Source organism: Pseudomonas sp. 22526 (assembly GCF_052044735.1).
GTDB lineage: Bacteria > Pseudomonadota > Gammaproteobacteria > Pseudomonadales > Pseudomonadaceae > Aquipseudomonas > Aquipseudomonas piscium.
The window spans coordinates 102,196-143,918 of record NZ_JBQENK010000012.1 but is presented as its reverse complement, the minus strand read 5'-3'; the positions used below and the strand labels follow the sequence as shown (position 1 = coordinate 143,918).

Sequence of the window (41,723 nt, the reverse complement as noted above, 5' to 3'; positions counted from 1 at the left end):
GCCTCGCTCCTACAGAGGACGAGCAAGTCATCCAGGTAGTTAAGCCCGAGGTCTTTGGGAGCTCCACCATGTTGAACACCCTTCTTCCCATCCTGCTGTTCGCTGCCCTGGGCCTGGCTGTCCTCGGCGCGTTGCGGCGGGTGGCCATGTGGCGCCGGGGCCGTGCGTCCAAGGTCGACCTGATCGGCGGCCTGCTGGCCATGCCCAAGCGCTACATGGTCGACCTGCACCATGTGGTGGCGCGGGACAAATACATCGCCAACACCCACGTGGCCACGGCCGGTGGCGCGGTGGCGTCCATCGTGCTGGCGATTCTGGTGCACGGTTTCGGCCTGCATAACCGCATCCTCGGCTACGCCTTGCTGCTGATGTCGGCGGTGATGTTCGTCGGCGCGATCTTCGTCTACCTGCGCCGCCGCAACCCGCCGGCGCGCCTGTCGAAAGGCCCGTGGATGCGCCTGCCGAAAAGCCTGCTGGCGTTCTCGGCATCGTTTTTCCTGGTGACCCTGCCGGTGGCCGGGATCCTCCCGGAAAACTTCGGCGGCTGGGTATTGGCGGTGATCCTCGGCATCGGCGTGCTGTGGGGCGTGTCCGAGCTGTTCTTCGGCATGACCTGGGGCGGCCCGATGAAGCACGCCTTCGCCGGTGCCCTGCACCTGGCCTGGCACCGCCGCGCCGAACGCTTTGGTGGCGGCCGTTCCACCGGCCTCAAGCCGCTGGACCTGGAAGACCCGAACGCCCCGCTGGGGGTGGAAAAACCCAAGGATTTCACCTGGAACCAACTGCTGGGCTTCGACGCCTGCGTGCAGTGCGGTAAATGCGAAGCCGCGTGCCCGGCCTTTGCCGCCGGCCAGCCGCTGAACCCGAAAAAGCTGATCCAGGACATGGTGGTTGGCCTGGCTGGCGGTACCGATGCCAAGTTCGCTGGCAGTCCTTACCCGGGCAAGCCCATCGGCGAACACAGCGGCAATCCGCACCAGCCGATCGTCAACGGCCTGGTGGACGCCGAGACCCTGTGGTCCTGCACCACTTGCCGCGCCTGCGTCGAGGAATGCCCGATGATGATCGAGCACGTCGATGCCATCGTCGACATGCGCCGTCACCTGACCCTGGAAAAGGGCGCCACCCCGAACAAGGGCGCCGAAGTCCTGGAAAACCTGATCGCCACCGACAACCCGGGTGGTTTCGCTCCGGGCGGGCGGATGAACTGGGCGGCGGACCTCAACCTGGCGCTGCTCGGCGAGAAGAAAACCACCGATGTGCTGTTCTGGGTTGGCGACGGCGCGTTCGACATGCGCAACCAGCGCACCCTGCGCGCCTTCGTCAAAGTGCTGAAAGCGGCCAAGGTCGACTTCGCGGTACTCGGCCTGGAAGAACGCGACAGCGGCGACGTGGCCCGGCGCCTGGGCGACGAGGCGACCTTCCAGCTGCTGGCCAAGCGCAATATCCAGACTCTGGCCAAGTACAGTTTCAAGCGCATCGTCACCTGCGACCCCCACAGTTTCCATGTGCTGAAAAACGAATACGGCGCACTTGGTGGCGAGTACGTGGTGCAGCACCACAGCACCTACATGGCCGAGCTGATTAGCGCTGGCGCCCTGAATCTGGGCCAGCACAAAGGCAACAGCGTGACCTATCACGACCCCTGCTACCTGGGCCGCTACAACGGCGAGTACGAAGCGCCGCGGGAAGTGCTGCGGGCGCTGGGGATCGAGGTCAAGGAAATGCAACGCTCCGGTTTCCGTTCGCGCTGCTGCGGCGGTGGCGGCGGCGCGCCGATCACCGACATTCCGGGCAAGCAGCGGATCCCCGACATGCGCATGGATGACATCCGCGAAACCGGCGCCGAGCTGGTGGCCGTGGGTTGTCCACAATGCACCGCGATGCTCGAAGGTGTGGTCGAGCCACGACCGCTGATCAAGGACATCGCCGAACTGGTGGCCGACGCCTTGCTGGAAGACGCCGCGCCCGGCAAGCCGGCCGCCCCGGCCAAACGTGAACCTGCGGAGGCCCACTGATGAGCGACATTATCCGCCGCGACCCGCGGGCCGAATGGATCGCCCGCAACCGCCTGCACCCGCTGCACGCAGCCATGCAGCCGGCGCAGCACAGCTGGATGGGGCCCAACGGCATCATCCGCAAGAACCCCCACGGGGTCGGTTTCATCGGCCCCAACGGCATCAAGCGCATCGACCGCAGCGGCGCCCAGCAGGGCGGGGCGGTCAAGCGCAGCGCTACGGTCGAAGTCCAGCTGCCGCTGCATCAGGTGGCGCAGCCGGCGTTCTACATCAGCGTGGTGCCGGACATGGTCGGCGGCCGCCTGAGCAGCCACGACCGCGATCTTCTGGGTCTGGCCCATCAACTGGCCGGCAAGGACGGCGCGGTGCTGGCAGTGGTGTTCGGCGAGCACAAGGAAAACGCCTTCGCCACGGCTGGCGTCGACCGTCTGCTGGTGCTGGAAGGCAACGAATTCAGCGGTTATGCACCGGAACAACGGGTCCAGGGCCTGCGGGCTGTGGATAACCAGTTCAGCCCGCGTCACTGGTTGCTTCCCGACAGCCGCACCGGTGGCGGCGAGCTGGGCCGGCGTTTTGCCGCGGCCCTGGGCGAACGCCCGGCCACGCGGGTCTGGCAGGTCAAGGACGAGCAGTGCATCGGCCGCGCCGGTGCCGGCTTGCAGGACCTGGCCCGGCCGCTGGCACGCTTGATCCTGGCCGCCGCCGAATGCGCCGAGCCGGTCAGCGAAACCCGCCACGAAGCCCTGCCGGTGGAGTTATCCACAAGCGTGGCGCGCAGCCTGGCGCGGATCGAGGACCTGGGCGCGGTGGCGGTGGACCCGGCGGCGATTCCCATGGCCGAGGCCGAATTCATTTTCTCCGGCGGCAACGGGGTCAAGGACTGGGAGCTTTTCCACCGGACCGCCGCGGCCCTGGGCGCCACCGAAGGCGCATCGCGGGTGGCGGTGGACGACGGCTTCATGGCCCGCGACCGTCAGGTCGGCGCCTCGGGCACCTGGGTCACCGCCCGGGTGTACGTGGCGGTGGGGATTTCCGGGGCGATCCAGCACCTGCAGGGCATCGGTGCCTGCGACAAGGTGGTGGCGATCAACCTCGATCCGGGCTGCGACATGATCAAACGCGCCGACCTGTCGGTGATTGGCGAAAGCGCCGAGCTTCTTCAAGCCTTGATCGCGGCGGTAGAGGCCTACCGCAACGGCGCCAAGCGCGATGCGGCTTAAGGGAAGGATAGGGTTATGAGTACTAATGTGATCAGCCTGGTGTCTGTCGGCGCCCACCCGACTTCCGGCCGGCCACGGCGTGCCGAGCAGGATGCGCGGGCGGTCGAGCTGGGGCTGCAACTGGCCGGGGACAGGCTGCAGGTGCTGCATGCCGGCGATATCGCCGAGCCGGCCCTGCGCGCGTACCTGGGCATGGGCCTGGAACAGATGCACGTGCTGGAGCAGTCGGCCGGTGCCGATGCGCTGCCGGCGCTGACCGACTATCTGCGCGATGCCGGGGCACAAGTGGTGCTTACCGGCAGCCAGGCGGAAACCGGTGAAGGTTCGGGCATGCTGCCGTTCCTGCTGGCGGAGAACCTCGGCTGGCCGCTGGTGGTGGGCCTGGCCCAGGTGGAATCCATCGACGGCGGCGTGGCCCTGGTGCTGCAAGCCCTGCCACGCGGCCAGCGCCGCCGGCTGAAGGTGCGCCTGCCGTTCCTCGCCACTGTGGATAACGCCGCGCCCAAGCCGCGGCAGAGTGCCTACGGCCCGGCCCGACGCGGGGTGCTACAGGCGCGGCAGGTGGAAGTGCTCGACGATGAGCTGTTCACCAGCGCCACCCTGCAACCAGCCAAGCCCCGGCCCAAGCGCCTGAAAGTGATCAAGGCCAAGAGCGGCGCCGACCGCATGAAAGCCGCGACCGCCAAGGCCAGCGGTGGTGGCGGCCAGGTGCTCAAGGGCGTCAGCGCCGAAGCTGGGGCCGAGGCGATCCTCAAGCTGCTGATCGAAGAAGGCGTGGTCCGTTAGGGCCGGGCCTGTCGCACTGTCGTTATCGCGAGCAAGCTTCGCTCCTACAGGGGACTTANGCTTGCTCGCGATAAATCCTCCAAACACCACACTTCCCACGGTTACCCACAATCCCTGTGCGCGCCTCTGTGGATAAGATGTTCGTCCCTCTCTGAACGCCGCGCCAATCAAGCGCTGCGGCGCTCTGTACGAAAAACGATCAAGCTAAGTCGAGGTTTTTACGAAGGTTTTTCTGTGGATAAGGAATTCCCTCGCTCCTCTGCCGCTGTTGACTTGCCCCCAAAGTCTGTTGGCCTTTTTGTGGATAAGATGTTTGCTGTCCGCTGAGAGCCATATAAACAGCGGCCTACAAAGAACTGATCAAAAAATAGGCAAATCCAGGGTTTTGCCTTGTCGGCGGTACTGAAGCCTCGATATTTCGCGCTATTCGGCGGTTTTCCACAGCTCGCGGCCCTTTGCCGTGAAGTTGCCCCCAAAGTCTGTTGGCGCTTCTGTGGATAAGGTGTTCGCCTTCGCCTGTGGGCCTTTGAATACGTGGCTTGCAGAGTCTTGTTCAAAAAATGATCAAAGCCTGGTGGGAAAGGCCTTTCTGGATAAGTCACGGATTTTCTTCAGGTTCTGCCAACGAATCCGCCGGCTGAAAGCCAAGTTGCCCACATTTGCTGTGGGTGGAGATGTGGATAACTTGTTCGCGGAAGGCTGGGGGCCTTGTCGGCCATGGCCGGGAAGGGGGTAGATCAGATTTTGTACAGCGACTTCATCCTGGTAGGAGCGAAGCTTGCTCGCGATGAACGATAACCCGGTGTGTCAGATGCACCGTGTCGCGTTCATCGCGGGCAAGCCTCGCTCCTACAGGTCTTGGATCAGCCGTGAACCGGCACGCCCTTGAGGTACGGAGCCGGTTCGGCGCCGAGGTTGCTCAGCATGCGCTCGCTGTACCAGTCCACGAAGTTGACCACGCCGAACTCATAGGTCTTGGAGTACGGGCCTGGCTGGTAGGCGGTGGAGTTGATGCCGCGCTGGTTCTCTTCGGCCAGGCGACGGTCCTGATCGTTGGTGGCGTCCCACACCTGGCGCATGCGCTCGACGTCGTAGTCCACGCCTTCGACCGCGTCCTTGTGCACCAGCCACTTGGTGGTGACCATGGTTTCCTGGGCGCTGATCGGCCACACGGTGAACACGATGATGTGGTCGCCCATGCAGTGGTTCCACGAGTGCGGCAGGTGCAGGATGCGCATCGAGCCCAGGTCCGGGTTCTTGATCCGGCCCATCAGCTTGGCGCAGCCCTGCTTGCCGTCCATGGTCATGGACACGGTGCCCTTGAGCAGCGGCATGCGCACGATGCGGTTACGCAGGCCGAAGCTGGCGTGGGCGTAAGGGATCTTCTCGGCTTCCCAGGCGGCGGCGGAGGCTGCCACGTGGTCCTTGAACGCCTGGTCGGCGCGCGGGTCGGTGACGTCGTCCCACTCCAGCAGGGTCTTCAGCAGTTCCGGGTGCGAACCGCCGCAGTGGTAGCACTCGCGGTTGTTTTCCAGCACCAGCTTCCAGTTGGCCTTTTCCATCAAGGTGGTCTGCACCGCCACCTTGGTGTTCTCCATGTTGTAGGGTTCCATGTAGTGCGTCAGGGTCGCCAGGAAGTCATCGATGGCCGGCGGGTTTTCCGCGAGGCTGATGAAGATGTAGCCACCGGCGGTCTTCACGTTCACCGGCTTGAGGCCGTACTGCTTCATGTCGAAGTCGGCGCCCATCTCGGTGCCGGCGAACAGCAGGCGGCCGTCCAGCTCGTAGGTCCACTGGTGGTAGTGGCAGACCAGCTTGGCGACCTTGCCCTTGTCGCTGGTGCACAGGCGCGAACCGCGGTGGCGGCAGACGTTGTGGAAGGCATGGACCACGCCGTCGGCGCCACGGATCACGATGATCGGGTTCTTGCCGATCTGCAGGGTGATGTAGTTGCCCTTGGTCGGGATTTCGCAGGTCATGCCGGCGATCAGCCATTCCTTCTGGAAGATCTCCTGCATGTCGATATCGAACAGGCGCTCGTCGCAGTAGAACGGCTGCGGCAGGGAGAAGGTCCGCTCGCGTTCTTGGAGCATTTGTGCGGTGGCCTTGCGTGCGGGTTCCAGCGGATCGCCCAGGCTCAGGGTTGCGGTGACGTCCATCGTTTTAGTCCTCATGGCCATCTGTGTGGCCGGCGAAAGTGTCTACGGTTTTGCGACGCAAGGCTGGAAACCAGCTGTTATCAGTTGAGGCGAGTGTGGGGCCGGCGCGGCCCAGAACCTTATCCATGGGCGACATGGCCCAATCTGTTCCCGACGCGCAAGCCCCGGTGGTTGGGGGCTGGTCGCGATAAGCATGTGAATGTCGCGGATAGGTAAATGGGCGTTCATGGGCCTGCGCACAATCGCCACATAAAGGCCGGCAGTCGGCCGTGGAGAACCAGCATGTCCAATAACTTCCTGAACCCGGTAACCACCCAGACCTGGGCCAATGGCCGACATATCGTCCGTTGCGTCAAAGTCATCCAGGAAACCTGGGACGTGCGCACCTTCTGCTTCATGGCCGACCAGCCGATCATGTTCTTCTTCAAGCCGGGGCAGTTCGTCACCCTGGAGCTGGAGATCGAAGGCCAGCCGATCATGCGGTCCTACACCATTTCCAGCTCGCCCTCGGTGCCCTACAGCTTCTCGGTGACCATCAAGCGCGTCCCTGGCGGCAAGGTGTCCAACTGGCTGCACGACACCCTGCACGAAGGCCAGGAGCTGGCGGTGCACGGGCCGGTGGGGCTGTTCAATGCCATCGACTTCCCGAGCCCGAAAATCCTCTACCTCAGCGGTGGCGTCGGCATCACCCCGGTGATGTCCATGGCGCGGTGGTTCTACGACACCAACGGCAATGTCGACATGGTGTTTATCCACAGCGCGCGCTCGCCGAAAGACATCATTTACCACCGCGAGCTGGAGCACATGGCGTCGCGGATCGACAACTTCAGCCTGCACCTGATCTGCGAGAAACACGGCCTGGGCGAGCCCTGGGCCGGTTATCGCGGCTACCTGAACCACAAGATGCTGGAGCTGATGGCGCCGGACTTCCTCGAGCGCGAGGTGTTCTGCTGCGGCCCGACGCCTTACATGAACGCGGTCAAGCGTTTGCTCGAGGCCGCCGGCTTCGACATGTCGCGCTACCACGAGGAATCCTTCGGCGCGACGCCGGCGGAAGCCCGTGCCGATGCGGTGGAACAGGCCGAGCAGGCCGCCGAGGCGCCGGAAGTCGACGCCGCCGACCTGCACCAGGTGGAGTTCACCGCGTCGGGCAAGAGCATCCGCGTGGCGCCGGGCGAGACCGTCCACGCCGCTGCGGCCAAACTTGGCCTGATGATCCCCAAGGCCTGCGGCATGGGCATCTGCGGCACCTGCAAGGTGCTCAAGCTGGGCGGTGAAGTGGAGATGGACCACAACGGCGGCATCACCGAGGAAGACGAAGCCGAAGGCTACATCCTGTCCTGCTGCAGCGTGCCGAAGGGGGATGTGCGGGTCGAGTATTGAGGGGCCATACCACGCCCAGGTCGTACCGAAGCCTGTAGCCGCTGCCGAAGAATGAGGCTGCGATCGACTGCGCAGCAGTCGTAAAACCGGACAACCTGTTATTCCAGACATACCGCGTGTTCAGGTTTTGCGAGGACTGCGTCCTCGATCGCAGCCTCGTACCTCGGCAGCGGCTACAGATAGGCCAGTTTTTTCAATCGATAAACAGATCCGTCATCAGCGTTTCGCTGCTGTCGGGATCGAAGCGGTAATGGGCGAAGTCGCTCACCCCCTGTTCGCGCAGTATTTCCTCGTCGATCAGCAAGCGCCCGGTGATGCGGCGCTGGCTGCTGGAGAGGATCGCGTGGGCCGCATCGGCCATGATCGCCGGCGTGCGCGCATGCTTGAACGATTCGCGCGAACCCAGCTGGAACTCGATGGCGGCGGTGGCGATCATGGTCTGCGGCCACAGCGAGTTGACGCTGATGCCGTAGTTCCTGAATTCCTCGCTCATGCCCAGGGTCAGCATGCTCATGCCGTACTTGGTGACGGTGTAGGGGCTGTACTGGGCGAACCATTTGCTCGCCAGGTTCAGCGGCGGCGACAGGTTGAGAATGTGGCCGCCGCTGCTTTTCAGGTAGGGCAGGGCCGCCTGGCTGCACAGCAGCACGGCGCGGGTGTTGATCTGGTGCATCAGGTCGAAGCGCTTGAGCTCGATGTGCTGCACCCCGGTCAACTTGATCGCGCCGGCATTGTTGACCAGCGCATCGATGCCGCCGAACTGCTCGGCGGCCTTGGCCAGGGCCTGGCGCACCGCGTCTTCGTCACGCACGTCCACCTGCAAGGCTAGGGCCTTGCCGCCAATCGCCTCGACCTCGCGGGCCACGCTGAAGATGGTGCCGGGCAGCTTGGGATGGGGCTCGGCGCTTTTCGCCGCGATTACGATATTGGCCCCGTCCCGCGCCGCCCGCAGGGCGATCTCGCGGCCGATGCCACGACTGGCGCCGGTGATGAACAGGGTCTTGCCTTGTAAGGACATGGATGCGCTCCTGATTATTGTCGTTATCCGAGCGGATACAGCGGCTCGCCAGACAATCTAGTCCATGTCTGGCGGCGCGTGCGGATCAGGGGCGAAAAGCTGGTGCGGCGGGAATGGCCCCGGCCAGTTGACCGGGGGCAGGGCGGGGGCGTTTCAGCCGGCCATGACCTGGCGAATGTCCGCGGCCAGTTCGCGCACCCGCGCTTCTTCGGTGTCCCACGAGCACATGAAACGCGCGCCGCCTTTACCGATGAAGGTGTAGAAGCGCCAGCCCTTGGCGGTCAGCGCGGCGATGGCCGGTTCCGAGAGTTGCAGGAACACGCCGTTGGCCTGCACCGGGAACATCAGCTCCACCCCAGGAATGTCCGCCACCAGCTCGGCCAGCAACTGCGCGCAATGGTTGGCATGGCGGGCGTATTTGAGCCAGGCGTCGTTTTCCAGCAGGCCGACCCAGGGCGCGGACAGAAAACGCATCTTCGAGGCCAGCTGGCCGGCCTGTTTGCAGCGGTAGTCGAAGTCTTCGGCCAGCTTGTGGTTGAAGAACAGGATCGCCTCGCCCACCGCCATGCCGTTTTTCGTGCCGCCGAAGCACAGCACGTCGACCCCGGCTTTCCAGGTCAGGTCGGCGGGCGAGCAGCCGAGGAAGGCGCAGGCGTTGGAGAACCGCGCGCCGTCCATGTGCAGGTTCAGCCCCAGCTCCTTGCAGGTGGCGCTGATGGCGCGGATTTCGTCCGGGGTGTAGACGCTGCCGACTTCGGTGGCCTGGGTCAGGGTCACCACCCGTGGCTTGGGATAGTGGATGTCCTGGCGCTTGAGGGCGATGTCGCGGATCGAGTCCGGGGTCAGCTTGCCGTTCTCGGTGCCGGCGATCAGCAGCTTGGAACCGTTGGAGAAGAACTCCGGCGCGCCGCATTCGTCGGTTTCGACGTGGGCGGTTTCCGAGCAGATGACGCTGTGGTAACTCTGGCACAGCGACGACAGGGCCAGGGAGTTGGCGGCGGTGCCGTTGAAGGCGAAGAACACCTCGCAGTCGGTCTCGAACAGCTTGCGGAAATAATCGGCGGCGAGCGCGGTCCACTGGTCGTCGCCATAGGCGCGTTCGTGGCCGCGGTTGGCCTGTTCCATGGCCGTCCAGGCCTCGGGGCAGATGCCGGAATAGTTGTCGCTGGCGAATTGTTGGCTCTTGTCGGTCATGGCCGTCTTCCGTGCTAAGGGTCCGAGAAGGGAGCCCTTCGATAAAGGGCTCCGGATAAGGTGCTCCTGGGTAAGGAGCCCTTGGGTAAAGCGTCCGCAACGAGGTCTGGGCCAGCAGGACAGCGCAGGCCCCGCAGAAATCGGTGGAGCGCCACTTTACCCAAGATTGACGGGGGAGCACACGCTCTGTTTATGGATGAAAAATGCACAGGCCATGAGGATTTATGCCAGACCCGATCCTGACCCCGTTTGCCGCCCGGCGCGATGGCGCCCTGGACCTGCTCAAGTGGCTGGCGCTGCTCGGCATGGTGCTCGATCACCTGCGCTACGTCGGCTGGAGCCTCGATCTGCTGTATGTGCCCGGGCGTCTGGCGTTTCCCTGGTTCTGCCTGGCGCTGGCGGCCAATGTGGCGCGGGCCGGCGCGACGGAGCGCGAGGGCGCGGGGCAATGGCGTTACCTGGGCTGGCTGCTGCTGTTCAGCCTGCTCAGCGAAGTGCCGTACCGGCTGTACATTCCCGACCCCGATACCCTGAATGTGCTGCCGACCCTGGCCCTGGGCCTGCTGGTGGCCCGTGTCTGGCAGCGACGCGGCGGCCTGGCGCTGTGGCTGGGGATCGGCGCGGCCTTGCTGGGCGGGCTGTTCGATCGGCACCTGATGTTCGGCCTGTTCGGCGTATTGCTGCCGCTGGCGTTTTTACTGGTGCTGCAGCGTCGCTGGTACTGGGCGCTGCTGCCGGGGCTGCTGTGCCTGGCGGCCAATCAGTGGGAAAGCCTGCTGCCGGCGGCGCGCCAGGGCAGTCAGGTGGCGGCCTGGGCCCTGGTCGCCTGCGTGCTGGCGCCGTGGCTGGGGCTGGCGATCCTGCGGCGCTTGCGCGGTGTTTCGCCGCCGCCGATGCGGCGCTGGGCCTATCTCCTGTACCCCGGGCATTTCCTCCTGCTGCTGATGCTGCGCAATCTCCTGGCCTGATGGCGAATCGTTGTCGCTGCGAAGCCTGTAGCCGCTGCCGAGCCTGCGAGGCTGCGATCGGCCGCGAAGCGGTCGTAAAACCGGACAACCTGTTCTTCCAGACATACCGCGTGCTCAGGTTTTGCGAGGACTGCGTCCTCGAGCGCAGCCTCGCGGGCTCGGCAGCGGCTACAGGTGCGCAGGCCTGAAAGCGGCCGCGCCACTGGTCGGCGTCGAGGCTCCGCGGTCGCGGGCAAGCCTCGGATATAGAGCCTTCGGTGCATGGCGCGCGGCGGTCTGGGTCTCTCTGCGCCAAGCCATGTCGTAAACGCACCTTTGCGTGGCGTCCATAGGCATTTGATCGGTCAGCGCCGGTCATACCATCGCATCCAAAGGGCACTACCGCAGGGTACGTGCCTCACCGAGACGAAAGGCGCACCGCCGCCGCTGGGAGAGACGCGATGTTCAGCAAGCAAGACCAAATCCAGGGTTATGACGATGCACTGCTGGCGGCCATGAATGCCGAGGAGCAACGTCAGGAAGATCACATCGAGCTGATCGCGTCGGAGAACTACACCAGCAAGCGCGTGATGCAAGCGCAAGGCAGCGGCCTGACCAACAAGTACGCCGAAGGTTATCCGGGCAAGCGCTACTACGGTGGCTGCGAGCACGTGGACAAGGTCGAGGCCCTGGCCATCGAGCGCGCCAAGCAACTGTTCGGCGCCGACTACGCCAACGTCCAGCCGCACTCCGGTTCCTCGGCCAACAGCGCCGTGTACCTGGCCCTGCTGCAAGCCGGCGACACCATCCTGGGCATGAGCCTGGCCCATGGCGGCCACCTGACCCACGGCGCCAAGGTGTCGTCCTCGGGCAAGCTGTACAACGCCGTGCAGTACGGCATCGACACCAACACCGGGCTGATCGACTACGACGAAGTCGAGCGCCTGGCCGTCGAGCACAAGCCGAAGATGATCGTCGCCGGCTTCTCGGCTTACTCCAAGACCCTCGACTTCCCACGCTTCCGCCAGATCGCGGATAAAGTCGGCGCGCTGCTGTTCGTCGACATGGCCCACGTCGCTGGCCTGGTCGCCGCTGGCCTGTACCCGAACCCGCTGCCTTACGCCGACGTGGTCACCACCACCACCCACAAGACCCTGCGCGGTCCGCGTGGCGGCCTGATCCTGGCCAAGGCCAACGAAGAAATCGAGAAGAAGCTCAACGCCGCGGTATTCCCTGGCGCCCAGGGCGGCCCGCTGATGCACGTGATCGCCGCCAAGGCGGTGTGCTTCAAGGAAGCGCTGGAACCTGGCTTCAAGGCCTACCAGCAGCAAGTGATCGAGAACGCCCAGGCCATGGCCAGCGTATTTATCAAACGCGGCTACGATGTAGTGTCCGGCGGCACCGACAACCACCTGTTCCTGGTCAGCCTGATCCGTCAGGGCCTTACCGGCAAGGATGCGGACGCTGCCCTGGGGCGCGCCCACATCACTGTGAACAAGAACGCCGTCCCGAACGATCCACAGTCGCCGTTCGTCACCTCCGGCCTGCGTATCGGCACCCCGGCGGTGACCACGCGCGGCTTCAAGGTGACCCAGTGCGTGGAACTGGCCGGCTGGATCTGCGACATCCTCGACCACCTCGGCGATGCCGATGTCGAGGCCAATGTCGCTCGTCAGGTATCGGCCCTGTGCGCGGACTTCCCGGTTTATCGCTGAGTGCGGTTTTGGAGTAAATGACTATGCAACGCTACTCGGGCTTCGGCCTCTTCAAGCACTCCCTCAGCCACCATGAAAACTGGCAGCGCATGTGGCGCACGCCGACCCCGAAAAAGGTCTACGACGTGGTCATCGTCGGCGGTGGCGGGCATGGCCTGGCGACCGCCTATTACCTGGCCAAGGAGCACGGCATCACCAACGTCGCCGTGGTCGAGAAAGGCTGGCTGGGCGGCGGCAACACCGCGCGCAACACCACCATCGTGCGTTCCAACTACCTGTGGGACGAGTCGGCGCACCTGTACGAGCACGCGATGAAACTGTGGGAAGGCCTGTCCCAGGACCTCAACTACAACGTGATGTTCTCCCAGCGCGGCGTCTACAACCTGTGCCACACCCTGCAGGACATCCGCGATTCCGAGCGTCGGGTCAGTGCCAACCGCCTCAACGGCGTGGACGGCGAACTGCTCAACGCCAAGCAGGTGGCGGACGAGATTCCCTACCTGGACTGCTCGAAGAACACCCGCTACCCGGTGCTGGGCGCCACCGTCCAGCGCCGTGGCGGCGTGGCCCGTCACGACGCCGTGGCCTGGGGCTTTGCCCGTGCCGCCGACGCCCTGGGCGTGGACCTGATCCAGCAGACCGAAGTGATCGGCTTCCGCAAGGAAAACGGCGTGTGCATCGGCGTGGAGACCAACAAGGGCTTCATCGGCGCCAAGCGCGTCGGCGTGGTCACCGCCGGTAACTCCGGGCACATGGCCAAGCTCGCCGGCTTTCGCCTGCCGATCGAATCGCACCCGCTGCAAGCGCTGGTGTCTGAGCCGATCAAGCCGATCATCGACAGCGTGATCATGTCCAACGCGGTGCACGGTTACATCAGCCAGTCCGACAAGGGCGACCTGGTGATCGGCGCCGGTATCGACGGCTGGGTCGGCTACGGCCAGCGCGGTTCGTACCCGGTGATCGAACACACCATCCAGGCCATCGTCGAGATGTTCCCGATCCTTTCGCGGGTGCGCATGAACCGCCAATGGGGCGGCATCGTCGACACCACCCCGGACGCTTGCCCGATCATCTCCAAGACTCCGGTGCCGAACATGTTCTTCAACTGCGGTTGGGGTACCGGCGGCTTCAAGGCCACCCCGGGTTCGGGCAACGTATTCGCCGCGAGCCTGGCCAAGGGTGAAATGCACCCGCTGGCCGCACCTTTCTCCATCGACCGTTTCCACAACGGTGCGCTGATCGACGAACACGGCGCTGCAGCTGTCGCCCACTAACAGGAGAAATCCCTATGTTGCACATCTTCTGTCCTCACTGCGGCGAACTGCGCTCCGAAGAGGAATTCCATTCGTCCGGCCAGGCGCATATCCCGCGTCCGCTGGATCCGAACAACTGCACCGACGAGGAGTGGGGCAACTACATGTTCTTCCGCGACAACCCTCGCGGTCTGCACCACGAGCTGTGGATCCATGCCGCCGGCTGCCGTCAGTACTTCAACGCCACCCGCGACACTGTGACCTACGAGATTCTCGAAACCTACAAGATCGGTAGCAAGCCGCAATTCACCGACAAGACCGATAGCCCGAAAGCGGCCACGCAGGCTCTGGGAGAGAAGGTATGAGCCAGTCCAATCGCCTGTCCAACGGCGGACGCATCGACCGCAACAAAGTCCTCAGCTTCACCTTCAACGGCCAGACCTACAAAGGCTTCGAAGGCGACACCCTGGCCGCCGCCCTGCTGGCCAACGGCGTGGACATCATCGGTCGCAGCTTCAAGTATTCCCGGCCGCGCGGGATCTTCGCCGCCGGTGCCGAAGAGCCGAACGCGGTGCTGCAGATCGGCGCCACCGAAGCCACCCAGATCCCCAACGTGCGCGCCACCCAACAGGCGCTGTACCAGGGCCTGGTCGCCACCAGCACCAACGGCTGGCCGAGCGTCAACAACGACATGATGGGGATCCTCGGCAAGGTCGGCGGCAAGCTGATGCCGCCGGGCTTCTACTACAAAACCTTCATGTACCCGCAATCGTTCTGGATGACCTACGAGAAGTACATCCGCAAGGCCGCGGGCCTGGGTCGCTCGCCGACCGAGAACGATCCGGACACCTACGACTACATGAACCAGCACTGCGACGTGATGATCGTCGGCGCCGGCCCTGCCGGCCTGGCCGCGGCCGTGGCTGCCGCGCGCAGCGGTGCGCGGGTGATCCTCGCCGACGAACAGGAAGAATTCGGCGGCAGCCTGCTGGACAGCCGCGAAAGCCTGGACGGCAAGCCGGCGGCCGAGTGGGTCGCCACCGTGGTCGCCGAGCTGAAGTCGCTGCCGGACGTGACCCTGCTGCCACGGGCCACCGTGAACGGCTACCACGACCATAACTTCCTGACCATTCACGAGCGCCTGACCGACCACCTCGGCGATCGCGCGCCGATCGGCCAGGTGCGCCAGCGCATCCACCGGGTGCGGGCCAAGCGCGTGGTGCTGGCCACCGGCGCCTGCGAGCGTCCGCTGGTCTACGGCAACAACGACGTGCCGGGCAACATGCTGGCCGGCGCGGTCTCGGTCTACGTGCGCCGCTACGGCGTGGCACCGGGCAAGAAGCTGGTGCTGAGCACCAACAACGACCACGCCTACCGTGTGGCTCTGGACTGGCTCGACGCCAGCCTGCAAGTGGTGGCCATCGCCGATGCCCGTCACAACCCACGCGGCGCGCTGGTGGAAGAAGCCCGCGCCAAGGGCATTCGCATCCTCACTTCCAGTGCGGTGATCGAAGCCCGTGGCAGCAAGCATGTGACCGGCGCCCGCGTCGCGGCGATAGACGTCAAGGCGCACAAAGTCACCAGCCCGGGCGAGTGGCTGGACTGCGACCTGATTGCCAGCTCCGGCGGCTACAGCCCGGTGGTGCACTTGGCGTCGCACCTGGGCGGCAAGCCGATCTGGCGTGAAGACATCCTCGGTTTCGTACCAGGCGAAGCACCGCAGAAACGCGTGTGCGTCGGCGGCATCAACGGGGTCTACAGCCTCGGCGATTCCCTGGCCGACGGTTTCGAAGGTGGCGTGCGCGCTGCCAGCGAAGCGGGTTTCAAGGCCGTGGAAGCGGTACTGCCCAAGGCCCTCAGCCGTCTGGAAGAGTCGACCCTGGCGCTGTTCCAGGTGCCCCATGAAAAAGGCACCGCGCGGGCACCCAAGCAATTCGTCGACCTGCAGAACGACGTCACCGCCGCCGCCATCGAACTGGCGACCCGCGAGGGCTTCGAGTCGGTCGAGCACGTCAAGCGCTACACCGCGCTGGGCTTCGGTACCGATCAGGGCAAGCTCGGCAACGTCAACGGCCTGGCCATCGCGGCCCGTTCGCTGAACGTGAGCATCCCGCAGATGGGCACCACCATGTTCCGTCCGAACTACACGCCGGTGACTTTCGGCGCCGTGGCCGGTCGTCACTGCGGGCACATCTTCGAGCCGGTGCGTTTCACCGCGCTGCACTCGTGGCATGTGAAGAACGGCGCCGAGTTCGAGGACGTCGGCCAGTGGAAACGTCCTTGGTACTTCCCGAAGAACGGCGAAGACCTGCACGCCGCGGTCAAGCGCGAGTGCAAGGCAGTGCGTGACAGCGTCGGCCTGCTCGACGCCTCGACCCTGGGCAAGATCGATATCCAGGGCCCGGACGCCCGTGAGTTCCTCAACCGCATCTACACCAACGCCTGGACCAAGCTCGACGTGGGCAAGGCGCGCTACGGCCTGATGTGCAAGGAAGATGGCATGGTCTTCGACGACGGCGTGACCGCCTGCGTCGGCGAGAACCACTTCATCATGACCACCACCACGGGCGGCGCCGCGCGCGTCCTGCAATGGCTGGAGATCTATCAGCAGACCGAATGGCCGGAGCTCAAGGTGTACTTCACCTCGGTCACCGACCACTGGGCGACCATGACCCTGTCCGGGCCGAACAGCCGCAAGCTGCTCAGCGAAGTCACCGACATCGACCTGGACAAGGACGGCTTCCCGTTCATGACCTGGAAGGAAGGCCTGGTGGGCGGCGTGCCGGCGCGGGTGTTCCGCATCTCCTTCACCGGCGAGCTGTCGTACGAAGTCAACGTCCAGGCCGACTACGCCATGGGTGTGCTGGAGCAGATCGTCGAGGCCGGCAAGAAGTACAACCTGACCCCGTACGGCACTGAAACCATGCACGTACTGCGGGCCGAGAAGGGCTTCATCATCGTCGGCCAGGACACTGACGGCTCGATGACCCCGGACGACCTGAACATGGGCTGGTGCGTTGGTCGCACCAAACCCTTCTCGTGGATCGGCTGGCGTGGCATGAACCGCGAAGACTGCGTGCGCGACCAGCGCAAGCAACTGGTGGGCCTGAAGCCGATCGACCCGAACCAGTGGCTGCCGGAAGGCGCGCAACTGGTGTTCAACACCAAGCAGGCGATCCCGATGAGCATGGTCGGTCACGTGACCTCCAGCTATGCCCACAACTCCCTGGGTTATTCGTTTGCCATGGGTGTGGTCAAGGGCGGCCTGAAGCGGATGGGCGAGCGGGTGTTCGCGCCATTGGCCGACGGCACGGTGATCGAGGCGGAAATCGTTTCTTCGGTGTTCTTCGATCCGAAAGGCGATCGCCAGAACGTTTAACCCTACAACCTTGTAGGAGCGAGGCTTGCCCGCGATAGGCATCACGCGGTGCCTCAGACAGACCGCGACGTATTCATCGCGGGCAAGCTCCGCTCCTACGGGTGTGATGCAAGAATTTGAAGACAGGTGCTCTATGACCGCAGTCAACGTTTACCAACAGCGCCCGACCACTGGCGCCAAAGCCGAGTCGTCGCTGCACCATGCCGACCTCGCCAGCCTGGTGGGCAAGGGCCGCAAGAACGCAGGCGTGACCCTGCGCGAGAAGAAACTCCTCGGCCACCTGACCATCCGTGGCGATGGCCATGACCCGGCCTTCGCTGCCGGCGTGCACAAGGCCCTGGGCCTGGAACTGCCGGTGGCCCTGACCGTGGTTGCCAAGGGCGAAACCAGCCTGCAGTGGATGGGGCCGGACGAGTGGCTGCTGGTGGTGCCGAGCGGTGAAGAGTTCGCCGCCGAGAAAAAACTGCGCGAAGCCTTGGGCAATCTGCACATCCAGATCGTCAACGTCAGTGGCGGCCAGCAGATCCTCGAGCTGTCCGGCCCGAACGTGCGCCAGGTGCTGATGAAGTCCACCAGCTACGACGTGCACCCCAACAACTTTCCGGTGGGCAAGGCCGTCGGCACCGTGTTCGCCAAGTCGCAACTGGTGATCCGGCGCATGGGCGAAGACACCTGGGAACTGGTGATCCGCCGCAGCTTCTCCGATTACTGGTGGTTGTGGCTGCAGGATGCCGCCGCCGAATACGGCCTCAGCATCCAGGCCTGAAGCAAACCCCTGTAGCCGCTGCCGCAGGCTGCGATAANCCCCCTTCGGGGTCGATCGCAGCCTGCGGCAGCGGCTACAGAAGTGTACTTACGAACAGGAGTTACCCGCATGAGCCGCGCCCCCGATACCTGGATTCTGACCGCCGACTGCCCCAGCGTGCTCGGCACGGTGGACGCGGTGACCCGCTTTCTGTTCGAGCAGGGCTGCTACGTCACCGAGCACCATTCTTTCGATGACCGGCTTTCGGCGCGTTTTTTCATTCGCGTGGAATTCCGCCAGCCTGAGAATTTCAATGAGCAGGGCCTGCGCGACGGCCTGGCCGAGCGCGCCCGGGCTTTCGACATGAACGTCGAACTGACCCCGCCGCAGCATCGGCCGAAAGTGGTGATCATGGTCTCCAAGGCCGATCACTGCCTCAACGACCTGCTCTACCGTCAGCGTATCGGCCAACTGGCGATGGACGTGGTGGCGGTGGTGTCCAACCACCCGGACCTCAAGCCCCTGGCCGACTGGCACCAGATCCCCTACTACCACTTCCCCCTGGACCCCAACGACAAACCGTCCCAGGAGCGTCAGGTGTGGCAGGTGATCGAGGAGTCCGGCGCCGAACTGGTGATCCTTGCGCGCTACATGCAAGTGCTGTCGCCGGAGCTGTGCCGCAAGCTCGATGGCAAGGCGATCAACATCCACCACTCCCTGCTGCCCGGTTTCAAGGGCGCCAAGCCTTATCACCAGGCCTACAACAAGGGCGTGAAACTGGTGGGCGCCACCGCGCACTACATCAACAACGACCTGGACGAAGGCCCGATCATCGCCCAGGGCGTGGAGGTGGTGGACCACAGCCACTACCCCGAGGACCTGATTGCCAAGGGCCGCGATATCGAGGGCCTGACCCTGGCGCGGGCCGTGGGATATCACATCGAACGACGGGTGTTCTTGAACGCCAACAGGACGGTGGTGCTTTAACACAGGCCGCTTTGCGGCCATCGCGGGNGCGTGCGTCTGTAGGAGCGAGGCTTGCCCGCGATAGCGATTTTGAAGACGAAACAGCATCTGTACCCGAGCACTCTACGCGCTGCCTTTTCCGGCAACGCGGTTTCATAAAAACAACAGCGAGGTGAAAGCATGTCTGGTAATCGTGGTGTCGTGTATCTCGGCAACGGCAAGGTCGAAGTACAGAAAATCGACTATCCAAAAATGCAGGACCCGCGCGGCAGGAAGATTGAGCACGGCGTCATCCTGCGCGTGGTATCCACCAATATCTGCGGCTCGGACCAGCACATGGTGCGCGGCCGTACCACTGCCCAGGTCGGCCTGGTCCTGGGTCACGAAATCACCGGCGAGGTGGTGGAGAAAGGCAGCGACGTCGAGAACCTGAAGCTCGGCGACCTGGTCTCGGTACCGTTCAACGTGGCGTGCGGGCGCTGCCGTTCCTGCAAGGAGCAACACACCGGGGTCTGCCTGACCGTCAACCCGGCCCGCGCCGGTGGCGCCTACGGCTACGTCGACATGGGCGACTGGACCGGCGGCCAGGCCGAATACGTGCTGGTGCCGTACGCCGACTTCAACCTGCTGAAACTGCCGGACCGCGACAAGGCCATGGAGAAGATCCGCGACCTGACCTGCCTGTCCGACATCCTGCCGACCGGCTACCACGGCGCGGTGACGGCCGGCGTTGGCCCGGGCAGCACCGTCTACATTGCCGGTGCCGGCCCGGTAGGCCTGGCCGCTGCTGCGTCCGCCCGCCTGCTGGGCGCGGCGGTGGTGATCGTTGGCGACGTCAACCCGGTGCGCCTGGCTCACGCCAAGGCCCAGGGCTTTGAAATCGCCGACCTGTCCAAGGACACCCCGCTGCACGAACAGATCGTCGCCTTGCTCGGCGAGCCGGAAGTGGATTGCGCGGTCGACGCGGTGGGCTTCGAGGCCCGCGGTCACGGCCATGCCGGTGCCCAGCACGAAGCGCCGGCCACGGTGCTCAACTCGCTGATGGGCGTGGTGCGGGTCGCCGGCAAGATCGGTATTCCCGGCCTCTACGTCACCGAAGACCCGGGCGCGGTGGATGCTGCGGCCAAGATGGGCAGCCTGAGCATCCGCTTCGGCCTCGGCTGGGCCAAGTCCCACAGCTTCCACACCGGCCAGACCCCGGTGATGAAGTACAACCGCCAACTGATGCAAGCCATCATGTGGGACCGCATCAACATCGCCGAAGTGGTCGGCGTGCAGGTCATCAGCCTGGACGACGCCCCACGTGGCTACGGCGAATTCGACGCCGGCGTGCCGAAGAAATTCGTCATCGACCCGCACAAGCTGTTCAGCGCGGCCTAAGGCTTCAGCGCAGTAAAAAGGGCGACCCTTGGGTCGCCCTTTTTTATGGCTGACTCGAGCCAACCTGACTACGCGCCCTGTAGCCGCTGCCGCAGGCTGCNTCAGATCGCTACGACCGTTCCGGTCGATCGCAGCCTGCGGCAGCGGCTACAGATGTCGGTGTTGGAATAACGGTTGCCCGTCCGCGAGGTTCCGGGTATATCCGGGCCAGCTAAATATGGATACGCCGGTGCGGAACATTGATCCGGTTTTCCCGGTCAAATCCGCAGTTTTCCCGCCGTTGTCACGATGTATTTCTGGTTCAAGAGGTTGTCTCGATGAAAATTTCCCGCAGTGTTGCACTGGCTACGTTGCTGACCCTGGGTGCCAGCCCGGTTTTTGCCGCAGGCTTCAGCCTGAGCGATGCCGCCAATGCGGTGTCCAGCATGCAGGGTGGCGACAAGGCTACCGCTGCCGCTCCAACCTCGCAGACCGCCAGTCTGCTCAGCGCACTTTCGCAACTGGATGTCACGCCGGAGCAGGCCATCGGCGGTACCGGCGCGATGCTGGGCCTGGCGAAGAACCAGCTGAGCAGCACCGACTACTCGCAGTTGAGCAAAAGCGTTCCGGGGCTGGACAAGCTCGCGGGCGGCAACGCACTGGGTAACCTGGGCGCCCTCAGTGGCCTGCTCGGGCAGAGCGGTGGCAGCAAGACCGCCGGTCTGGAGAGTGCGCTGGGTAACGTGAAGAACACCAATGACCTGAACACCGCGTTCAGCGCCCTGGGCATGGACAGCGGCATGATCGGCCAGTTCGCCCCGGTGCTCCTGCAATACCTGGGTCAGCAGGGCGTGGGCGGTTCGCTGCTCAGCAGCCTGGGCGGGATCTGGGGCGTCGGCAGCGGCAGCTGATCAGCGGCGCTCGGCGCGCAAGGCGTCGATGCGCTGGTCCTTTTCGGTCCAGAGCTGGTTGACCCAGTTCTGGACGGTCTGGCGAAACGCCGGATCGTTTTCGTAATCCCCCTGCCACAACGCCGGATCCAGCTCACGGGTCTGGATATCGACGATCACCCGCGGCACGTTGCCGCTGATCAGGTCCCAGAAACCGGGAATCTTCTGCTGCGGATAGACCACCGTCACATCGAGGATGGCGTCGAGCTGTTCGCCCATGGCCGCCAGCACGAACGCCACGCCGCCGGCTTTCGGCTTGAGCAGCTGCTTGAAGGGGGATTGCTGGTGCTCGCGCTTGAGCGGCGTGAAGCGGGTGCCTTCCAGGTAGTTGACCACGGTGACCGGCTGGCGCTTGAACAGCTCGCAGGCGGCCTTGGTGATTTCCAGGTCCTTGCCTTGCAGCTCCGGGTTCTTGGCCAGGAAGGCCTTGCTGTAGCGCTTCATGAAGGGGTAATCCAGGGCCCACCAGGCGAGGCCGAGGAAGGGCACCCAGATCAGCTCTTTCTTCAGGAAGAACTTGAAGAAGGGGGTACGGCGGTTGAGGGTCTGGATCAGCGCCGGGATGTCGACCCAGGACTGGTGGTTGCTGATCACCAGGTACGAGGTGTCGACCCGCAGCTCGTCACCGCCGCGGATATCCCACTGGGTGGGGATGCACAGGGCGAAGATCAGCTTGTCGATTTCGGCCCAGGTTTCGGCAATCCACATCACCGCCTTCGACGCGTGGTCGCGCAGGCGCCCTGGCAGGACCAGCTTGAGCAGGGCGAACACCATCAAGGGCCCGAACAGGACCAGGGTGTTGAGCAACAGCAGCAGGGTGACGAAACAGCCGGTGAGCAGGCGGCGCATAAGGAACTCTTGAAAGCTTTTGGGCGCGCCATGATAAGCAGCTTCGCCGGGCAGGCCAAATCCTGATGTGCTGACGAATGTTTCACTTCTGTAAGGGTATGGTGCACTCAACCGAAATGACCGCCCCCGTACTGTAGGAGCGAGGCTTGCCCGCGATGGCGTCGGTTCAGACAGCGCGCGGTGCCTGCATCGCGGGCAAGTCGGATCGCCGCCCGCTCGCTCCTACAGAAGCATGGCCTGCAAACGATAGCGAACCAATTGCCCGGCCGCGGTCTAAAATCCTGCTGCCCACTTTCCAAGGAACCTGCTCTCGTGAAATCCGTCCTTGCACTCCTGTCCCTGCTGGCGCTGCCGGTCATGGCCGCCGAGCCGACCCTCTACGGGCGCTACGAATACATTCAACTGCCGGAAATCGGCGAAACCCTCAAGGCCAAGATGGATACCGGCGCCCTGACCGCCTCGCTGTCGGCCAAGGACATCCAGACCTTCACCCGCGATGGCGAGGAGTGGGTGCGCTTCCGCCTGGCGACCAAGGACGCCGACGGCAAGGTCTACGAACACAAGGTGGCGCGGATCAGCAAGATCAAGAACCGCGCCGATGAAGACGAAGACAAGGAAGAGGCCCAGGTGGCCAAGCGTCCGGTGGTCGACCTGGAAATGTGCCTGGGCAACGTCAAGCGCACCGTCGAGGTCAACCTGACCGACCGCAGCAGCTTCAATTACCCGCTGCTGATCGGCGCCAAGGCCCTGCGCGAGTTCGGCGCGGCGGTGAACCCGGCCCGGCGTTATACCGCGGACAAACCCGACTGCTGATTGACGGCGCATGAGGCATCCGGCACCGTTCTGGCACCTACTTCCCGTGCTTGGATGCCATGCCTCATATCCTGATTGTCGAAGACGAAGCGGCGATTGCCGATACGCTGATTTTTGCCCTGCAGGGTGAAGGTTTCAGCACCACCTGGCTGAGTCTCGGGCAGGCGGCGCTGGACTATCAGCGCAGCACACCGGCGGACCTGCTGATTCTCGACATCGGCCTGCCGGACATCAGTGGCTTCGAAACCTGCAAGCAGCTGCGGCGCTTCAGCGAGGTGCCGGTGATGTTCCTCAGTGCCCGGGACGGTGAAATCGACCGGGTGGTGGGCCTGGAAATCGGCGCCGACGATTATGTGGTCAAGCCCTTCAGCCCGCGCGAGGTCGCCGCCAGGGTCAAGGCCATCCTCAAGCGCATGGCGCCGCGGGTGTCGGTCGAGGCGCCGGCTTCGCCGTTCCAGGTCGATACCGACAAGTTCCAGATCAGCTACCGCGGCCAGCCCTTGAGCCTGACCCGCCATGAATTCCGCTTGCTGCATTGCCTGCTGGAACAACCCGAGCGGGTGTTCAGTCGCGAGCAGTTGCTCGACGCACTGGGGGTGGCGGCGGATGCCGGCTACGAGCGCAGCATCGACAGCCATATCAAGAGCCTGCGGGCCAAGCTGCGCCTGGTGGCGGCCGACGCCGAGCCGATCCAGACCCATCGCGGCCTGGGCTACAGCTACAGCCCGGGGCACAGCTGATGCCGTTGGGAATTCGGATTTTCCTGGTCTACGTGCTGTTCGTCGGCCTGACCGGCTATTTCGTGCTCAGCACGGTGATGGAGGAAATCCGCCCGGGCGTGCGCCAGTCCACCGAGGAGACCCTGGTGGACACCGCCAACCTGCTGGCGGAAATCCTCCGTGACGACTTCAAGGCCGGCACCCTCAGCGAGAACCGCTGGCCGGAACTGCTCAAGGCCTATGGCGAGCGGCAGCCGGCGGCGACTATCTGGGGCCTGCCGAAGAACCAGGTCAACCACCGCATCTATGTCACCGACGCCGAGGGCAAGGTGGTGCTGGACTCCAGCGGCCTGGCGGTCGGCCAGGATTATTCGCGCTGGAACGATGTGTACCTGACATTGCGCGGCCAATACGGTGCGCGCTCCTCGCGCAGCGTGGCCGACGACCCCAACTCCTCGGTGATGCATGTCGGCGCGCCGATTCGCGACAACGGCCGGATCATTGGCGTGGTCACGGTGGCCAAGCCCAACAGTTCCTTGCAGCCCTACGTCGACCGTACCGAGCGCCGCCTGCTGTGGTACGGCGCCGGCCTGATCGGCCTCGGCCTGTTGTTCGGCGCCTTGCTGTCCTGGTGGCTGAGCGTCGCCCTGCGCCGCCTGACCGGTTATGCCCAGGCGGTCAGCGAAGGGCGCCGCGCCGAGCTGCCGCACTACCGTGGCGGCGAGCTGGAGCAACTGGCCACGGCGGTGGAGCACATGCGCACCCAGCTGGAGGGCAAGGCCTATGTCGAGCGCTATGTGCACACCCTGACCCACGAGCTGAAAAGCCCGCTGGCGGCGATTCGCGGGGCGGCGGAGCTGTTGCAGAGCGATATGCCCGGCGAGCAGCGCGCACGTTTCGTCAGCAACATCGACAGCGAAAGCGCGCGCATGCAGCACCTGATCGAGCGCTTGCTGAACCTGGCGCAGGTCGAGCAGCGCCATGGCCTGGAAGAGCGGGAGGCGGTGCCGCTGGCGGAGCTGGCGAACCAGGTGCTGGACAGCCAGAAGGCGCGGATCGAGGGCAAGGGCCTGCAGGTCGAACAGCGTATCGAGCCGGGGCTGAAGCTGTCGGGCGAGGCGTTCCTGTTGCGTCAGGCCCTGGGCAATCTGCTGGAAAACGCCCTGGATTTCACCCCCGCCGGTGGCGTGCTGCGCTTGAGCGCCAGCAGAGCGGGCGAGCAGTTGCGGTTCAGCCTGTTCAACCAGGCCGAGCCCATCCCGGACTATGCCCTGGCGCGCCTGACCGAACGTTTCTACTCCCTGCCACGGCCCGACAGCGGGCGCAAAAGCACCGGTTTGGGGCTGAACTTCGTCGAAGAGGTGGTGCAGCTGCATGGCGGCCAGATGCAGATCGGCAATGTGGAAGGCGGCGTCGAAGTCAGTCTGGTGTTTCCTGTCTGATTCACCGGGTGCGCCGGTTGCGGGTGCTACGCCCCCGATCGCAGCCTTCGGCAGCGGCTACAGGATGCTTACAGTCCATGTAGCCGCTGCCGAGCCCGCGAGGCTGCGCTCGGTCGCGTAGCGACCGTAGACCCTGAATCCGCGATTTACCTGGGAAAATGCGCCGGCCGCTTCTGCAAAGGCAATCTCCACACAGTCTCCACACAGCCCCCATAAAACCCCCACATGGGCTGCCCAGACTCTCCCTCATTCGAACAGGGAGATAACCCATGAACCGCAATCTGACCATAAAGCTTGGGGCGATCGCCCTTTTGATCCTGGGGCTGCTGGTGCCGCTGTTGATGATCGACGGGCTGATCCAGGAGCGCCAGGAACTGCGCGACGGTGTGCTGACCGATATCGCCCGCAGCTCCAGCTACAGCCAGCAACTGAGCGGCCCGCTGCTGGTGGTGCCCTATCGCAAGGTGGTGCGCACCTGGAAAACCAACGAGAAGACCAACAAACGTTACCAGGAACAGGGTGAGGAGCGCGGGCAGCTGTATTTCCTGCCGGAGCACTTCGAACTCGATGGCCAGGTACGCACCGAATTGCGCGCCCGGGGGATCTACCAGGCCCGGCTGTTCCATGCCAACAACCGCATCAGCGGGCAGTTTGCGCTGCCCGAGCAATTGGGGATCAAGGAAGACTTCGTCGACTATAAGTTCGAGCAGCCGTTTCTCGCCGTGGGCATCAGCGACATTCGCGGCATCGAACAGGCGCTGGCCCTCGATCTGAACGGGCAGAGCCTGCCTTTCGCGCCCGGCACCCGGATTGACTGGCTGGGGGAGGGGGTACACGTCAACCTGCCGCTGCTGGACGGCAAGCGCAGCACCGACCTGGACTTCGCCTTCGACCTGCAATTGCAAGGCACCGGCCAGTTGCAGGTGCTGCCGGTGGGCAAGACCAGCAAGGTGCGCCTGCGTGCCGACTGGCCTCATCCGAGCTTTATCGGCAACTACTTGCCGGCGCAGCGGGAGATTTCCGACCTGGGTTTCGCCGCCAACTGGCAGACCTCGTTCTTCTCCACCAACCTGGAAAGCGCCTTGATCAATTGCCTGGCCAGCGGGCAGTGCGACGAGTTCAAGAACCGCTCTTTCGGCGTGAGCTTCATCGACCCGGTGGACCAGTACCTCAAGAGCGACCGGGCGATCAAATACGCGCTGCTGTTCATCGCCCTGACCTTTGCCGGCTTCTTCCTCTTCGAGGTGCTCAAGAGCCTGGCGGTGCACCCGGTGCAGTACGCCCTGGTGGGTGTGGCCCTGGCGTTCTTCTATCTGTTGCTGCTGTCGCTCTCGGAACACATCGGCTTCGCCCTGGCCTACCTGCTGTCGGCCGGTGCCTGCGTGACGCTGATCGGTTTCTACGTCTGCCATGTGTTGCGCAGCCTGGGCCACGGCCTGAGTTTCGCCGCCAGCCTGGCCGCCCTGTATGGCCTGTTGTACGGCTTGCTCAGCGCCGAGGATTACGCGTTGCTGATGGGCTCGCTGCTGCTGTTCGGCCTGCTGGGTGTGTTCATGGTGCTGACCCGCAAGCTCGACTGGTACGGCGTAGGCCAGGCCAAACCGGCCCAGCCGCTGACGTTCGAGGCGGAGGTGGGCCATGAGTAGGTCGTTGGGTTTGCGTGAGGACCAGCAGGCAGCGGAAGCCCTGCTGGCGTGGATTGTCGGGTTGCTGCCTGAAGCACCCTGGGGCGGTCATCGCGAGCAAGCTCGCTCCTACAGGTTTCGCGGTGCCCCATNCGATAGGGCCGGCCCGGCCACCAGCGTACTTCAGGTGATGACCGCGCCCGGGGCCTTCAAACCGGCGATTGGGTCGCCAGCATCGAAGGGCGTTGACTGACCTCGGCGTACCAGGCCGCCAGCCGGGGCTGGGCATCGCGCCACCGCAGGTCGGGGTGGCGGAAGTCGAGGTAGCCCAGGGCGCAGGCGACGCTGATGGAGGCGACGTCGAAGTGGCTGGCCAGTTCGGCGATCGCATCGGCCTCGAGCACGGCCAGGGCGCGGCGGATCTTGTCGCGCTGGCCGTCGAGCCACTGCTCCCAGTGTTTCTCGGGCGCGCGCAGGGCCAGTTCGTAACGGATCAGCACCGAGGCATCCATGATCCCGTCGGCCAGGGCCGCCAGGGTCAGGCGCCGCCAGCGGGCCGAGCCCTCGCGGGGGATCAGCGGGTTGCCGACATGTTGCTGGTCGAGGTAATCGAGGATCACCCGGCTGTCGTACAACACGTTGCCATCGGCCAGGCGCAGGGCGGGAATCTTGCCCAGCGGGTTGTCCTGGTTGAGGGCGGTGTCCGGATTCACCGGGGTCAACTGGCTGGCTTGCAGGGCCACGCGGTCCAGCTGGCCGGTCTCGTGCAGCAGCACCATGACTTTGCGCACGTAAGGTGATGCCGGGTTGTGGAACAGCGTCATGCTGGGGGTGGACATGAATATTCCTCGCGGGTGGAAGTGGAGCACAGGCTCGCAACCGGGGGATCTTAGCGCAGCCTCTGGCCCCGGCCACAGAGGCGGCATGCAGGACAGACAAGGAGTGATGAATGCGCAGGTCCTATCTTCGACACGGCTTGTACAGCCTGGCCCTGACCCTGCTGGGCGCGCTGGCGGTGTACCTGGCCTTGCAGTACGAGTTTCGCCGCCACGGCGAGGGTGAGCCGGAGCTGATCATGGCGTTCGCCTACATGGCCTGGTACTGGGCGCTGCCGGCGCTGGCCTTGCCGGCCCTGGGCTGTGCCCTGCTGAGCCTGCGGGGCCCCGGCCCGCTGACTCGGCCCTGGCGCTGGAGCCTGGCGGCAAGCTATGTACCGCTGCTGGGGCTGGCGCTGTTCTGCGTCCTGGTCGCCGCCGAGGCGCAGCAGGAAAACCGCGTATTCATCCCAGTGCTGCCGATCGGCCTGGGGCTGTCGCTGTACCTGTGGCGCGGCTTCCCCGCCGCCGGGGTCAGGCCGGAGGCGGGCGGTTGAACAAACCCCGCAGGGCGATCAGCGCCGGAGCGCCCAGGCCGAGCCAGCTCAGGGCGTCCCAGATGCCGTCGCCGAGCAGCGCGGAGAACAGCCCCGCGGCACAGAGCACGGCGATGAACAGTGGCGCGCCGAAGACCTTCCAGAAGTTCGATTGCCGCGGCCTCATGGCGCCACCCCGGCGGGTTCGCCCAAGGCCGGCCTGGCCGCGCGGCGCCGGACTATCCACAGGTACAGGCCGCTGCCCAGGACGATGATGGTCAGCACATCCAGGGTCGCCCAGAGGATCTTCATCGGCATGCCGCCGTAGTCGCCGAAGTGCAGCGGTTGCGACATGCCCATGGCGTCCATGTACCAGGGACGTTCGGCTACCGCCGTGACCTCCAGGGTGCTGGCGTCGATCAGCACCGGGGTCAGCAGGTGCGAGGTCAGGTGGGTGCTGCCCTTCATGAACACCGCGTAGTGATGCTCACTGGAAAAGCGTGTGCCGGGGAAGGCGATGAAGTCCGGCTGCATGCCCGGCGCCACCTCCTTGGCGATCTCCAGCAGGCGGCTGGCCGGGGCCAGTTGGGTCAGCGGCGGCGCATCGCGGTACGGCTCGATCATCGTGCTGAGGCTGTCGTTGCGCCAGGCGGCGATCAACAGGTCGGCGCAGGCGCTGATCACCCCGGTGACGCCGACCACCAGGGCCCAGGTCAGGGTCACCACGCCGATCAGGTTATGCAGGTCCAGCCAGCGCAGGCGGGTGGATTTGTCCTGGCGCACCGTGGCGAATCTCAGCCGGCGCATGAACGGCAGGTACAGCACCACGCCGGAGACGATCGCCAGCACGAACAGCAGCCCCATGAACGCCAGCAGCAGCTTGCCCGGCAGGTCGGCGAACATATCCACGTGCAGGCGCAGGATGAACATCATCAGCCCACCGTTGGCCGAGGGCGTTTCCACGGCTTCGCCGGTGCGGGCGTCGAGCATGAAGGTGTGGGACGAGTTGGGCTCGGTGCCGGCGGTCCTGGCCATGATGGTGAGCACGCCGTTGGGGTCTTCCTCGTCCCAGCCGAAGTACTGCATGACCTCGCCCGGGCGATGAGCCTCGGCGGCGCGCACCAGCTGCTGCAGGTCCAGCTGCGGGGTGTCGGCGGGCATTTCCCGCAGCTGCGGCGCGTCGCCCAGCAGGTGGTCGATCTCGTGGTGAAAGATCAGCGGCAGGCCGGTCAGGGCCAGCATCAGCAGGAACACCGTGCAGATCAGGCTGGTCCAGGTGTGGATAAAGGACCAGCGGCGGATGGTTTTGCTTTTCATTTCTTAGCCTTCAGACACAGCAAAGCCGTCCATGCAGGACGGCCCGGTGGTTAACTCAGCCGATTACCACTGGTAGGTGGCACTGGCGACCACGCTGCGCTGATCGCCGAAATAGCAGTAGGAACCATCGCAGGTGGACAGGTAGTCCTTGTCGAACAGGTTGGTGGCGTTGAGTTTCAGCGACGCGCCTTTGAGACTGCTGTCCAGGCGGCCGAGGTCGTAATGCACGGCAGCATCGAACACCGTGTAGGCATTGGCCTTGCCCAGCCAGGTATTGGCCTGGTCGCCATAGGTATTGCCGGTGTAGCGGGCTCCGGCGCCAATGCCGAAGCCGTCGAGCACGCCGCTGTGCCAGGTGTAGTCGGTCCACAGCGAGGCTTGCTGGTTGGGCATCAGTTGCAGGCGGTTGCCTTTATAGATGCCTTTTTGCACCTCGGACTTGGCCAGGGTATAGGCGGCGATGACCTTGAGGTTGTCGGTCACGTCGGACACCGCTTCCAGTTCCAGGCCTTTGACCTTCACTTCGCCGGTCTGGTTGGTCACCGATTCGCCACCGGCACCGATGCTGGTCACCAGCACGTTTTTCTGGGTTAGGTCGTAGACCGCCGCACTCAGCAGGGTGTTGGAACCAGGCGGCTGGTACTTGATGCCCAGCTCCCACTGCTTGCCCTCGGTGGGTTTATACGACTCGGTGGGGGAGACGCTGGCGTTGCTGGCAGGCTGGAAGGATTCGGCGTAGGACAGGTACGGCACCAGGCCCGAGTCGAACACATAGCTCAGCGCCGCGTTGCCACTGAAGTTCTTGCTGCGGTCGGTGTTGGTCACGTCGTTCTTGTTGAAGTAAGTGGTGCCTTGGTGCACCCAGTCTTCACGACCGCCCAGGGTCAGGCGCCATTGGTCCAGGGCCATCTGGTCCTGCACGTAGAGGCCGGTCTGCACGGTTTTCTGGTTGTAGTCGTAGTAAGCGCTGGAGCGCGCCGGGCGCACGATCGGTTTGCCATAGACCGGGTTGAAGATGTTGGTGGTCCCGCCGTCACCGTAAATCGACAGATAGGAAGTGTCGGTGCGCTGGTGATCCAGGCCGAGCAGCAGGGTGTGGGTGATGTCGCCGGTGGCGAAGTCGGCCTGGAAGTTGTTGTCGACCGCGAACTGGCTGATGTCCTCGTCCACGTTGGTCGAGGTGCGGCTGATATTGCCTGCTGCATCGGCCGGGGAGTAGGCGTAGGAACCCACGGTCAGTTGCTGGAAGGACAGCTCCGATTTGGTGTAGCGCAGGTTCTGGCGGAACTGCCAGATATCGTTGAAGCGGTGCTCGAAGGCGTAGCCCAGGGCGTAGTAGGTGCGGTCGTAGAACTCGTAGTCCGGGTCGCCCAGGTTCTTGTGATGGGAGACGTCGCCTAGTGGCGATTTGATCTTGGTGCCCTGGATCGGCATGAACTGGCTGGTCGCGCCGGTATCGTCGCGGGTGAACTGCGAGAGCAGGGTCAGCTTGGTATCGGTGTCGATGTTCCAGGTCAGGCTGGGGGCAATGTTGTAGCGCTTGTTGTCGATGTGGTCGACCTGGGTACCGGCATCCCGCACCACGCCGCTGAGGCCGTAGAGGAACTGGCCTTCATCGTCGATCTTGCCGGTGCTGGCGAAGTTGATCTGGCGGTAGTTGTCGCTGCCGTACTGCAGCTGAATGGCATTGCTCGATTCAGCGCTGGGGCGCCGGCTGACCATGTCCAGCAGGCCGCCCGGCGGGGTCTGGCCGTAGACCGACGAGGCCGGGCCGCGCAGCAGGGCAAGGCGGTCGAGGTTCCAGGTTTCCGCTTTCGGGTTGGCATACACACCGCGGGGCAGAGGCAGGCCGTCGAGGAACTGGGTGGGCTCGAAGCCGCGCACGCGCATCCAGTCATAGCGGGTGTCGCTGCCGTAGCTGGCGGACACAATACCGGGCATGTAACGCACGGCATCATCCAGATTCTGCACGTTGCGGTCTTCCATCTGCTGGCGGGTGGCGACGGAAATCGAACGCGGCGCTTCAACCAGCGAGGTGTCGGTCTTGGTGCCGGCGGCGGTGCGCGTGGCGAGGTAACCGTCCACCGGCCCCCAGGCACTCTCATAAGCCTGCTGGCCGGTAATGCTGGTTTCCGGCAGGGCCACCACACCCTGGGGAATCGCCACCAGGCTGTAGGTGCCGGCGCTGCTTTGTTCCAGTTGCAGGCCGGTGCCGCGCAGGGCTTCGCGCAGGGCGCCGGCGGCATCGAACTGGCCCTTGACCGGGGCCGAGGTCTTGCCGGCGGCCAGGCTCGGGTTGAGGCTCAGGGCCAGGCCGGCCTGGCTGGCGATCTGGTTCAGGATGCTGGCCAGGGGCGCGGCCGGCAGGTTGTAGGCGCGCACGCCGGACGCCTGTTCGGCGGCGATCAGCGGGGTGCTGGCCAGCGGGGCGCAGAGGGCAATGGCCACGGCCAACAGGCTGGGGCGCAACAGGGTGTCTAGCGTGCGGGACATACGGCGGCTCCTGGATGGAAACATTTCTCAATTGCCTATGTGCCGGACGAGATTCAAAAAGTGATAGGGCGGATTGAAAATAATTTCGATTTACGAAAGTGAGGGGGATATTTCAGGTTGGGGCAGGCGGCGTCAGTAGGCGTTTTCGCGAGCAAGCTCGCTCCTACAGGNCACCCTGTAGGAGCGAGCTTGCTCGCGATAAAAACCGCACCGACACCACCGGGCTATGGTTTGTCTCTGCCCTCGGCCCGTGCCACCAGGGTGACCCACCAGGGCGTGTGCCGCTCGATGGCCACGGGCAGGGTGGGCAGCAGCGCGCTCAGGGCCAGGTCGGTGTCGTGCAGCGGGAAGCTGCCGGTGATGCGCAGGTCGGCCACCTCGTCGGCCACTCCCAGATGGCCACGGCGGTAGCGCCCCAGTTCGCTGACCAGATCCGCCAGGCGCGCGTTCTCCACCACCAGCATGCCGCGGGTCCAGGCGTCGGCACCGGGGCTCAGGGCCAGCAGCGGGCCGAGGCCGTCGCGGCGTATCAGCACCTGCTGGCCCTCCTTGAGGATCTGCTCGTCCTGGCCGGACTCCGGCCGCGCGGCCACGGCCGATTGCAGCACGCTCAGGCGGGTGCCCTGTTCCTCGCGCTTGACCAGGAAGCGCGTGCCCAGCGCGCGCATATGGCCTTCGCGGGTCTCGACGATAAAGGGCCGGGCGTCGTTGTGGCCGGTCTCGATCAGGATCTCGCCTTCCTGCAACACAATGCGCCGCTGTTTTTCGTCGAAACGCACATCCACGGCACTGTGGGTATTGAGGTTGATCAGCGTGCCGTCGGCCAGGCGCAGGGTGCGTTGTTCGCCAGTGGCGGTGCGCTGGTCGGCGAGCCAGTAATCCAGCTGGCCGTAACGTTCGCCGGCGAACAGGGCCAGGCCCAGCAGCAGGGCGACGCTGGCCAGCCCGCTGCCGAGCTTGCGCACGCGGCGGCGAAGGCTGTCCCGCGATTGCAGCAGGGCGCTGCGGGCCGGGCCGCTGGCGACACTGAAACGCTGGTCGAGCATGCCCAGTTGGCGCCAGGCGCGGGCGTGTTCTTCATCGGCGGCGTGCCATTTGGCGAATTCTTCGCGCGCCATCGGGTTGCCCTCGCCGGAGTCCAGCGACAGCTGCCAGGCAATTGCTGCGTCCAGTACCCGGGCGGACACCGGTTTGGCGTTGAGCGGGCTCATACCGGCTCACCGTACAGGGCGATGTAGCACTGGCGAATGCCCTGGGCCAGGTACTGCCTGACCCGTGGCACGGACACGCCGAGGCGTTCGGCGATTTCCGCGTGGCCGAGGCCGTCGAGGCGGTTATAGAGGAAGGCGGCGCGGGCCTTGCTCGACAGCTTGCCCAGCAGGCGGTCGATGGCCTTGAGGTCTTCGAGGATCAACTGCTGTTCTTCCGGGGAGGGTTGTTCTTCCTCCGGGACCAGCATCAGCTCGGTGAGGTAGGCCTGTTCCAGCGCGGCGCGGCGGAAGTAGTCGAACAGCAGGCCCTTGGCGATGGCCACCAGGAACGCCCGCGGTTCGCGCGGGGCTTTCAGTTCGTCGCGGCCCAGCAGGCGGACGAAGGTGTCCTGGCTCAGGTCCTCGGCCCGTTGCGGGCAGGCCACGTTGCGTCGCAGCCAGGCCAGCAGCCAGCCGCGATGGTCGCGATACAACGCGCCAACGAGGTCACTGTGGGGGCTTTGGGCTGACGACACCTGGGTATCCCAATCGAGAAGTTGAAACTAACGAGAATTATTCGCGATTGTGGCAGGGCGCAAAGAGCCGCGCAATGGGCGCTGGTCGGCTGGGTGTAGCCAATGTTTGCGGGGGAATGCGGGAAGCCCGGCCTGTAGCCGCTGCCGCAGGCTGCGATCGAGCGCGTAGCGGTCGCAGATCGGCAACGCGGTCGGTCAGGCAAATCGCGTTATGCGGATTACGACTGCTGCGCAGCCGATCGCAGGCTGCGCCAGCGGCTACAAGGGGTTGGTTTTCCGGGTCAGAAGGAGTGGGTTTGTTGCCGGCGCTTCCATTGGCTGAGCCGCTGTTGCAGGTTCAGCGGGCTGTGGATCTGCTGCTGGCGGGCGCGGCTGAACAGGATCAGCGCCAGTTCGGCGGTGGCCAGGGCGTCGGCGGCGGCATGGTGGCGTTCGCCGGCCTGCAGCTTGAAGTAACCCATCCAGTCATCCAGCCCGGCTTCGCGGATATGCGCCTGGGGGCAGAGCAGCGGGGCCATCTCGGCGACGTCAAGGAAGGGATGCTGCAGGCGATAACCCAGGCTGTCCTTCAGGGCCCGGCCGAGCATGTGCTGGTCGAACGGCGCATGGAAGGCCAGCAGCGGGCTGTCGCCGACGAACTCCATGAAATCCAGCAAGGCCTCCACCGGATCGCTGCCGGCGGCGATCGCACTCGGGCCGAGACCGTGAATCAGCACGCTGGGGCTGAGCTTGTGGTCGGTACGCTGCAAGGTGCGTTCGAACTGCTGGCTGAAGTCGACGGCGCCGTCTTCGATCACCACCGCGCCAATGGACAGCACCTGGTCGCGGTTGAGGTTGAGCCCGGTGGTTTCCAGGTCCAGCACCACCCAACGCTGTTCGCGCAGGCTGCATTCGCCCAACGGTTGGGCGACGCGCAGGCGTTCGCGGCGTTGTTGCTGTTCGGTGTTGAGTGCCGTGTTGGCCGGGCGTAACCAGGCGAACAGGCTCATAGCTGGTACCTCAGCGCCAGGCTGCTTTGCAGGCGTTGGGCCTGGCGCAGCGACTCGCGCAGGATCCGTCGGTCCAGGTGGTTGAGGCTGTCCGGGTCGACGCGGTTGGAGTAGGGCAGGTTCTGCCGGGTCTGCAATTGGTGCTGTTGCATGCGGGTCTGCTGGATGAAGTGATAGGCCTCTTCATACGCGGCGCCGTCGAGGGTTTCGATGACTTCCTTGGCCACCAGCTGGCGCAGGCGCTCCAGGGTGTTGTTGGCGTCGATGCCGTTGGCCAGGGCCAGCAGGCGCGCACCGTCGACGAAGGGGGTGAGGCCCTGGACCTTGAGGTCGAGGGTGGCTTTTTCGCCGTTCTTCCTGGCCAGGACGAATTCGCGGAAACGCCCTACCGGCGGGCGCTGACGCAGCGCGTTCTCGGCCATCATGCGCTGGAACAGGCGGTTGTCGCCGACCTGGTCGAGGATGCCGCGGCGCAGTTGCGCACAGCCTTGCTCGTCGCCCCAGACCACCCGCAGGTCGAAATAGATGCTCGAACCCAGCAGGTTCTCCGGCGTGGCCTCGCGGATGAAGGCGGCGAAGCGCCGTGCCCATTCGGCGCGGGACAGGCACAGCTCGGGGTTGCCGGCCATGATGTTGCCCTTGCACAGGGTGAAGCCGCACAGCGCCAGGCTCTGGTTGATCTGCTGCGCCAGGGGCAGCAGCTTGCCGCGGATCTGTGCCGCATGGGCCGCGTCGCGCGCTTCGAACAGGATGCCGTTGTCCTGGTCGGTGTGCAGGGTCTGCTCGCGCCGGCCTTCGCTGCCGAAACACAGCCAGCTGAACGGCACGCCCGGGTCGCCCTTGTCGGCCAGGGTCAGTTCGATGACCCGGCACACGGTGTGATCGTTGAGCAGGGTGATGATGTGGGTGATCTGGGTCGAGGACGCCCCATGGGCCAGCATGCGCTCCACCAGCTGGCCGATCTCGCCGCGGATCGCCACCAGGTTGTCGATGCGTGGCGCGTTGCGGATGGTCCGCGCCAGGTGCACCAGGTCGACCCGCTGCAGGGAAAACAGATCGCGCTCGGACACCACGCCGCACAGGCGCTGCTCCTTTACCAGGCAGACGTGGGCGATGTGCCGCTCGGTCATGGCGATGGCGGCGTCGAATGCGCTGTGGTCCGGCGACAGGGCGAACGGCGCCTGGGTCATGTGCCGTTCGATGCCCTGGTTGAAGTCGCTGGTGCCGTCGGCCACCACCTGGCGCAGGTCGCGCAGGGTGAAGATGCCGAGCGGTGCCTTGTGTTCATCCACCACCACTATGCTGCCGACCTGCTGCTCATGCATCAGGCTCACGGCTTCGCGCAGCGGGGTGGACGGGCAGCAGGTCACCGGATGGCGCATCGCCAGTTCGCCCAGCCGGGTGTTGAGGGAGTACTGGGTGCCGAGGGTTTCCACGGCCTTTTGCTGGACCTGCTGGTTGACCTGGTCCAGCAGGCTGCTGACGCCGCGCAGGGCGAAATCGCGAAACACCGCGCAGAGGGCGAACAGCTTGATGAAGGCCGGCTTGTTCAGTTGCAGGCAGAAGGTGTCCTCGGCCGCCAGGTGTTCGGTGCGGGTGGCGCGCTCGCCCAGCAGCGCGGCGAGGGGGAAACACTCGCCGGCGGTGATTTCGAAGGTGGTTTCGGTACCGCCCTTGAGCGCGTGCTGGCGCTCGCCGACCACCCGGCCCTGCTTGACGATATAGAAGTGTTCGACCGGTCCGTCGGCGGGTTTGATGATGCTCTCGCCGGGGCCGTAGAAACGCAGTTGGCATTGCTCGACCAGGTACGCCAGGTGAGCGTTTTCCATCTGATTGAAGGGGGGGAACCGCTGGAGAAACTGCATCGTGCCGTGGATGTTCTGCAACACCGCGGTTTTCCCTGCCTGGGTGAAGGCATCCGCTTTACTCATAACCATTACCGCAGTCTTTTTGGATTTGTTGTGGTCGGGTCTTGGGCCATGGTCGGTCCCACGCTGCCAGGTGCCCATTGGACGTAAGTCTAGGTAGCGGGTTTGCACCTGTTAATTCGCTTCAAGCAGGTGTCAAAACCGTGAAAAAAGTACTTATCCGACCTCTTGGAAAAAAATCCGACGAAGTGCACATTGGAGGCCTGCTTAGCGATGTCTGACCACTGTGCTAGGGGATCGATTTGAATATGTAGAGAAAGCCATGTCCGACCACGATATTTTGAGTGATGCCGAGCGCGAGGCGCTGAACGCCGTGATGCTCGAGCCCGATCTGCCGCCGCAGCGCGTGTTGATCGCCGATGATGACAAGGATGCCCGTGAGTTGCTGTCGGAGATTCTCGGACTCGATGGTATTCGCTGCATGACCGCAGCCAGTGGCAAGGCAGCGCTTGAACTGTTGAACTCGAACAAATCGATCGGACTGCTGATCACCGATCTGCGCATGGCCCCCTGCAACGGCCTGGACCTGATCCGCCGGGTGCGCGAATCGGAGCGGGCGGCGCTGCCGATCATTATCATTTCCGGGGATGCCGATGTGCGTGACGCCATCGCGGCCATGCACCTGAGCGTGGTGGATTTCCTGCTCAAGCCGATCGACACCGGCAAGCTGCTGGCGCTGGTCAAGCATGAGCTGGGGGTGGTGCTGTAGTGGTGTGGCGTTGTCGATGACGCCATCGCGAGCAAGCTCGCTCCTNCGATAGGATTCCCCGGCAGAAACAAAAAAAGCCCCGATCTCGCAATCGGGGCTTTTTCATTTACCGCAGTTTTTTACAGGCCGTTGCGGGCCTTGAACTCGCGACGACGACGGTGCAGCACTGGCTCGGTGTAGCCGTTCGGCTGCTTGGTGCCTTCGATCACCAGTTCGACTGCCGCCTGGAAGGCAATGTTGCTGTCGAAGTTCGGTGCCAGCGGACGGTACAGGGTGTCGCCGGCGTTCTGCCGGTCCACCACGGGCGCCATGCGCTTGAGGCTTTCCATGACCTGGGCTTCGGTAACGACGCCATGGCGCAGCCAGTTGGCGATGTGCTGGCTGGAAATGCGCAGGGTGGCGCGGTCTTCCATCAGGCCGACATCGTTGATGTCCGGCACCTTGGAACAGCCGACACCCTGGTCGATCCAGCGCACCACGTAACCGAGAATGCCCTGGGCGTTGTTGTCCAGTTCGTTCTTGATCTCTTCAGCCGACCAGTTGGTGTTGCTGGCCAATGGGATGGTCAGGATGTCATCCACCGAGGCGCGGGCACGCTTGGCCAGCTCGGCCTGGCGGGCGAACACATCGACCTTGTGGTAGTGCAGGGCGTGCAGGGCCGCGGCGGTAGGCGAGGGTACCCAGGCGGTGTTGGCGCCGGCCAGCGGGTGGGCGATTTTCTGTTCGAGCATGGCGGCCATCAGGTCCGGCATGGCCCACATGCCTTTGCCGATCTGCGCGCGGCCTTGCAGGCCGGTGGAGAGGCCGATATCGACGTTCCAGTTCTCGTAGGCGCCGATCCACTTGGCGGCCTTCATTTCGGCCTTGCGCACCACGGCGCCGGCTTCCATGGAGGTGTGGATTTCGTCGCCGGTACGGTCGAGGAAGCCGGTGTTGATGAACACCACGCGCTCGCTGGCGGCCTTGATGCAGGCCTTGAGGTTGACCGTGGTGCGGCGTTCCTCGTCCATGATCCCGACTTTCAGGGTGTTGCGCGGCAGTTCCAGCACCTCTTCGATGCGCCCGAACAGCTCGTTGGTGAACGCGGCTTCTTCCGGACCGTGCATCTTCGGTTTCACGATGTACACCGAGCCGGTGCGGCTGTTGGTGCGCGAGGTGTTGCCGTTGAGGTTGTGGATCGCCGCCAGGCTGGTGACCAGACCGTCGAGGATGCCTTCCGGCACTTCGTTGCCTTGACTGTCGAGGATCGCGTCGATGGTCATCAGGTGGCCGACGTTGCGCACGAACAGCAGCGAACGACCGTGCAGCTTCACGCTGCCGCCGTTGGGCGCGGTGTATTCGCGGTCGGCGTTCATGGTGCGGGTGAAGGTCTGGCCGCCCTTGGCCACTTCTTCGGCCAGGTCGCCCTTCATCAGGCCGAGCCAGTTGCGGTAGATCACCACCTTGTCATCGGCGTCGACGGCGGCGACCGAGTCTTCGCAGTCCATGATGGTGGTCAGGGCCGCTTCCATCAGCACATCTTTGACACCGGCGGCGTCGGTCTGGCCGACCGGGCTGCTGGCGTCGATCTGGATCTCGAAATGCAGGCCGTTGTGTTTCAGCAGGACCGCGGTCGGGGCCGCGGCATCGCCGTGGTAGCCGATCAGCTGGGCGTCGTCGCGCAGGCCGCTGTTGCTGCCGCCCTTGAGGGCGACCACCAGTTTGCCGTCGACGATCTTGTAGCCGGTGGAGTCGACATGAGAGCCGGCGGCCAGTGGCGCGGCTTCGTCGAGGAAGGCGCGGGCGAAGGCGATGACCTTGTCGCCGCGCACCTTGTTGTAGCCTTTGCCTTTTTCCGCGCCGTCGGCTTCGCTGATGGCGTCGGTGCCATAGAGCGCGTCGTACAGCGAGCCCCAGCGGGCGTTGGAGGCGTTGAGGGCGAAACGGGCATTCATCACCGGGACCACCAGCTGCGGGCCGGCCGTGCGGGCGATCTCGTCATCGACGTTTTGCGTCGTGGCCTGGAAGTCCGCCGCTTCTGGCAGCAGATAACCGATGTCTTGCAGGAAGGCTTTGTAGGCCACGGCGTCGTGGGCCTGGCCGGCGCGGGATTGGTGCCAGGCATCGATACGCGCCTGGAAATCGTCGCGTTTGGCGAGTAGGGCTTTGTTCTTCGGCGCCAGGTCGTGGATGACCTTGTCGGCGCCGGCCCAGAACTTGTCGGCGGTGAGGCCGGTACCGGGAATGGCTTCGTTGTTCACGAAGTCGAACAGGACTTTGGCGACCTGCAGGCCACCGACTTGAACGTGTTCAGTCATTGCTTGCCTCACTCTGCTCAGCTATTTCGCTTTTCAGCTCTTCAAATTAACAATGAAGCCTCTGGCCATTTAAACCACAAACCCCTCTACCAGTACATGCCATCGCTGGCGGCTGGGATGGTTCCAATCAACGGCTTGAAGCCTTGCTGACAGGGCTTTCAGGGTTGCGACTGCGCCTTGGCAGACATCGATCCAACGTTATGTAGTGCGCGCTGCGGCATACTACATGATGAATTGCGGTTGTGAAAATTAGACTAAATACGTCGTTCTGCGACTCAAGTTCGCTGAACGGTCACGCTGGGGAACAGGATGTTCTCAAGAAACTATTGAATTGTTCCATATAAATCTAAGAAGTTGTACACGATTTATGATCCGGGCATTAACTCCCCCTGTTTCCAGCCTTCCGCGCTCCCTGTAGGAGCGAGCTTGCTCGCGATAGGCCTGCCCAGGCACAGCCAGGATCAGAGACAGAAACAGCAGGGCCTTTCGCAAGCTATCGAGCTTCGGCCCAGTCGTTCCTGCCGTAAGAAAAGCAGCAGGATGAGCCTTGCCTATACTTGAGCTTCTACAGCAAAAGTCCTGACAGAGGGTTGCGCCATGGACCACCTCGTACTCACCGTATTCGCCCCGGACAAACCCGGACAGGTCGAGCGCATCGCCCAATGCATCGCCGCGCACGGCGGTAACTGGCTGGAGAGCCGCATGTCGCGTATGGCAGGCCAGTTCGCCGGCATCCTGCGGGTCGGCGTGCCGGCGGAAGCCTACGACGAGCTGGTGGACGCCCTGCAAGGCTTGGCGGCCCAGGGCATTCGGGTGCTGATCGCCGAAAGCGGTATCGAACAATCCTGCACCTGGAAGCCGATCGCCATGGAACTGGTGGGCAACGACCGGCCGGGCATCGTGCGCGACATCACCCGCCTGTTGAGCGAGCAGGGGGTGAACCTGGAGCGGCTGGTAACCGAAGTGCGCCCGGCGCCGATGAGCAGCGAGCCGCTGTTCCACGCCGAAGCGATCCTGGCGGTGCCGCTGACCTTGTCCCTCGATGTCCTGCAGTCGCGCCTGGAAACCCTGGCGGATGATTTGATGGTGGAGCTGGTGCTGCGCAGCGAGGTGTGAACCTGAAAGGGTGGGTTATCCAGTTTTAGCGTGCATGCGCCTGTGGATAACCTGTAGAGACCCGCCGCCAGCCCAGGCCGACCAAGGCTTTGCGGAATCTGATCAAAAAACCAGCAGTTTCAAGGGCTTGTGCACAAACGGCGGGGATCAGGCTGTGGATAACCTTGGGAAGGATAGATGCAGGCCACGCCAACCGTGGCCTGCAGAGGTTTGTACGTTTATTGATCAGCTGCGTTTGCGCAGGCTCAACCAGGCATCCACGCTGTACACCGCCAGGCCGGCCCAGATAAACATGAAGGCTACCAATGTGCTCGACGACAGGTGCTCGCCGAACAGCAGTACCGCCTGCAGCAGCACCAGGGTTGGCGCCAGGTACTGCAAGAAGCCCAGGGTGGTGTAGGGCAGGTGCCGGGCAGCGGCGTTGAAGCACACCAGCGGTACCAGGGTGACGGGGCCGGCCGCCACCAGCCACCAGGCCTCGGAACTGGTCCAGAAGGCCGCCTGGGCACTGGTGGCGGTGGGGTTGAACAAGAGCCAGGCGAGGGCGATCGGCACCAGCATCCAGGTTTCCACCACCAGCCCCGGCAGCGCCTTGACTGGCGCCTGTTTGCGGATCAGCCCGTAGAAACCGAAGGTCAGCGCCAGCACCAGCGAGACCCAGGGCAGGCTGCCGACCTGCCACACCTGCTGCGCCACGCCGACCGCCGCCAGGCCCACTGCCAGCCACTGCATGCGTCGCAGCCGCTCACCGAGGATCAGCATGCCCAGCAGCACGTTCACCAGCGGGTTGATGTAGTAGCCCAGGCTGGCTTCGAGCATGCGTCCGTTGTTCACCGACCAGACATAGGTCAGCCAGTTGGCCGCGATCAGGGTGCCGCTCAGGGCCAGGATCGCCAGGCGCCGGGGGTTGTCCCGCAGCTCGCGCCACCAGCCGGGATGCTTCCAGACCATCAGCAGCAGCGCGCCGAACAGCGCGGACCAGAGCACCCGGTGGATGATGATTTCCACGGCGGGCACGTTGGCGATGGCTTTGAAGTAGAGCGGGAACAGGCCCCAGATGATGTAGGCACTCAGGCCCAGGATGTACCCGCGACGGGGGTTGGCGGCTTGCATGCAAAATCCTTGCTTAGGCAGCTAACTAAAGGCAGTGATTGTAAGGAGGTTTATCAGGCTGTGTCTTTGTCGGTGTAATCCCGGTGACCCAATTCGGGTTCTGTAGGAGCGAGGCTTGCCCGCGATCAAGACACCGCGGTGCAT

34 protein-coding genes are annotated in these 41,723 nt (G+C 64.3%); 20 read left to right on the top strand and 14 right to left on the bottom strand.

The window, feature by feature from the left end; genetic code table 11:
• The first annotated feature begins 68 nt into the window (after positions 1 to 68).
• Genes dgcB through etfB form a run of 3 tightly spaced genes read left to right on the top strand, consistent with a single transcriptional unit; the run spans position 69 to position 4,024 of the window.
• Positions 69 to 2,018, top strand: coding sequence for a dimethylglycine demethylation protein DgcB (gene dgcB, locus ACTJKT_RS19510; protein WP_440788218.1), 1,950 nt, complete (start codon positions 69 to 71; stop codon positions 2,016 to 2,018).
• Positions 2,018 to 3,238: an electron transfer flavoprotein subunit alpha gene (gene etfA / locus ACTJKT_RS19505; RefSeq protein WP_440788217.1), complete on the top strand. Its 1,221-nt coding sequence runs from the start codon at positions 2,018 to 2,020 to the stop codon at positions 3,236 to 3,238. Before dgcB ends, etfA begins: the two co-directional genes overlap by 1 nt.
• Positions 3,239 to 3,253: 15 nt before the next feature.
• Positions 3,254 to 4,024, top strand: a complete 771-nt coding sequence (gene etfB, locus ACTJKT_RS19500) for an electron transfer flavoprotein subunit beta (protein ID WP_097306667.1) — start codon at positions 3,254 to 3,256, stop codon at positions 4,022 to 4,024.
• Between the two features lie 863 nt (positions 4,025 to 4,887).
• Here etfB and gbcA read toward each other — a convergent pair.
• The gene (gbcA, locus tag ACTJKT_RS19495) at positions 4,888 to 6,183 is read right to left on the bottom strand and encodes a glycine-betaine demethylase subunit GbcA (RefSeq protein WP_440788216.1); all 1,296 of its coding nucleotides are present in this window, start codon (positions 6,181 to 6,183) and stop codon (positions 4,888 to 4,890) included.
• A 282-nt stretch (positions 6,184 to 6,465) separates the two neighbouring features.
• Between gbcA and gbcB the strand changes: the two genes are divergently transcribed.
• Positions 6,466 to 7,566 carry a glycine-betaine demethylase subunit GbcB gene (gene gbcB / locus ACTJKT_RS19490; RefSeq protein WP_025807284.1) on the top strand — a complete coding sequence of 367 codons (1,101 nt, stop codon included), beginning with the start codon at positions 6,466 to 6,468 and terminating at the stop codon, positions 7,564 to 7,566.
• 193 nt (positions 7,567 to 7,759) lie between these two features.
• Here the strand turns inward: gbcB and ACTJKT_RS19485 are convergent, their stop codons facing one another.
• Entirely contained in the window at positions 7,760 to 8,584 is an 825-nt protein-coding gene (locus ACTJKT_RS19485; protein WP_440788215.1) for an SDR family oxidoreductase, read from the bottom strand.
• A 153-nt stretch (positions 8,585 to 8,737) separates the two neighbouring features.
• Positions 8,738 to 9,778: a threonine aldolase family protein gene (locus tag ACTJKT_RS19480; protein WP_025807287.1), complete on the bottom strand. Its 1,041-nt coding sequence runs from the start codon at positions 9,776 to 9,778 to the stop codon at positions 8,738 to 8,740.
• Between the two features lie 224 nt (positions 9,779 to 10,002).
• Between ACTJKT_RS19480 and ACTJKT_RS19475 the strand changes: the two genes are divergently transcribed.
• The 9 genes from ACTJKT_RS19475 to ACTJKT_RS19435 all read left to right on the top strand — a co-directional run bounded on the left by ACTJKT_RS19475 (position 10,003) and on the right by ACTJKT_RS19435 (position 21,053).
• Complete coding sequence (locus tag ACTJKT_RS19475) at positions 10,003 to 10,746, top strand: TraX family protein (protein ID WP_440788214.1); 744 nt, start codon at positions 10,003 to 10,005, stop codon at positions 10,744 to 10,746.
• 440 nt (positions 10,747 to 11,186) lie between these two features.
• Positions 11,187 to 12,440 (top strand): serine hydroxymethyltransferase, encoded by a 1,254-nt coding sequence (glyA, locus tag ACTJKT_RS19470; RefSeq protein WP_440788213.1) that lies wholly within the window; start codon positions 11,187 to 11,189, stop codon positions 12,438 to 12,440.
• A 23-nt stretch (positions 12,441 to 12,463) separates the two neighbouring features.
• Entirely contained in the window at positions 12,464 to 13,714 is a 1,251-nt protein-coding gene (locus tag ACTJKT_RS19465) for a sarcosine oxidase subunit beta family protein (protein WP_007926378.1), read from the top strand.
• A 14-nt stretch (positions 13,715 to 13,728) separates the two neighbouring features.
• A complete protein-coding gene (locus ACTJKT_RS19460; protein ID WP_023969184.1) occupies positions 13,729 to 14,058 on the top strand; it encodes a sarcosine oxidase subunit delta in 330 nt (109 codons plus the stop codon).
• Complete coding sequence (locus ACTJKT_RS19455) at positions 14,055 to 17,072, top strand: sarcosine oxidase subunit alpha (protein WP_440788212.1); 3,018 nt, start codon at positions 14,055 to 14,057, stop codon at positions 17,070 to 17,072. The genes ACTJKT_RS19460 and ACTJKT_RS19455 overlap by 4 nt, the downstream gene beginning before the upstream one ends.
• Positions 17,073 to 17,205: 133 nt before the next feature.
• Positions 17,206 to 17,838, top strand: coding sequence for a sarcosine oxidase subunit gamma (locus tag ACTJKT_RS19450; RefSeq protein WP_440788211.1), 633 nt, complete (start codon positions 17,206 to 17,208; stop codon positions 17,836 to 17,838).
• 108 nt (positions 17,839 to 17,946) lie between these two features.
• Complete coding sequence (gene purU / locus ACTJKT_RS19445; protein WP_063433243.1) at positions 17,947 to 18,804, top strand: formyltetrahydrofolate deformylase; 858 nt, start codon at positions 17,947 to 17,949, stop codon at positions 18,802 to 18,804.
• A gap of 159 nt (positions 18,805 to 18,963) precedes the next feature.
• On the top strand, positions 18,964 to 20,163 hold the full coding sequence (gene fdhA, locus ACTJKT_RS19440; protein WP_440788210.1) for a formaldehyde dehydrogenase, glutathione-independent: 1,200 nt from the start codon (positions 18,964 to 18,966) through the stop codon (positions 20,161 to 20,163).
• 317 nt (positions 20,164 to 20,480) lie between these two features.
• Positions 20,481 to 21,053, top strand: coding sequence for a DUF2780 domain-containing protein (locus ACTJKT_RS19435; protein WP_440788209.1), 573 nt, complete (start codon positions 20,481 to 20,483; stop codon positions 21,051 to 21,053).
• Here the strand turns inward: ACTJKT_RS19435 and ACTJKT_RS19430 are convergent, their stop codons facing one another.
• Positions 21,054 to 21,941 (bottom strand): acyltransferase, encoded by an 888-nt coding sequence (locus ACTJKT_RS19430; RefSeq protein ID WP_440788208.1) that lies wholly within the window; start codon positions 21,939 to 21,941, stop codon positions 21,054 to 21,056.
• A 312-nt stretch (positions 21,942 to 22,253) separates the two neighbouring features.
• Here ACTJKT_RS19430 and rloA2 point away from each other — a divergent pair, with 312 nt between their 5' ends.
• The 4 genes from rloA2 to creD all read left to right on the top strand — a co-directional run bounded on the left by rloA2 (position 22,254) and on the right by creD (position 26,561).
• Complete coding sequence (gene rloA2, locus ACTJKT_RS19425) at positions 22,254 to 22,754, top strand: retropepsin-like aspartic peptidase RloA2 (RefSeq protein WP_053281196.1); 501 nt, start codon at positions 22,254 to 22,256, stop codon at positions 22,752 to 22,754.
• A 59-nt stretch (positions 22,755 to 22,813) separates the two neighbouring features.
• Complete coding sequence (gene creB / locus ACTJKT_RS19420; RefSeq protein WP_440788207.1) at positions 22,814 to 23,494, top strand: two-component system response regulator CreB; 681 nt, start codon at positions 22,814 to 22,816, stop codon at positions 23,492 to 23,494.
• A complete protein-coding gene (gene creC / locus ACTJKT_RS19415) occupies positions 23,494 to 24,915 on the top strand; it encodes a two-component system sensor histidine kinase CreC (protein WP_440788206.1) in 1,422 nt (473 codons plus the stop codon). The genes creB and creC overlap by 1 nt, the downstream gene beginning before the upstream one ends.
• Positions 24,916 to 25,184: 269 nt before the next feature.
• Positions 25,185 to 26,561 carry a cell envelope integrity protein CreD gene (gene creD, locus ACTJKT_RS19410; RefSeq protein WP_440788205.1) on the top strand — a complete coding sequence of 459 codons (1,377 nt, stop codon included), beginning with the start codon at positions 25,185 to 25,187 and terminating at the stop codon, positions 26,559 to 26,561.
• Between the two features lie 188 nt (positions 26,562 to 26,749).
• Here the strand turns inward: creD and ACTJKT_RS19405 are convergent, their stop codons facing one another.
• Complete coding sequence (locus ACTJKT_RS19405; RefSeq protein WP_440788204.1) at positions 26,750 to 27,379, bottom strand: glutathione S-transferase; 630 nt, start codon at positions 27,377 to 27,379, stop codon at positions 26,750 to 26,752.
• 110 nt (positions 27,380 to 27,489) lie between these two features.
• Between ACTJKT_RS19405 and ACTJKT_RS19400 the strand changes: the two genes are divergently transcribed.
• A complete protein-coding gene (locus tag ACTJKT_RS19400; protein ID WP_440788203.1) occupies positions 27,490 to 27,912 on the top strand; it encodes a hypothetical protein in 423 nt (140 codons plus the stop codon).
• Here the strand turns inward: ACTJKT_RS19400 and ACTJKT_RS19395 are convergent.
• The 7 genes from ACTJKT_RS19395 to ACTJKT_RS19365 form a co-directional block, all read right to left on the bottom strand.
• Positions 27,890 to 28,078: a hypothetical protein gene (locus ACTJKT_RS19395; protein WP_009045929.1), complete on the bottom strand. Its 189-nt coding sequence runs from the start codon at positions 28,076 to 28,078 to the stop codon at positions 27,890 to 27,892. The two genes, ACTJKT_RS19400 and ACTJKT_RS19395, sit on opposite strands and share 23 nt — an antisense overlap.
• A complete protein-coding gene (locus tag ACTJKT_RS19390; RefSeq protein ID WP_440788202.1) occupies positions 28,075 to 29,208 on the bottom strand; it encodes a PepSY-associated TM helix domain-containing protein in 1,134 nt (377 codons plus the stop codon). Before ACTJKT_RS19390 ends, ACTJKT_RS19395 begins: the two co-directional genes overlap by 4 nt.
• A gap of 63 nt (positions 29,209 to 29,271) precedes the next feature.
• Positions 29,272 to 31,701, bottom strand: a complete 2,430-nt coding sequence (locus ACTJKT_RS19385; protein ID WP_440788201.1) for a TonB-dependent siderophore receptor — start codon at positions 31,699 to 31,701, stop codon at positions 29,272 to 29,274.
• A 224-nt stretch (positions 31,702 to 31,925) separates the two neighbouring features.
• Positions 31,926 to 32,912 (bottom strand): FecR domain-containing protein, encoded by a 987-nt coding sequence (locus tag ACTJKT_RS19380; RefSeq protein WP_440788200.1) that lies wholly within the window; start codon positions 32,910 to 32,912, stop codon positions 31,926 to 31,928.
• The gene (locus ACTJKT_RS19375; protein WP_025807304.1) at positions 32,909 to 33,427 is read right to left on the bottom strand and encodes an RNA polymerase sigma factor; all 519 of its coding nucleotides are present in this window, start codon (positions 33,425 to 33,427) and stop codon (positions 32,909 to 32,911) included. The genes ACTJKT_RS19380 and ACTJKT_RS19375 overlap by 4 nt, the downstream gene beginning before the upstream one ends.
• Positions 33,428 to 33,708: 281 nt before the next feature.
• A complete protein-coding gene (locus ACTJKT_RS19370; protein WP_440788199.1) occupies positions 33,709 to 34,416 on the bottom strand; it encodes a 3'-5' exonuclease in 708 nt (235 codons plus the stop codon).
• Positions 34,413 to 36,353, bottom strand: a complete 1,941-nt coding sequence (locus ACTJKT_RS19365; RefSeq protein WP_440788198.1) for a putative nucleotidyltransferase substrate binding domain-containing protein — start codon at positions 36,351 to 36,353, stop codon at positions 34,413 to 34,415. The genes ACTJKT_RS19370 and ACTJKT_RS19365 overlap by 4 nt, the downstream gene beginning before the upstream one ends.
• Positions 36,354 to 36,606: 253 nt before the next feature.
• Between ACTJKT_RS19365 and ACTJKT_RS19360 the strand changes: the two genes are divergently transcribed.
• Entirely contained in the window at positions 36,607 to 37,053 is a 447-nt protein-coding gene (locus tag ACTJKT_RS19360; protein WP_440788197.1) for a response regulator, read from the top strand.
• A 119-nt stretch (positions 37,054 to 37,172) separates the two neighbouring features.
• On the opposite strand, the gene ACTJKT_RS19355 is transcribed toward ACTJKT_RS19360, so the two are convergent.
• A complete protein-coding gene (locus ACTJKT_RS19355) occupies positions 37,173 to 39,350 on the bottom strand; it encodes a malate synthase G (RefSeq protein WP_440788196.1) in 2,178 nt (725 codons plus the stop codon).
• 597 nt (positions 39,351 to 39,947) lie between these two features.
• Between ACTJKT_RS19355 and ACTJKT_RS19350 the strand changes: the two genes are divergently transcribed.
• On the top strand, positions 39,948 to 40,466 hold the full coding sequence (locus ACTJKT_RS19350) for a glycine cleavage system protein R (RefSeq protein WP_007926052.1): 519 nt from the start codon (positions 39,948 to 39,950) through the stop codon (positions 40,464 to 40,466).
• 225 nt (positions 40,467 to 40,691) lie between these two features.
• Here ACTJKT_RS19350 and rarD read toward each other — a convergent pair whose 3' ends face one another.
• Entirely contained in the window at positions 40,692 to 41,579 is an 888-nt protein-coding gene (gene rarD / locus ACTJKT_RS19345) for an EamA family transporter RarD (RefSeq protein ID WP_097306685.1), read from the bottom strand.
• Positions 41,580 to 41,723: the final 144 nt, after the last annotated feature.

Coding starts and splice junctions, on each gene's coding strand:
- ACTJKT_RS19355 (WP_440788196.1), bottom strand. CDS start 39,350: ATGACTGAACACGTTCAAGTCGGTGGCCTGCAGGTCGCCAAAGTCCTG.
- dgcB (WP_440788218.1), top strand. CDS start 69: ATGTTGAACACCCTTCTTCCCATCCTGCTGTTCGCTGCCCTGGGCCTG.
- ACTJKT_RS19390 (WP_440788202.1), bottom strand. CDS start 29,208: ATGAAAAGCAAAACCATCCGCCGCTGGTCCTTTATCCACACCTGGACC.
- ACTJKT_RS19385 (WP_440788201.1), bottom strand. CDS start 31,701: ATGTCCCGCACGCTAGACACCCTGTTGCGCCCCAGCCTGTTGGCCGTG.
- ACTJKT_RS19480 (WP_025807287.1), bottom strand. CDS start 9,778: ATGACCGACAAGAGCCAACAATTCGCCAGCGACAACTATTCCGGCATC.
- creB (WP_440788207.1), top strand. CDS start 22,814: ATGCCTCATATCCTGATTGTCGAAGACGAAGCGGCGATTGCCGATACG.
- ACTJKT_RS19450 (WP_440788211.1), top strand. CDS start 17,206: ATGACCGCAGTCAACGTTTACCAACAGCGCCCGACCACTGGCGCCAAA.
- ACTJKT_RS19395 (WP_009045929.1), bottom strand. CDS start 28,078: ATGAGGCCGCGGCAATCGAACTTCTGGAAGGTCTTCGGCGCGCCACTG.
- ACTJKT_RS19435 (WP_440788209.1), top strand. CDS start 20,481: ATGAAAATTTCCCGCAGTGTTGCACTGGCTACGTTGCTGACCCTGGGT.
- creD (WP_440788205.1), top strand. CDS start 25,185: ATGAACCGCAATCTGACCATAAAGCTTGGGGCGATCGCCCTTTTGATC.
- ACTJKT_RS19370 (WP_440788199.1), bottom strand. CDS start 34,416: ATGAGCCTGTTCGCCTGGTTACGCCCGGCCAACACGGCACTCAACACC.
- ACTJKT_RS19350 (WP_007926052.1), top strand. CDS start 39,948: ATGGACCACCTCGTACTCACCGTATTCGCCCCGGACAAACCCGGACAG.
- fdhA (WP_440788210.1), top strand. CDS start 18,964: ATGTCTGGTAATCGTGGTGTCGTGTATCTCGGCAACGGCAAGGTCGAA.
- etfA (WP_440788217.1), top strand. CDS start 2,018: ATGAGCGACATTATCCGCCGCGACCCGCGGGCCGAATGGATCGCCCGC.
- gbcA (WP_440788216.1), bottom strand. CDS start 6,183: ATGGACGTCACCGCAACCCTGAGCCTGGGCGATCCGCTGGAACCCGCA.
- ACTJKT_RS19485 (WP_440788215.1), bottom strand. CDS start 8,584: ATGTCCTTACAAGGCAAGACCCTGTTCATCACCGGCGCCAGTCGTGGC.
- ACTJKT_RS19465 (WP_007926378.1), top strand. CDS start 12,464: ATGCAACGCTACTCGGGCTTCGGCCTCTTCAAGCACTCCCTCAGCCAC.
- rarD (WP_097306685.1), bottom strand. CDS start 41,579: ATGCAAGCCGCCAACCCCCGTCGCGGGTACATCCTGGGCCTGAGTGCC.
- etfB (WP_097306667.1), top strand. CDS start 3,254: ATGAGTACTAATGTGATCAGCCTGGTGTCTGTCGGCGCCCACCCGACT.
- ACTJKT_RS19360 (WP_440788197.1), top strand. CDS start 36,607: ATGTCCGACCACGATATTTTGAGTGATGCCGAGCGCGAGGCGCTGAAC.
- purU (WP_063433243.1), top strand. CDS start 17,947: ATGAGCCGCGCCCCCGATACCTGGATTCTGACCGCCGACTGCCCCAGC.
- ACTJKT_RS19430 (WP_440788208.1), bottom strand. CDS start 21,941: ATGCGCCGCCTGCTCACCGGCTGTTTCGTCACCCTGCTGCTGTTGCTC.
- ACTJKT_RS19400 (WP_440788203.1), top strand. CDS start 27,490: ATGCGCAGGTCCTATCTTCGACACGGCTTGTACAGCCTGGCCCTGACC.
- ACTJKT_RS19475 (WP_440788214.1), top strand. CDS start 10,003: ATGCCAGACCCGATCCTGACCCCGTTTGCCGCCCGGCGCGATGGCGCC.
- ACTJKT_RS19405 (WP_440788204.1), bottom strand. CDS start 27,379: ATGTCCACCCCCAGCATGACGCTGTTCCACAACCCGGCATCACCTTAC.
- creC (WP_440788206.1), top strand. CDS start 23,494: ATGCCGTTGGGAATTCGGATTTTCCTGGTCTACGTGCTGTTCGTCGGC.
- ACTJKT_RS19380 (WP_440788200.1), bottom strand. CDS start 32,912: ATGAGCCCGCTCAACGCCAAACCGGTGTCCGCCCGGGTACTGGACGCA.
- ACTJKT_RS19365 (WP_440788198.1), bottom strand. CDS start 36,353: ATGGTTATGAGTAAAGCGGATGCCTTCACCCAGGCAGGGAAAACCGCG.
- ACTJKT_RS19460 (WP_023969184.1), top strand. CDS start 13,729: ATGTTGCACATCTTCTGTCCTCACTGCGGCGAACTGCGCTCCGAAGAG.
- ACTJKT_RS19455 (WP_440788212.1), top strand. CDS start 14,055: ATGAGCCAGTCCAATCGCCTGTCCAACGGCGGACGCATCGACCGCAAC.
- gbcB (WP_025807284.1), top strand. CDS start 6,466: ATGTCCAATAACTTCCTGAACCCGGTAACCACCCAGACCTGGGCCAAT.
- glyA (WP_440788213.1), top strand. CDS start 11,187: ATGTTCAGCAAGCAAGACCAAATCCAGGGTTATGACGATGCACTGCTG.